A 55,817-nucleotide genomic window follows, 5' to 3' on the forward strand; every position below is an offset into this window, starting at 1 on the left:
CCCGATGATCGGCCCGAACATGATGCCGGCGCCGAAGATCGCCATCGCCTGCCCGAGCTGTTCGCGCGGGTTGATGTCCATCATCGTCGCCTGGGCCAGCGGCACCAGCATGGCGCCGCAGATCCCCTGGATGACGCGGAAGGCCACCATCTGCGCGAGGTTGGTGGCAATGCCGCAAAGCAGCGATGCCGCGGTGAAGCCGACCACCGCGGCGAGCAGCAGGTTGCGCCGGCCGAAGCGGTCGGAGAACCAGCCGGTGAGCGGCGTCGCGATGGCCGCGGCGACGATGTAGGAGGTCAGCACCCAGTTGATCTCGTCCTGCGACGCGCCGAGGCTGGCGCGCATATGGGGCAGGGCGACATTGGCGATCGTGGTGTCGAGCACCTGCATGATCACCGCCACCATGATGGCGGCGGTGAGGAGGCCCTTGTTCTTGACGACGACGGTGGGCGCCGAAACAGCGGCTGCGGCGGCCATTTTACAGCGCCTTCTGGCCTTCGGCAGCCTCGGCCCCTGCGGGCTTGGTGTCGACGTTGACGGTGGCGCTCATGCCGGCGCGGAGCAGGTCCGTGCCAGTACCGCAGGCAATGTTGACCGGGATGCGCTGCGTGACCTTAACCCAGTTGCCCGTGGCATTCTGCGCCGGGATCAGCGCGAACTCCGCACCGGTCGCCGCGCCGATCGAAGCCACCTGGCATTCGATCGCGAGGCCCGGATAGGCATCGACCTTCACCTCGGCCGGCATGCCGACGGCGAGCGTGGTCAGTTGCGTCTCCTTGAAGTTGGCTTCGACCCAGGTGTCGCCGGTCTCGACCAGCGTCGCGATGGTCGAGCCGGTATTGATGAACTGGCCGACATTGAGGCTCGCCACCTGGCTGACGATACCGGCGGCCGGAGCGACCACCGTGCTCTTGTCGAGGTTGCGCTGGGCGTTGTCGCGGGCCGCGAGGGCCGCGCGCACTGCCGGATGATCGTCGGTCTTGATGTTGGGGTCGCCGCCGAGCGCCGCCGTGGCATTGGCCACGTCCTGCTGCTCCAGCGCCACGTTGCTCTCAGCCTGCTGCAGCGCGAGGCGCGAGTCATCGAGTGCGGACTCGGCCGATATCCCCTGCTTCTGCAGGTTCGAGGCGCGGTCCCACTCCTTCTGCCGGATGGCGAGGGTGGCATTGGCGGCATCGAGCTTGGCCTTGGCGATGGAATAGCCGACCCGCAGCTGTTCGACATTCACCCGCGCCGTGGCGAGCGCCGCATCGGCTTGGCTGAGCGCGATGCGGTAGGGTTCCGGATCGATGGCGAACAGCGGGTCACCAGCTTTCACCTGTTGGTTGTCCTTGACTGCCACCGAAACGATGCGGCCGGCGACATCGGAGGAAATCGACACCTTGGGCTGCTGCACATAGGCATTGTCGGTTTCGACATACCGCCCGCCGGTCAGCCAGAAATAGCCGCCGCCCGCTGCCAGGATCACCGGCACCGCCAGCATGATGGCGAGCCGGCGGCCCGAGCGCTTCTTCTTGGCCGGGGCCTCAGGCGCTGCCGGAGCTGCGGCCTCGGGCTTGCTGGCCTCAACGGCTGACGTGGTGACCGGCTTGGCTTCACCGGGAGCAGGGGGCGTAACGCGGGCGTTCATAATCAGACTTCCTCGAGATCGGCCGTCTGGCCGGATAGGTTTTCGCGCATTCTGGAGAGGGCAGTGATCACCGTCTGCCGGTCCTCGGGGGTCACCCCCTCGAGTGCGGCCTCGTACATCGCCAGCCCGACCTTGCGGGCCGTGGTGAAAATCTCTTCGCCCTCGGCGGTCAACCGGGCGAGTTTGGCGCGGCTGTCGGTGGGGTCGGAGTAGCGGTCGATCAAGCCGCGCTTTTCCAGCCGGTCGAGCACGCCCGAGATCGTCATCGGGTCGGTGTCGGCCGCGGTTGCCAGCGCCACCTGGGTAATCCCGTCGTTGAGCGCAATCTGCGCCAGGACGCGCCACTGCGGCAGAGTGATGCCGTGCACCTTCGCTTCTTCCTCGAAGCGGCGCTTCATCAACCGGGCGACTTCGTGGATCAGGTAGCCCATCGGGGCTTGGTGCTTGTAGCTCAGGTTCGATTTCATAAGTGCACATATAATAAGTGCACATACGACGTCAACGCGCGGAACTATTAGAAACCAAGCTAAATCTGCATGGCTGGCATTTTCGAACCGCATCGCTGGCGCCGGCCGGGCGCGACGCCTCACCTCTGCAGCACGCTGCAGAACCGGGGCATCTCTCCACCGCCCTGAGCACAGCGTCCGGATCATCGGGCAGCCTGTCGGAGTGGACCTGCAGGGGGCTGGCCTCTTCCTGGATGGAGCGCTCTGTCTAGAACGTCGGATCGTAGTGCAAACGGCGGCGCTCTGGTCGTGTTCTGCACTTGCCCGACACGGTCTTGACTTGGCAAATTTGTTATGTAGCATAACTATTGTTGGGAGGAGGGACCAATGAACGCTGAGCAAGGGCTGCACCTTCGCCCGGTTCGAATGGGCACGATGCGTGCCGAAGCTGACACGCGCGCCGATGGGACGGTCTATGCGCGCTCGCTCGAGTTGCTTGGCGCCTACCCGCGTTCGATGACCGATCGGCTTGAGCATTGGGCGGTGGCGACCCCCGATGCGGTGTTCATCGCCGACCGCGGCGAGGACGGCGCCTGGCGCACGATCACTTATGCCGAGGCAAACAGGCTTATCCGGCCTCTCGCGCAGGCGCTGCTCGATGCCCAATTGTCGCCCGAGCACCCGCTGTTGATCCTGTCCGGCAACGAGATCGAGCACGCGCTACTGGCCTATGCCGCGATGCTGATTGGCGTCCCGCATGCGCCGCTGTCGCCGGCCTACTCGCTGGTGTCGCAGGATTTCGCCAAGCTCAGATACATTGCGGGCCTCCTCGAGCCCGGCATGGTCTATGCCAGCGACGGCGAGAAGTTTGGCCCCGCGATTGCCGCCGCACTCGATCCTGCTATCCCGCTGGTCGTGCGTGAGAACCCGCCGCCAGGGCGCGTGGCCCGGCTGTTCAGCTGTTTGCTCGGAACGACGCCGACCGCAGCAATCGATGCCGCCAACGCCGCAGTCACGCCCGACACGATTGCAAAGTTCCTGTTCACCTCCGGCTCGACCGGCATGCCCAAGGCGGTCATCACCACCCAGCGCATGCTGACCTGCAACCAGGAGATGATCCGGACTGCGCTGGCGTTCCTCGCCGACGAGCCGCCTGTGCTGGTGGATTGGATGCCGTGGAACCACGTGGCGGGCGGCAGCCACAATCTCGGCATTGCGCTCTACAATGGCGGCAGCTTTTATGTCGACGATGGCATGGCGACGCCCGAAGGCATTCGCCGGACGGTGCGCAACCTCACCGACATCGCCCCCACTCTCTACTTCAATGTGCCCAAGGGATACGAGCTGCTGGTCGAGCACCTCCTTGTCGACGAGCGCCTGCGCGACAATTTTTTCAGCCGGGTCAAGCTGTTGCAATATGCCGGAGCATCGCTGTCCCAGCACGTGTGGGATGGGCTCGACAGCGCCGCCCGCGCCGCGACGGGCGAACGCATCATGATCATTACCGGCTATGGCTCGACGGAGACAGCGCCGTTTGCCTTTACCACGACCTGGGTCGTGGACCGCGCCGGCCTCGTCGGTCTGCCGGCTGCCGGGCTCGAGATCAAGCTCGTCCCCGATGGCGAAAAGCTGGAGCTGCGTCTCAAAGGCCCCAACGTCACGCCCGGTTACTGGAAGGCGCCGGACAAGACCGCGGAGTGCTTCGACGAGGAAGGCTACTACAAGATCGGGGACGCACTGAAGTTCGCGGAGCCGGGCAACGTCGCCCGCGGCTTCCTGTTCGATGGACGGGTAAGCGAGGACTTCAAGCTTTCGACCGGCACCTGGGTCAACATGGCCAGCGTACGGGCTGGAGCAATTGCGGCGGCGACCGGGCTGCTGCGGGACATCGTGCTGACCGGGCTCGATCGCAACTACATCGGCGCCGTTATCTTTCCGGACCTCGCGGCCTGCCGGTTGCTTGCCGGGCTCGGGCCAGAGGCGATTGGCGACGTGGTCGTCGCACACCCGGCCGTACGGGCCGCATTCCAGCAGAGGTTCGACGCGCTGGCGGGGCGGGCGACGGGCAGCGCCAGCCATATTGCCCGGGCAGTCCTGCTCGGTACGCCCCCCTCGATCGACGCGGGCGAAATCACCGACAAGGGCTCGATCAACCAGCGGGCGGTGATGACGGCGCGAGCCGGGCTGGTCAGCGATCTCTACGCCGATCCGGCGCCTGCCAGTGTGATGATTTTCGATCGAAAGGCCCGCTGAGTGACCAAGCACAATGCCTTGAGCGCCACCTTCAACGACGCCTGGCTGGTCGACGGGGCGCGCACGCCTTTCGTCGACTATCGCGGGGCGCTGGCCGACATCTCGCCCATCGACCTCGGCATCAAGGCGGCCCGCGCGGCCATCAGCCGGGCCGGCGTCTCGGCGGCCGATATCGGCACCACCATCGCCGGCTCGATGGCCCAGGCCTCGTTCGATGCCTATGTCACGCCGCGCCATATCGGGCTTTATGCAGGGGTGCCGGTGGAGCGTCCGGCGCATCTGGTGCAGCGCATCTGCGGCACCGGCCTCGAAGTGCTGTCGCAGGCCGCAGATGCCGTCTCGCTGGGTCGCGTCGACCTGGTGCTGGGGGTCGGCGCCGAGTCGATGAGCCGCAACCCGATTGCCGCCTACTCGCACCGCAACGGCTTTGCCATGGGCAAGGTCGAGTTCAAGGATTTCCTGTGGGAGGCACTCTACGATCCGGCGGCATGCGTCAGCATGGGGGACACGGCCGAGAACCTCGCCCGCCAGTATGGGATCGGCCGCGAGGAGGTCGATCGGTTCGCGGCTCGCAGTTTCGAGCGGGCGATCGCGGCAGGCGAAGCCGGGTTCTTCGACGACGAGATCGTCCCCGTTACCAGCGAAGCCTTTGCCGTTGATGGCCTCGAGTCGCGCGGCATCAAGCTGGCAAGGGGCGTCGAGAGCGTGGACAGGGATAGCCACGTCCGCCCGTCGCCCTACGAGGTCCTGGCAAAGCTGCGACCGGCATTCGGTGGCGTGCAGACCGGGGGCAACTCGTCGGCCATCGTCGATGGGGCCGCGGCGGTCGTGGTGGGGTCATCGGCGGGGCTCGCCGGCCGCAAGCCGCTGGCGCGCATTCTCGCCAGTGCCTCCGTGGGCGTGCCGCCTCACATCATGGGGATCGGCCCGGCACCGGCAATACGGGCCGTGCTCGACGCCGTCGGCCTGTCACTCGACCGGATCGGCCGGATCGAGATCAACGAGGCGTTCGGCGCGCAGGTTCTTGCCTGCGTGCGCGAGCTCGGGCTCGACGAGGATAAGCTGAACGTCAATGGCGGCGCCATTGCCCTCGGGCATCCACTGGGGGCGACGGGGTTGCGGCTGGCCTTGACGCTGGCCCGCGAGCTCAAGCGCTCGCGGCTGCGTTACGGCATTGCTTCGGCCTGCATCGGCGGCGGGCAGGGCATCGCCGTGCTGATCGAGAACCCGGAGGCCTGAGATGCAGATCGACGGGACAGTCGCGCTGGTTACCGGGGGCGGGTCGGGCCTTGGGGCGGCAACGGCACAGGCCCTTGCGAGCCGCGGCGCTCGCGTCGCTGTCCTCGACCTCAACGCGGAGCGCGGCGAGGCAGTGGCGCGCGAGATCGGCGGCCACTTTGCCCGATGCGATGTTGCCGATCCTGTGAGCGCGACCGACGCGCTGGCCTCGAGCCGCGCTGCGCTTGGCACCCCGGGCATCCTGTTGAACTGCGCCGGCATCGGCACGGCCGCGCGGGTCGTCGGGCGCGATGGTCCGATGCCGCTCGACGCGTTCGAGCGCGTGGTGCGTGTCAACCTCGTCGGCACTTTCAACATGATCCGGCTGGTGGCTTCCGAAATGAGCGTCGCCCCGCCGGGGCCCAACGGGGGCAGGGGAGTCATCGTCTCCACCGCCTCGGTCGCGGCATTCGAGGGACAGATCGGCCAGGCGGCCTATGCCGCGTCGAAGGGTGGCATCGCGGCGCTGACGCTGCCGGTGGCCCGCGAACTCGCCCGCTTCGGCATCCGCGTGCTGACCATCGCGCCCGGGCTGTTCAGGACGCCCCTGCTTGCCGAATTGCCCGACGAGACGCAGGCAGCGCTCGCCTCCGCCATCCCGTATCCGGCGCGCCTCGGGGAGCCCGAGGAGTTTGCCCAGCTCGCAATTGCGATGATCGAGAACGAATACCTCAACGGCGAGATCGTCCGCCTCGACGGCGCGCTCCGCATGCAGCCCAAATAGGTACGCGTGATGCTCACCAATTCCCGTGATGTGGAAATCGAGTTCGGCGACTGCGATCCGGCCGGGATCGTCTACTACCCCAACTATTTCCGGATGTTCGATGGCTCGACCGCGCACCTGTTCGAGGTGGCATTGGGGATGAAGAAGATCGCCTGGATCAAGCGCTTCGGCATTCTCGGTATCCCGATGGTGGATACCGGCGCCAGGTTCATCAAGCCTTCCCGTTTCGGTGACGTGGTCACCATCACCTCGACGGTCACCGGTTTCAAGCGCTCGAGCTTTGAGGTGGTGCACAGGCTGTTCAATGACGGGGCGCTTGCCGTTGAAGGGCGAGAAACGCGGGTATGGGTCAGCGCCGATCCAGACGATGCGAAAAAGCTGAGGTCGCTGCCGGTGCCGGAGGAAGTGATCGCGGCCTTTTCGAGGGATCAGCCTTGAGCCGGCATCAGCCGATCCAGCAGCGCGACAAGCTGGTCGCGCGCCTTCTGTCCGCCCAGTTGCTCAACCATCTCGGCCTCGAACTGTGCTTGGACAGCGTTGACCTTGGCGACGAACGCCTCGCCGGCCTCGGTCAAAAACAGCGCATTGGCGCGGCGATCGCCCGCCGGTTGGCGCCGCTCGGTGAGGCCGCGCTCTTCGAGAGCGTTGATGAGCGTCACGAAATTGGCGCGCTTGATGCCGAGCGCCTCTCCGATTTGGGTTTGCTTGCTACCAGGGTTGGCGCCGATAAGCGCCAGCGCCGAGTACTCGGCGGGGGTCAGCCCGAATTGGGCGAACCGCGCCATGAACTGCTGGAACACGCTGACCTGCGCGCGTCGCAGGCGATAGCCGATAATGCCGCTGACCGCGCCGGTGTCGAAGCTCTGTGTGGGCTTGGTTTGGCTCATCGGGTATCCCGTTCGGTCTCGTCTGCTGGGCTCCAGCATTGTTATGCAATAGTGCAAAATCCACCGTTGGCGGAAGGGAGCAAATGAGCACCACCTACGATGAACTGGCGGTACGGCAAGAAGGGCCCGTCGCCTGTCTGGCGTTCAACCGGCCCGCCAAGCGCAACGCCGTCAACGACGCGCTGATCGAAGCTTTGAATGCCTATTTCTCTGACATCCCGGCCGGCGTCAAAGTGGTCGTGCTGTCGGGCAATGGCGGACATTTCTCCGCCGGACTCGATCTCAGCGAGCAGGTCCGGCGCGAGCCGCTCGAGGTTATGCGGCACTCGCGCAACTGGCACAGTGTCATGCAGCGCATCCAGTTCGGCGGCGTGCCGGTGGTCGCCGCGCTCAGTGGCGCGGTAATGGGCGGCGGGCTCGAGATCGCTGCGGCCTGCCATGTCCGCGTCGCCGAAGAAGGGACCATGTTCCGCATGCCCGAAGGCCAGCGCGGCATATTCGTAGGCGGTGGCGGCAGCGTGCGGATCGGCGCCATTATCGGAGCGGACCGACTGACCGAAATGATGCTGACCGGGCGCACCTACACGGCCGAGGAGGGACTAAGGCTCGGCCTTGCGCACCATCTTGCCCCGGCCGGCGAGGCGCTGGCCAAGGCGAGCGAACTGGCCCGGCAGGTCGCGCAGAACTCGGCCACCGTGAATTATCTGATCATCCAGTCGCTGGCCCGCATCGGCAAGATGTCGGCCGAAGACGGGCTCTACGCAGAGAGCCTCGCAGCGGCCCTGAGCCAGACTGGCGCCGATGCTGAGGAGGGGCTGCGTGCCTTCCTCGAAAAGCGGAAACCGAACTTCGCCTGAGCGGAGATCCCATAACTCCCGGGTTGTGGGCCGTTGAGGACAATTCATTTTACTACCGCAGAGCGCGCCAGCACGATCCTTCCAGGGAGAGGAGCCCGAGGTTTGGACAATTCACTTCTGGGACGTCTAGTCCACGGGCTGGCAAAGGCGGCCGCTATCGCTGGCGGCTGTGTTCTTCTCGTAGCCACCGCAATCACCGTCGCGAGCATTATTGGCCGCGCGCTCATCCCGCTGGGACTCAGACCGGTTCCTGGTGATTTCGAGTTGATGCAGTCCGGCGTTCTGTTCGCGGTCTTCACCTTTCTTCCTTGGTGTCATCTGGAGCGCGGCCACGCGGTCGTGGCGATCGTGACGGACCAGTTCCCCGCGCGGATCGGTGCGTTTGCCGAGTTCGTCTGGGATCTGGTCATGCTGGCTGCCGCTGCATTCCTGGCTTGGCGCCTCTCGGCCGGGCTGCTGGATAAGTACGGCAACGGCGAAGCCACGTTCATACTTCGCCTGCCGGTGTGGATATCGTATTCGGGCGGTCTTGCTGGCGCGCTGGTCTTTGTCGCCGCAGCCGCCTACTGCGCTGTCCGCTCGGGTCGCAACGCCCTGTCGGCCAATCCGGCGCGACCTGTTTCGGGAGCCGGAGAATGAGCAATGTTGAACTGGGCCTATGGTCCTTTCCCGTCCTGCTGGCGCTCATCTTCCTGCGTATGCCGATTGGCCTCGCGATGTTGGTTGTCGGTGTGCTGGGAAACTACCTCATCACGAAGTCGTGGAATCCGAGTCTGGCGCTCTTCAAGTCCCTGACTTACTCGACTTTTTCGAGCTATTCCCTTTCGGTCGTACCGCTTTTCCTTCTGATGGGGCAGTTCGCCTCGCTGGGGGGGATTTCCAAGCAGCTGTTTGATGCCGCGGCGTCATGGCTGGGCCACCGTCGAGGTGGCGTGGCGATGGCGGCTATCGGCGCCTGCGCCGGCTTTGGCGCTATCTGCGGATCATCGCTGGCGACCGCCGCAACCATGGGCCAGATCGCCCTGCCGGAGTTGCGCAAGCACGGCTATTCGGGCGCGCTGGCGACCGGCACCCTGGCTGCCGGCGGGACGCTGGGCATCCTCATTCCGCCCTCCGTCATCCTCATCATCTTCGCGATACTCACCGAACTCAACATCGCCAAGCTGTTCGTCGCGGCGATGGTCCCGGGTCTTCTCGCGGCTGTCGGCTACATAGTTGCGATTGCCGTCGCCGTGCGGCTGCGGCCCGGCCTGGCCGGCCAGCCCTATGCGCGCGTGCCTTATGCAGAACGCTTCCGACTCCTGGTGACAATCTGGCCGGTGCTGCTGATCTTCTTTCTGGTCATCGGCGGCATCTACCTTGGCTGGTTCACTCCCACCGAGGCAGCGGCGATCGGCGCAGCCGGGACGGCCCTCATCGCCCTGGCACGCCGCGGCCTCAACCGGGCCACCTTCATCGACTCGATGCTGCAGACAGCCAAGGCCACGGCGATGATCTTTTTCATCATCCTGGGCGCCGCGGCGCTCAACAATTTCCTGGCCCTCAGCCAGTTGCCGCAGGCGGCCGTGAGTTTCGTCGTCGAGCAGGGCTTCGATCCATGGGCCGTGCTGATCCTGATGCTGGTGTTCTATCTGGTCCTGGGCTGTTTCATGGATTCGCTGTCGATGATCCTGCTGACCGTGCCGATATTTTATCCCGTTGTCACCGCGCTCGACTTTGGCCTGCCGCCGGCGGAGTTCGGCCTGTGGTTCGGCATCCTGGTGCTCATCGTCGTCGAGGTGGGTCTCATAACACCGCCGGTAGGCATGAACCTCTTCGTCATCAACTCGATGAGCAAGGGAACCAGCATGGGCCAGACCTTTGCCGGCGTAACGCCGTTCCTGGTCTCCGATCTCGTGCGTACAGTCCTGCTCGTCGCCTTTCCGCCGATCTCGTTGTTCCTGGTGCGGTGGCTCTATTGAGCCTGTTCGCAGCGGTCCCGACATGCAGGTGCCCGCTACTCTCGTGCTTCCGTATAACCGTAGGGTTATGAAATCCACGGTATTTCTCATTTCCGCGCACCTGAAACGCGGCAGATAGTCAGGACCAATCAGGGTAGGAGGAACCCATGAAGAGACGTGCATTTCTGGCTGGTACCGCTGCCGGTACCTTTGCCCTCGCCGCGCCGGCTATCGTGCGTGGGCAGGACGTAACAACGCTCCGCGTGCACCAGATGCTGCCTGCTCAGGCGACAATTCCGAGCAAGGCAATTACGCCCTGGGTGCAGCGTATCGAGGAGGCATCGGGCGGGCGGCTGAAGTTCGAACTCTATCCGGCCATGCAGTTGGGCGGCGCACCGCCGGACCTCTATGACCAGGCCAAGGATGGCGTGGTCGACCTGATCTGGACCGTGCTGGGCTACACGCCGGGTCGCTTCCCCAAGTCTGAAGTGTTCGAACTGCCGTTCATGGTTACGAAGGCCGAAGCGACTTCGGTCGCGTTCCAGCAGTTTGTCGAAGCCAACTCGATCGACGAGTTCGCGGGCGTCAAGCTCCTCTGCGTCCACACACACGGCCCGGGCCTGTTCCATACCAAGGATCCGGTGACCAAGCTCGAAGACTTGAAGGGCATGAAGATCCGCGGCGGCTCGCGCATTATCAACGACCTGCTCGCCGGTTTGGGCGCCGAGCCCGTCGGCATGCCGGTGCCGCAGGTGCCCGAAGCGCTCTCCACGGGCGTCATCACCGGAACGACCATTCCCTGGGAAGTTACGCCGGCGCTCAAGGTGGCAGAGCTGGTGCACAACCACACCGGGTTCTCGGGCACGCACGGGCTCTACACCCAGACCTTTGCCTTCACCATGAACCTCGACCGCTACAACAGCCTTCCCGATGATCTCAAGGCGCTGATCGACCAGAACGCCGGCGTTGAGACGGCGCGCGCCTTCGGTGTGGCGATGGATGCAGGTGACGCGGTAGGCCTCAAGATTGCTCAGGATGCGGGCAACGACATCGTCACTCTCGACGAAGCCGAGACGCAGCGCTGGAAGGATGCCTCGCAGCCGACCATCGACAAATGGTACACCGATGCCACCGCCGCCGGCTTCGACGGCAAGGCCCTGCACGAGGCGGCCCAGGCGCTCGTTGCGGGCTGACAGCAACCTCGCTGGCAATGGACGTCGGGGGCGCCATGGCGCCCCCGTTCTCTTTGGAGCTACGGCCGGTAGCCGACGTCGATCACCGCACGACCGCCGGCAAAGCGGGAGACACAGGCACACATGCGATTGCCTTCCTGCTTTTGCACGGCGCTGAAGAACACGTCGCGGTGGTCGATCGGGCTGTCGGCGCCGAGTACCTCGACCGCGCAAAGTCCGCATTCGCCGCGGCGGCAATCCGAGATCATCTCGACCCCGGCCTCGGCCAGGGCCTCCAGCAGCGTCTGGTCGGGCCGGACGTCTACAAGGACATTGCGGCGCGCCACCTCGACCTGGAACGGCGCCTCCACGAACTCGCCGCTATCGCCGAACACTTCGTATCGCAGTCGCCCGACTGGACGCCGAGCCGCGCTCCAAGCGGACTTTGCCGCCTCCAGCATGCCGATTGGGCCGCATATGTAGAGCTCCGCTTCGTCAGGCAGGGCGGCGATTTCGGCAACGAGATCGATCCGCCGGCCTTCATCGGCGGCAAACAACTCGAGCCGGTTACCGAGGCACGCCTCGAGCTCATCGGCAAAGGCCATGGTCCGCCTGCGCCTGCCCCCATAGACAACGCGGAGCGGTACCCCTCGGGCGAGCAGCGCAAGTGTCATGCCGTAGATCGGTGTCACACCGATACCGCCGGCAACCAGCAGGTATGGCGCATTGCGCCACGAAAGCTCGAAGCGGTTCTCGGGCACGGTGATCTCGGCCGCGTCGCCAACTGCAAGGCCCCACATGAAGCGCGAACCGCCCCGGCTGTTCGCGTGGCGCTTCACGGCGATTCGTATCCGGTCCGGCGGGGCAGGGAGGCAAGTATAGGTGCGCGTTGCCACCCCGTCGCCGATCCGCGCCCGGACATATATGTGCGAGCCCGGCTCGAACCGCTGCCAGCGGCCCAAGGCCGTGAACTCGATCAGGCGCGTGTCTTCTGCGACGAGCCGGGCCTCCGACACCTCGGATCGCATCCACTCGTGTCTGCTGCGCATCTTGCCCCCTCAGCCCGAGACCAGTGCCAGCGCCGGCACTCGCCTCATCAGGCTGCGATCCTGCTCGATGACATATTCGAGGTTCTGCCGCGCGAGACGTCCATGCTCGCGTGCCAGCGCCTCGGCGCGCCCTCCCTCCCTGAGCTCGATAGCATTGACGATCGCCCGATGCTGCGACTGGCCGATCACCAACGAGCGGCGGAACGCCGGCACGTCGGCCTGCTTGTCGAGAAAAGCGCTGGGCGAAGCGAAGGGCAGTTGGGTCACACGCTCGATCTCGCGCCGGATCGTCTCGCTGCCGGCAAGGCCGGCAAGGGCCTCGTGGAACTGGGCGTTGAGTTCCACATAGCGATCGAAGTCCATATCTCCGGGACGATCAGTCATCGTGCCGTCGAGGCCACGTAACAAGTCATTGACGGCACGCAGTTTCGCAGGCTGCACGCCGCGTTCCGCCGCGAGCCGGGCAGCAGTACCTTCGAGCACACCGCGCAACTCGATCGCGTCGATCACCTCGTCGCGGGTGAAGCTGCGCACCGCATAGCCACCGGACGGGATCAACTCGAGCAGTCCCTCCTGTTCGAGCCGGGCCAGCGCCGCCCGGATCGGGGTGCGCGATATGCCGAGCTTTTCCGCGATGCCGATTTCGGAGAGCCGCTCACCCGGCCGGGCCTGGCCCCCGAACACCAGGTCGCGTATTCCCAGCAGCGCCTTCAGTGATTGCGGTTGCTGTCGCCGTTGCACCTCGGTCATGGCCTACTCCGCCGCCATCTGCTGGGCCTGCTCGTCACCGATCATCCGGTCGATGAGCTTGCGCGCCCACATCGAGCCGGCATCGATGTTCAGGTTGTAAATGACGTGGTCCGGATGGTTGTCGATCGCGATCTGCTGGGCTTCGAGGATGCGCTCGTCCTCGCGGAAGATGCCGGCCACACCCTCGCGGAGTTCGTGCGTGCGGCGCTGCTCGCTGAGCTTGTAGTTGCGCGCGAAGGCCCAGAAATAGTGACAGGTCTTCTCAGTCTCTGGCGTGATCGTATTGAGCACGAAGCCGTTGACTCCCTGGCTCCGGTCGCCTTCGGGCGCGCCAGTACCGGCTGGAGCGACGCCCACGTCGATCGTGATGGTTGCGGGGGACTCAAAGTTGATGATCTGCCAGCGGTCGACATTGCCGGGCTTGCCGAGTTGCCCCCGCCAGAACGGCGGGGCGTCGATGTCCTTCATCCAGCGCGTAATGGTCGCCGTGCGGTCCGAGTGCGTCGCCGTGAATGGGGCTTCGGCCACCGCGCGATTGCCGATCGAAGACCCGTGTACATAGGTCTCGTGCGTCAGGTCCATCAGGTTATCGATCACCAGTCGGTAGTCGCACCTGGCATGGATCAGCTTGCCGTCCGCCGCCCATTGCGGGTCGTCGTTCCAATGCAGATCCGGAACCTTGGCGGGATCGGCGAGGGCGGGATCGCCCATCCACAGCCAGATGAAGCGGTGCTTTTCGACCAGTGGGTAGGATTTCACGCAAGCGGACGGGTTAATCGTCTCCTGGGACGGCATGTATACACATCGGCCTGAATCGTCGAACTCGAGGCCGTGATAACCGCAGATGACACTGTCGCCATAGAGTTCTCCCATCGAGAGCGGCAGCAGCCGATGCCAACAGGCATCGGCCAGCGCAACTGCGGTTCCGTCCCGCTTTCGGTAGATAACGACTGGCTTTTCGCAGATCTTGCGCGGCAGCAGCTCGCGCTTGACCTCGGTGTCCCACGCTGCGGCATACCACGCGTTCAACGGAAAGGTCTGTTGGGGCATGACCGCTCACCTCCCAGAAAATCGATCATCGTCGATGACATAAAAGACTGGATGTATACAATTGGCAAGTACAGCCTTGCCTCCTGATCGGAAGGTGGGTCACATGCGCCAACCCTGGGAGGAGGACCCAATGACCGTTGCCACAACGCTCACGCCGCCGTACCGCGCCGATGTGGTCGGCAGCTTCCTGCGGCCCGCTACCGTCAAGGCTGCGCGCAAGGCTCACTTCGACGACAGGACGCTGTCGGCCGCGGAGCTGCAGCAGGTCGAGGACGAGGCGATCATCGACGTGATCAAGATGCAGGAGGCTGCAGGCCTCAGGGCCGTAACCGACGGCGAATTCCGTCGCGCCTGGTGGCACTTCGACTTCATGGGCATGCTGGACGGGCTCGAGATCGTCCGTCGCGATGGCGGCGCCATCCAGTTCCATGGTGTGAAGACCAAGTCGGATGTGCCGATCATCACCGGTCCGCTCGACTTCCCCGACGATCACCCGATGCTGGAGCACTTCAAGTTTGTGAAGGCTCATACGAGCGTCACCCCGAAGATTTCGATCCCGGGGCCGAGCGCTATCCACTTCCGCGTGGCCGAGGAAGACATCGACGTCAACGAGTACAAGCACGACGCCGAGGCCTATTTCGATGCCATCACCCGCACCTACAAGAAGGCGGTGAAGGCCTTCTACGCGGCCGGCTGCCGTTACCTCCAGATGGACGACATCTTCTTCGCCTACCTCTGCGATCCGAAGATCCGCGCCGAGCGCAAGGCGCGTGGCGAGGATCCGGATTGGCTGATCGGGCGATATGCCAGGATGATGCACGACGCGATCGAGGATCGGCCGGCCGATATGCTGATCGGCATGCATATGTGCCGAGGCAATTTCAGGTCCACCTGGGTCGCCGAGGGCGCCTACGATCCCGCCGCGGATGCCGTGTTCAACCAGACCGGCGTCGACATCTACTTCATGGAATACGACAGCGACCGGGCCGGCGGTTTCGAGCCCCTGCGCCTGTTGCCGAAGGGCAGGAAGCGCGTGCTGCCTGGTTTCATCACGACCAAGACAGCGGCGCTCGAGGACATCGACGAGCTGAAGCGCAAGTTCGACGCGGCCAGCAAGTATGCCGACATCGACCAGCTCGGCATCGCCCCACAATGCGGATTCGCATCGACCGAGGAAGGCAACGCCATCACCGAGGACGATCAGAAGCGCAAGCTTGAGCTCGTGGTGCGAACGGCGGAGGCGATCTGGGGTGGAGTGGACAACTAGCGCTTGAGTCCGAACTTGCCGAACGGCTTGTGACCAAGGCGAAGCGCGTTCGAAATAGCCTACGCGTGAGGCGGTCGCGCCGGTTTGCCCGAGGGGCCGTGGGCCGCCATCCGTGCCCGCACCGGCGCTGACCTGGCGCCCACGAGCAGCCGTCGCAGCATGGGGGCCGGGTAACTACGCCGCTGAATCGCCGCGGGTCGCATTGCACGGCGCTGGGCGGCGATGCCGCGCGTTGGGCCAGCGTAGCAGCGATGCGTACCACCGCGCTCGATTGGTCCGGGGATTGTTGCACAGCCCCGCGCCCCGCGGGGCCGGTTCAGGCCTCTCGTATAAACCCTAGGTTATGCGTTGCACCCCCATTGTCATTTCCAGCGCGGTTGCTTCGGTGATTGACTGGCATCCAACAGATCGAGTGCACTCAGGCCCATGTCCGAATTTCTTCCGCTCGCCGAGGCTGTCCGGCGAAACCTGCACGACGGCGACACCGTCGCATTCGAGGGATTCACCCACCTCATCCCGCATGCCGCCGGGCACGAGGCGATCCGCCAGGGCTTCAGGGACCTGACGCTCCTGCGCATGACGCCGGACATCATCTACGACCAGATGATCGGCATGGGCATGGCAAAGAAGGTCATCTTCTCCTATGCCGGCAACCCAGGGGTGGGCCTGCTGCGCCGTATGCGCGACGCAATCGAGAACCAGCATCCGCGCTCCATCGAGACGGTCGAACACTCCCATTCCGCCATGGCCCAGGCCTACGAGGCCGGTGCGTCCGGCCTGCCCTGCGCCATCTTCCGCGGCTACAAGGGCGCCGACCTGCCCAAGGTGAACCCGGATATCCGGTCGGTCACCTGTCCCTTCAGCGGCGAGGAGCTCGCCGCCATCCCGGCCCATCGGCCGGACGTCACCTTCATCCACGCCCAGAAGGCCAACCAGAAAGGCGATGTCCTCGTTGAGGGGATTATCGGCGTTCAGAAGGAAGCGGCCCTCGCCGCCCGGCGCGTCGTTGTAACGGTGGAGGAAGTCGTGCCCGACTTTGCCGGCCTCCACCCCAACCTCTGTATCCTGCCGCACTGGACCATCCACGCCATCGCCGTGGTCCCGGGCGGGGCGCATCCTTCCTATACCCATGGCTACTACGCTCGTGACAATGCCGCCTATCTCGAATGGGACAAGATCTCGGCCGATCGCGAGCTGTTCGACAGCTGGATCAGGGACAATGTGCTGAGCGTCGGCCCCGAGATCTTCGCGGCTCGCGTGGAGCCCCTCAGATGAGCGATTTCACCCCCAACGAGATGATGACCATCGCGGCCGCCCGCGCGCTTTCGAGCGACGATGTCTGCTTTGTCGGCATCGGCGCACCATCGGCCGCCTGCAACGTAGCGCGGCTCACTCACGCGCCGGACATCACTCTGATCTACGAGAGCGGCACCATCGGCACGGCACCCGAGGTCCTGCCGCTCTCCATCGGCGATGGCGAACTTTGCGAGACGGCCCTGAGCACTGTCTCCGTGCCCGAGATGTTCCGCTACTGGCTCATGGGCGGGCGCATCTCGATCGGCTTTCTCGGCGCCGCCCAGCTCGACCGCTTCGGGAATATCAACACCACCGTGATCGGGGATTATGCCAAGCCCAAGGTCCGCCTGCCCGGCGGCGGCGGCGCGCCGGAGATCGCGACCTCGTGTGGCGAGATCTTTATTACCCTCAAGCAGGCGCAGCGCTCGATGGTCGAAAGGATCGACTTCTTCACCTCGTTTGGCCACGGCGAAGGCGGCGACCACCGGCAGCGGCTTGGTATCGCCACCAAAGGGCCGACGCTGCTGATCACCGACCTCGCCATCTGGCGCCCGGACCCCGAGACCAAGGAGTTCACCGTCAACTCGCTGCATCGCGGCGTCACCCGCGAGATGGTGCAGGAGACCTGCGGCTGGAAAGTGCGCTTTGCCGACGATCTCGAGGTGACGCCGGTGCCGACGGCACTCGAACTGGGCACGCTGCGCGACCTGCAGGCCCGCACCGCTGCCGCACACGCGGGGACGCGCCATGGCTGAGGCCTTCATCTGCGCCTATAGACGCACGCCCATCGGCCGCTTTGGCGGAGTGCTCTCCGCCGTCCGGCCGGACGACCTCGGCACCGTGCCGCTCAAGGCGCTCGTCGCCGAGAACCCCGGTGTCGACTGGGAGGCGGTCGACGACGTGATCTTCGGCTGTGCCAACCAGGCCGGAGAGGACAACAGGAACGTGGCCCGCATGAGTCTCCTGCTGGCCGGCCTGCCGCATACCATCTCCGGCACCACGATCAATCGCCTGTGCGGCTCCGGCCTCGATGCGCTGATCACCGCCGCGCGCGCCATCCGCGCCGGCGAGGCCGAACTGATGATCGCCGGTGGCGTCGAGTCGATGAGCCGGGCGCCATTCGTGCTGCCCAAGGCGGACACGGCCTTTTCGCGCAACGCCGAACTCTACGACACCACCATCGGCTGGCGCTTCATCAACCCGTTGATGAAGCAGCAATATGGCGTCGACTCCATGCCCGAGACCGGCGAGAACGTCGCCGCCGATTACAAGGTCAGCCGTGAGGATCAGGACGCCTTCGCGCTGCGCAGCCACCGGCGCGCCGTCGCGGCGCAGCAGAACGGGAGGCTGGCGCGCGAGATCGTCCCGGTGACCATTCCCAAGCGGAAGGGCGATCCGGTCGTCGTCGACAAGGACGAGCATCCGCGCCCCGACACCACGCTCGAATCCCTCGCAAAGTTGCCGACCCCGTTTCGCCAAGGGGGCTCGGTGACAGCCGGTAACGCCTCCGGGGTCAACGACGGGGCTGCGGCTCTGATCATCGCCTCGGAGGCAGCCGCCAGACGCTACGGACTCACCCCGATCGCCCGCCTCCTCGGCGGGGCCGCGGCGGGCGTCCCGCCCAGGATCATGGGCATGGGCCCGGCGCCGGCGACGCAGAAGCTCTGTGCGCGCCTGGGCTTCGCACCGACCGATTTCGACGTGATCGAGCTCAACGAGGCCTTCGCCAGCCAGGCCATCGCCGTACTACGCGAGCTTGGACTGCCGGAAGATGGATCGCATATCAACCCGAACGGAGGGGCCATCGCGCTCGGGCACCCCCTGGGCATGTCCGGCGCACGCATCGCCGGTACTGCGGCGCTTGAACTGTCATCGACCGGTGGCAAGCGAGCCCTGGCGACCATGTGCATCGGCGTGGGGCAGGGCATCGCATTGGCGATGGAGCGAGCGTAGGAGGCTGCATGCGCACGCAGGTCGTCATTATCGGCGCCGGTCCTGCAGGGCTGATGCTCGGCAAGTTGCTCGAGTTGAGCGGCATCGACAACATCATACTCGAGCGTAGGAGCGCCGAATACGTCCTTGGCCGCATTCGGGCGGGTGTGCTCGAGCAGGGGGCGATAGATCTGCTCGATGCTGCCGGCGTCGGCGCGCGGATGCACCGCGAGGGGCTCATGCACACCGGCGTCGAGCTCAGCTTCGACGGTGAGTTGCATCGCATCGACTTCGGTGACCGCAAGGTCATGGTCTATGGCCAGACCGAGGTCACCCGCGATCTGATGGAGGCGCGCGGGGCTCAGACGATCTACGGGGCCGAGGATGTGGCGGTCTATGATTGCAACGATGACCGCGCGCGCGTCGCGTACCGCCATGAGGGCGCAGCGCACGAGATCGAGTGCGATTTCATCGCCGGTTGTGACGGATTCCACGGTGTCAGCCGCGCCACCGTCCAGCCGTCGGACATCACCACATATGAGCGGGTATATCCATTCGGATGGCTAGGCGTGCTGGTCGAGCAGCCGCCGGTGGCCGACGAGCTGGTTTATGCGCATCACGAGCGCGGTTTCGCCCTGTGCTCGATGCGCTCCAGGACACGCAGCCGCTACTACGTGCAGGTGCCGATCACCGAGAAGGTCGAGGACTGGAGCGACGATCGCTTCTGGGACGAACTGCGGGCCCGCCTTAACCCCGACACGGCCGCCGCGCTCAAGACCGGGCCGTCGATAGAAAAGTCCATCGCGCCGCTCCGCAGTTTCGTGGCCGAGCCGCTGCGGCACGGCCGGCTGTTCCTCGCAGGCGACGCAGCCCACATCGTGCCGCCCACCGGCGCCAAGGGGCTCAACCTCGCCATGCACGACGTAAAAACCCTCGCCGAGGCACTGACCGGCTTCTATCGGCAGGGCTCGGAAGCCGGCATCGATGGCTATTCCGAGCGAGCGCTGAAACGCATCTGGCTCGCCGAGCGCTTTTCGTGGTGGATGACTTCGCTGCTCCACACCTTCCCGGAAACGGGCACTTTCGGCCGTCGGATCCAGCGGGCCGAGTTCGACTACCTCACGCACTCCGAAGTGGCGCAGCGGAGCTTTGCCGAGAACTATTGCGGCTTGTCCGACTGAAAGCTGATCTGGCCGATCAGCGCCGCCGCGATCCTGAGGCTTGCCCCCGTGGCCACCACCATCTGCGGCAGCACCAGCCACTCCAGCGTCCACGCCGATCCCGAGCGCTCGTATTCGTGCACCAGCGCCTGATGCAGCAGGCCGAGCTGGCCGGCATTGAAGCGTGCCAGCGTTACGAGCAGCTCCGCATTCACGGGATTCGACTTGTGCGCCATGGCGGACGAGCCGCCACCGCCTTCGATCGCGATGGTGGCGACCTCGTTCTGCGAAAGCAGCGCTACGTCGGCGCCGAGCTTGCCCAGCGCACCGGTGATCAGTGACAGGACGGCGCCGAACTCCCCGATCGGGTCGCGCTCCGTGTGCCAGGGCGTTGCCAACCCCAGGTCGAGACGCTCCGCGAGCCGCCTGGCTACGAGGTCGGCTCTTTCGCCAAGTTCTGCGCGCGAACCAACCGGCCCTCCGAGCTGGATCACCAGCAGCCGCGGGCGCAGCAGGCCCAGCGTGCGGCGGGCGCGAGCCAGCGGCTCGGTCCAGGCCGATAGCTTCCCCGAGACGGGGATTGGCAGGGCCCGCTGCATGCGCGTATGCGCCATCATTGTCAGCGCCCCGAAGCGCTCACCAAGCTGCCCGAGCGCATCCTCGAGCGAAGTGAGCCGCTGCTCGATCAGCGAGATCGCCCTGGCGAGCCGCAACATCAGCCCGGTATCGATCGCGTCCTGGCTGGTAGCCCCGACATGGAGCCAAGCCCCATGCTCGCCCAGTGCCGCTCGCAATTGTCGGACCAGCGCCGGCACCACGACGCCATCCCTGGCAACACCATCGGAGAGATCGGCCCTGTCAGGGTGAAACGAGCTGATCACGGTGCCGATTGCGCCGGCTGCCGCTTCCGGAACAAGGCCGGCCTCCACCTCGGCAGCGGCCAGCGCGGCCTCGAACTCGAGGATCGCGGCGATCTCGGCCTCATCGGTGAACAGGGCCTCGAACTCGGCGTCTCCCACCAGATGCTGCAGCAGCGATCGCGTCATCGGTTCAAACTCCTGATCCGCAATCGCTAACCCGTGCCGTCACCCCGCGCCACCCCGCCAGTACGGTCACATGTCGAAGAACACCGTTTCGTCCTCGCCCTGAAGGCGTATATCGAGCGTGTAGACTGGCTTCCCATCGGCCTCGGACCTTGCCGCCACCAGGGTCTTCCGCCGGCGCGGATCCATGACCCGGTTGAGGACGAAATCGGTTGCATTCGCATCGGCCTCGTCGCCGAAATAGAGCCGGGTGTGGAGCCCGATATTGATGCCGCGCGCCACGATCCACAGCGTCACGTGCGGCGCCATGGGCTTGCCATCCGGCCCGGTAACGCGCCCCGGTTTCACCGTATCGAAGCTGTAGCCGCCGGTTGCATCGGTCGCCACGCGTCCCCAGGCGGAGTTGTGGGTGCCCTCGGCATCGGCCTGCCACAGCTCGACCACTGCGTCCCCTACTGGTGCGCCGGATCCATCGAAGATGTGGCCGGTCAGGATGATACGCGGACCGCTGCCGGCTGAGACCGGACCTGCACCCAGGTCCTTCACGTTGGGACCGGTGATGCCCTCGAGGCTCGGCGTCATGCCGATATGCACATAGGGCCCGGCCGTCTGCGATGGCGATTCTTTCAGCGGCGGCAACTGGCTGAGCATCAGTTCCCCTCCTGCCGGTTCTCGAACAGGGTCGAGCGGCGCCCTCGCAGCACGATGTCGAAACGATACGCCAATGCATCCATCGGCGTCGTATTCAGCCGGTCGAGCCTGGCGATCAACTGTTCCACAGCGGTCCGGTCAGGGATCGCGAGCGCGATGGGATCCTGCCAGATCATCGGATCGCCCTCGAAATACATCTGCGTAATGAGCCGCTGGGCGAAGGCGTGGCCGAACACCGAGAAGTGGATATGGGCCGGCCGCCAATCATTTCCGCCATTGGGCCAGGGATAGGCGCCCGGCTTGATCGTACGGAAATGATAGTAGCCGTTCTCGTCGGTGATGGCGCGGCCGCAGCCGCCGAAGTTCGGGTCAAGCGGCGCCGTGTAGCCTTCGCGCTTGTGCCGGTAGCGCCCGGACGCGTTAGCCTGCCAGAACTCAACCAAGGTGCCGCGCACCGGCCGGGCATTCTCGTCCAGCACTTGGCCATAGACCACCATCCGCTGGCCGATCGCCTCAGTGCCGTCGTGGCTGTAGTTGCGGATGAGGTCGTTGTCGAGCGGCTGGATGACACCATGGCCGAAGGTCGGGCCGGTCAGTTCCGATCTGGTGGGGGCAAGCGAAAGCAGGGCATGCCGGGGCGCCCGCAGCGTCGTGCTCTTGTAGCCAGGGGTGAAGGCCGGCGGGTGCCAGGCCCGGTCGCGCTGAAAAAGGCTGCCATTCTCAGGGTCTGGGCCGATCGCCATGGTCAGTCTCCGCGCTTTTCGAGTTCGCGCTTGGCAATCCGGAAGGCGCGGTTGGCTGCCGGTACTCCGGCATAGACAGCCACGTGCAGCAGCGCTTCTTTGATATCTTCGGCCGATGCGCCGGTGTTCATCGTTGCCTTTACGTGCATCGCTACTTCCTCGTCGTGACCGGCGGCGGCGAGGAGCGCAATGGTGATCAGAGAGCGTTCGCGCCGCGACAGGCCCGGGCGCGCCCATACCGAGCCCCAGGCGCCCTCGGTGATGAAGGCCTGGAAGTCGTTGTCGAAGTCGGTCTTCGCCGTCTCGGCTCCGTCCACGTGGCTGTCGCCCAGGACGGCACGGCGAGTAGCCATGCCGCGCTGGAAGAGGTCGTTCTGTTCAGGCATGGACAACCTCGCGCAGATGTTCGCAGATCAGTTCGCACAGCCACTCTGGCTGCTCGATGGAGGGCACGTGCCCGGCCCTGCGGACCAACCGGTACTCCGCCCCGGCAACGGCATCCGCCAGCTGCCGTACTGTCTCCGGGGGGGTGGCAAGGTCGTTCTCGCCGGCAATCACGCGGGTCGGGACCGAAATGTGCCCGATATCGGCGGTCAGGTCGGCGTCGCGCACGCTGGCGCAACTTGCGACATATCCTTCTGCCGGACAGCGCTCGAGCATGTTGCGCCATCCCGCAAAGTCAGCGGCCCTGAGCTCGCGGTAACCCGGGGAAACCCAGCGTTCGAGCACCTGATCAGCAACGGCCGCCATGCCGCCTTGGCGAACCTGCGCGATGCGGTCGTTCCACATCTGCGGCGTTCCGATGCGCGCCGCCGTATCGCAAAGGACGAGCCGCCGGACTCTGCCTGGATGCTGCGCCGCAATCCGCATGGCGATCATGCCGCCGATCGAGATGCCGCAGAGGGAAAACTGCCTGAAGCCGCACTGCTCGACGAGCCCGAGAAGATCTGCGACGTGGTCATCGAGGCGGTAAGGTCCGGGCGGCGCGTCCGAAAGCCCGTGCCCGCGCTTGTCGTAGCAGAGCACGCGATAGCGCAGGCCCAAGAGCGGGACGAGGTCGTCCCAGATGTGCAGATTCGTACCCAGTGAATTGACGAGGATCACGGGCAGCCCGTCCAGCGCGCCCGTCAGCTGGTAATGCAGCGTCGTGCCGTTGATGGACGCAAAACTCATGACTTTCCTCTCGCCTCAACAGTTAGGCCCGCGCCCCGCCAGCTTGTAAAATGATTAGTTTGCCCGCATCCATAACCGGCGGCGTATATGCCGAGGAGTTCCTGCCCATGGCGCCCCGCCTGATCGACGCACGGATCAAACTGAGGCACATCGTCTGCTTCCTCGAAGTGGCGCGCTTGAAGAGCGTGGTCAGAGCCGCCGACGAGCTCAACATGAGCCAGCCCGCCGCTACCAAGACCGTGCAGGAGCTCGAAGAAATCCTCGGTGTGCAACTGTTCGACCGCTCTCGCCGCAGCTTGTTCCTGACACTCGCTGGCGAGCAGTTCCAGCGCTACACCGCGTCTTCGCTCAGCGCCTTGAAGCAAGGCATTGACTCGGTTCGTATAACCGAGCGCGAGACCATCGTGCGGGTAGGGGCGCTGCCCACCGTTTCGGCACGCATCCTGCCGCATGCGGTCCGGCGCTTCGCCGGAAGCGGGCAGGCGCGAACGCGCATCATCACCGGCCCGAACGACTACCTGCTCTCGCTCCTCAGGGCCGGCGAGGTGGATTTCGTCATTGGCCGCATGGCGGAGCCGGGGGAGATCGCGGGGCTCTCGTTCGAGCACCTCTATGCCGAGCGTGTCGTGTTCGCGGTGCGGGCCGGACATCCCCTGCTCAAGCTCAAGCGCTTCACCCTCACCGCGATCGAGTCCTACCAGATACTCACCCCGCCGCCAGGCGCGGTTATTCTGCCCAGCGTGGAGCGCCTGCTGACCGCACATGGCGTTACCGATCTCAAGGACGACATCGAAACCGTGTCCAATGCCTTCGGCCGGCGCTACACGCTCAACACCGATGCGGTGTGGATCATCTCGGAGGGCGTTGTCGCCGACGACGTCGCCGAGGGACACATGGCGACCCTGCCGGTAGACACCAGCGAGACGACCGGACCCGTAGGTCTCACGACCCGCTCGGGTGAAACCATGGGCTTTGGCGCACAGCAGCTGGTCGCCGCCATCCGCGAAGTCGCCGCGGAAATGGCGGGCTGAGGCCGCCGTCTGCCGGTGCGAAACCCGCTGCAACTGTTGAGCTTGCCGAGACTGGCTCGCAGCAGGTCCAAGCTGAATCCCTTGAAACGGCCGATCTCCTTGCCAACTCCGGCCATATACCCGATATGCAGGTCGATCAGTCGGAGACCGTCTTGATCCCGTGCTCATGCTTGGGAGCAGGTTTCTGGCCCAAGTCGAGTTCTCGCCCTATTCGGCGCGTCCACATTTCGGCGCCCTTTACGGAGCGATACGCAATTGCTGACGGATACTCTGGCGTACAAGCGGCGAACGTCCGCACGTTCCAGGGTCCTGAGAGGACGAAAAAAGCGTGATAAATCAAGCGCGTAGGTTTTCGGTGGCACCTATGATGGATTGGACGGATCGTCACTGTCGCGTCCTGCATCGGCTGCTGACTTCGCACGCGCTGCTGTTCACCGAGATGGTGACCAGCGCCGCAGTGGTGCATGGGCCGCGCGAGCGGCTGCTGGAGTTCGACCAGGTCGAGCAGCCCGTGGCGCTGCAGCTTGGTGGTTCCGATCCGAAGGAACTGGCCGAGGCGACCCGCATCGCCACCGAGTTCGGCTATCGCGAGATCAACCTCAATGTCGGCTGCCCGTCCGATCGGGTGCAGTCCGGCCGCTTCGGCGCCTGCCTGATGGCCGAGCCCGATCTTGTCGCCGAATGCGTTCGCGCCATGCGTGATGCCACCGACGTACCGGTGACTGTGAAGTGCCGCATCGGTATCGACGATCAGGATACCGAGGAGAGCCTCGATCGCTTCGCCGACGCCATGGTCGCAGCCGGCGTCGACGCGCTCTATGTGCACGCCCGCAAGGCCTGGCTCAAGGGCCTCAGCCCCAAGGAAAACCGCGAGATCCCGCCGCTCGACTATCCGCGCGTCCATCGCCTCGCCCAGCGCCTGAAGCCGCTGCCGGTCATGATCAATGGCGGCATCAAGACCATCAAGGACGCCGAGGCGCACATGGCGCACATGTCGGGCGTCATGCTCGGCCGCGTCGCATACCATGAGCCGATGCTGCTGACCCTGGTCGACGAGCGCTTCTTCGGCGCGCCGAAGAAATCGATCGAGTTGCGCGATGTGATGCTCGCGATGGCTGATTACGCCGAGCGCGAGATCGGCAAGGGCGCCCGGCTCAACAATATCACCCGCCACATGCTGGGCCTCGCCAACGCCCGCGCTGGCGCCCGCACCTTCCGCCAGATCCTCAGCGTCGATGCGGCGCGCAAGGGGGCAGGGCCGGAGGTGATCATGCGGGCCTTCGAGGCGCTCGAGCCGGCGCTGCAACTGGCGGTTTAGCGGCGGTTGTCCCCGAGGGGCCTCCCCTCATCCGGGCTTCGCCCACCTTCTCCCACAAGGGGAGAAGGGTCCTCCACCAGCATCTAAGTCGGGCCTTCTCCCTTGATGGGAGAAGGTGGGCGAAGCCCGGATGAGGGTGGGGCCGCGCCCACCAGCCTCACCCCTTGTCCTTCCAGAAATCCGCCTGCAGCTGCTCGGCTTCCTCGGCCAGCAGCGGACCGACGATCTCGGTCGGCCGCTGCCCGGCTTCGAACACGATGTGACAGGGCAGGTCCAGCGTCGGGTTTTCCTCGTGCGCACCCGTCTGCGCCTTGAGGTCGCGCTCGGTCTGGCCGAACACCACCCGGCCGATGCCGGCCCAGTAGATGGCGCCCGAGCACATGGCGCAGGGTTCGGCCGAGGTATAGAGCGTGCAGTCTTTCAGCTCGTCGAGGCTGAGGTTCTTGGCTGCCCATGAGGCAAGCAGCTTTTCCGCGTGCGCCGTACGGTCGCCACCTTCCGAGCTGTAGCCGTTCCCCTGCTCGCGCAGCACCTTGCCGGATCTGTCGGCCAGGAGCGAACCGAACGGATGGTCGCCGCCATCTCGTGAGCGTTTGGCGACGGCAAAGGATTGGCGCAACAGGGTTTCGTCGTAGGGACGTTGTGGCATCGAGGTCTCCGTGATCTCGGGAGACTATGCCTCAGTCCCGCTCAGTCGACCAGTTCGAGCGCGTTGCCGCTCACCGCATAGCGGCTGAGCGTACTGAGGAAGGTCATGCCGAGCAGGCTCTGCTCCAGCGCGCCCTGTTCGGCGATGAAGGCGCGCACATTGTTGCGGACGATCCCGCCGACCTCGACCTGGTCGAGCGTTACCGCCGCCGCCTTGCCGGTACCATTGGCGGTGGAAACGGAGATGTCGTAGCGCAGCGTCTCGGTCGCGTAGCCGGCCTCTTGCGCATCATCATGGGTCAGCACCACGGCGCTGGCGCCGGTATCGAAGATGGTGCGGATGTCGGCGCCGTTGATCGTGGCATTGATCTGGAAGTGCCCGTCGCGCCCGCCGCGGAAGGTAGCGCTGCCGCGCTCGCCGTCGACGACCGCGATTCCTGGCATCAACTCGCCGAACACCCGGGAGGCCACCAGCGTCAGGTCGTCGCGATAGGTGTAGCCGACCAGCACCACGCCAAAGATGCCGGCCCACAGCACCAGATTGCCGAACAGCTCGGAGAACTTGTAGCGTCGCGAGAACAACCCGCCGGCGATAAAGATGAGGATGGCGACCAGCGGCAGCAACTGCCCGAGTTGATCCTGCGTGAGGCCGACCATCGACCCGGCATCGGCACTGACCAGGAGGGCCAGCCCGATGGCGATGACGAGGGCGAAACCGATGAACAGCATAAAGATCCCTTAGCTGGCGCTCTCCCCGATAATGGGGAGCCGCAAGCGCAATTCAAGCACCGCGGAGGCCGGAGAATAGTGAACTCTCTGCGACCAGCCCGTCACCGACGATCTCGAAGAAGGCCCTGACTCGCGCCGTCTTCCTGAGGTCAGCATGGGTGACGATCCAGAGCTCGCGTGTCAACTCGATGACCGGCCCGGCGCCGGCGCGCCTGAGGCCTGGTTCGATGTCGCCGAGGTAGCACGGCAGCACTGCATAGCCGATTCCGGCCTTGGCGGCGGTGAACTGGTTGATCAGGCTATTGGCCCGATAGACGATATGACGCGGCTCGATCTTTTCGCCCAGCCAATCGGCTGCAGCGATCCCCGTGACTTCGGCGCCCCAGCCGATGAAATCGTGCCCTGCCACCTCATCCAGCGGCCCCAGCGCCGGCGCGGCGTAGATCGCCCAGGCGATGTCGGCAAGCTTGCGGCCAAACAGATCGGGCTCTTTTGGCCGTGTTACGCGCAGCGCAATGTCGGCTTCGCGCCGGCTGAGGCTCAGTACCCGGTTGTCGACCACGAGCTCGACCACGATCCCCGGATGCACCTGACGGAACCGCGCCAGTTGCGCAGTCAGCACGCTATAGGCCAGCGTTTCCGACGACGTGACGCGCAACGCGCCAACCAGCCGCTGGTCTCGCCCGCCCACCTCCCGGCTCAATGCATCGGCTTCAGTTTCCACGCGCTCGGCCGTGGTGGCGACCCGCTCACCCTCGGTGGTGCTTTGGTAGATGCCGCCCGGCAGGCGCTCGAACAGCCGCACTCCAAGCTTTTCTTCGAGCGCATTGAGCCGCCGGAAGGCGGTGGAGTGATTGACGCCGAGCGCCGTGGCGCCGCCGCCGAGGGTGCCCGCACGGGCGATGGCGAGCACCAGCTTCAGGTCGTTCCAGTTTTCCATACGGTTGATGTAGCACGTCAGCTGTTTGCATTCATGCAAATCCAGATGGCAGAATCGCCGTTCGCCTTTCCCAGTTGCAGCAACTAGGTCTCTGGCATCATCAACCGGAGACACTGAAATGCAGCTCTACTATCACCCCTACGGATGCTCGCTTGCTCCCGCCATCGTTGCCGCCGAGGCCGGCATTCCGCTGGACTTCGTCCATGTCGACATCATCGGTGAGCCGCACACGCTGGCCGACGGCATGCTCTACTCAGAGATCAATGCCCGCAACTACGTGCCGCTGCTTGGGCTCGATGACGGCACCGAGGTCAGCGAAGCGGGCATCATTCTGCAATACCTTGCCGACCTGAACCCGGCCGCCGGGCTGGTGCCAGCGCAGGGGACGACCGAACGGCGAGAACTCAATCAGTGGGTGACCTTTCTCGGTACGGAACTCCACAAGACTTACTCGCCCTGGCTGTTCCACCCCGAGGTCGGCGAACAGGCTCAGGATTACGCCCGCAAGCGTGCCGCCGCCCGCTACGCCATCGTCGAAAAGCAGCTCGAGGGCAGGGCGTGGCTCCTCGATGACTACAGCGTCGCCGACGCCTATCTGTTCGTGATGGTCAACTGGGCCGCAGCGGCGAAGACGCCGTTGGCGGACTTCCCCAACATCCGCGCCTGGTTCGAGCGGATGAAGGCTCGGCCGCAGGTCCGCGCCGCCATCAAGCAACACTCCGCCAGCCCGGCGGCGCAGGCCGCCTAAGCTCCCCTCCCCTCAAGGGGGAGGGAGGTCCACCACCGGTGGCTGATCTCCTAAACGAACACCAGCAGCACGGTCAGCACGGCGACCTCGATCAGCGCCTGCAGCGCCCCGATCAGGTCGCCGGTCTGTCCGCCGATCAGCTTGCGGCAGGTCCAAACCCACGCGGCAGCAACACCGGTGGCGGCTGCCAGCGACAGGATCACCGCCACCACACTGGTGAATGGCGCGGCCAGCACGAAGGCGAGCAGCACGGCAAACGCCATACCCCCAAGGAACGCCTTTCGCGATACCCGCCCCACCGAAGCCGACGCGCCACCCTCGCGCGCATTGGGCAGCGCGACGCTCACCCACAGCGACGCCGAGCGGCCGATCACCGTCGAGGCCAGCCAGATCGCCCCGGCCGCCAGGGGATTGAATGCTGCAACGGCGCCCACCGCCGTCACCCGCAGCAGCAGGTAGAGCCCGATCGCGGCGACGCCGTAGGTGCCATGCCGGCTGTCCTTCATGATCTCGAGCCGACGCTCGATCGTCGTACCGCCAATCAGGCCGTCGGCGCTGTCGGCCAGTGCATCGTCCGCCATGGCGCCGGTGGCGACCAGCATCGCCGCCACCCCGAGTGTTGCCGCAAAATAGCTCGGCACCCCGAGCCAGGCGATGAGCATCATCAGCAGGGCCGGCAGGAAGCCGATGGCGACGCTGGTGAAGCTGAGGCCCACGGCGATGCGGTTGAGGTTCGGCTTCTCGAACGGACTGTCGCCGGTGGGCAGCCGCGAGAAGAACCTGAGCCCCATGATCAGGTCGTCCGCCAGGCGCCAGCCATAGGCCTCGGGCTGTGGCGGCTGCGGCTCCGCGCCCGGGCGATAATTGTCCTGTCGCGGGGGCGTGCGGGGCGCGTCGTCGCTCACTTGCGGTTCCCTTGCCATGGGTCGATGCTCGCTTGTCCTTCAGCCGAGGGGGCAATGCAAGATGAGTGTCACCCAGTTCGAACTGGTGTCGCATTGGCGGATTGCCGCGCCGTTGCAGCGGGTCTGGCCGGAAATCGTCGATGTCGATGACTGGCCATCCTGGTGGCGCGCCGTCCGCAAGGTGGAGCGGCTTCAGGACGGTGACGCCGGTGGGATCGGGGCGCTGCGCCGCATCACCTGGGCCACGGCGCTGCCCTACACCATCACCTTCGATGTGGTTTCGACCCGCATCGAGCCGATGCACCTCATCCAGTGGAGAACTCAGCGGTGTCGGACTTTGGACCCTCAACTCCGACGGAGACGGGACCACCGTGCGCTACGATTGGCGCGTCGACCTGGGCAAACCCTGGATGCGAACCCTGGCGCCGCTGCTGCGTCCCGCCTTTGCCTGGAACCATAATGTGCTGATGCGCTGGGGCGAGCAAGATCTGAGCCGCCGTTTCGGCATCAACTGATCCCGATCTTGCTGGACTCGGCGGGGCGGACTCGCCAATGAGTGGCGTCCCCGACCCGGAGCCGCCAGTGCCGTCCCCCTTTGCCGATATCATCGACCTGCTGCACATCACCCCTTCGGGCGACGAAAGCGCCGTTGCCGCCATCCGCCAACGCGATCGCCAGCTGACCAAGCCGCCGGGCTCGCTGGGCGAACTGGAGCAACTGGTCGAGTTCCTCGGCCGCTGGCAGGGCAAGGCCAAGCCCACTCTCGATAACCCGATGGTCGCGATCTTTGCCGCCAACCATGGCGTCACCGATCAAGGCGTGTCGGCCTTCCCGCGCGAGGTGACGGCACAGATGGTCGCCAACTTCACCGCCGGCGGCGCCGCGATCAGCCAGATCTGTGCGCTGCACGAGCTGAACTTGCGCGTCTTCGAACTGGCGCTGGAACTGCCCACCGGCGACATCACCCGCACTGCCGCCATGGACGATCGGATGTGCGCGGCGACCGTCGCCTACGGCATGGAGGCGGTGGCCGGCAAGCCCGACCTGCTCGCCATCGGCGAGATGGGCATCGGCAATACCACTGTCGCGGCCGCCATCTATGCCGCCCTGTTCGGCGGCAGCGGCGCCGACTGGGTCGGCCGCGGTACCGGGGTCGACGATGCCGGGCTGAAGCGCAAGGCCGATGCCGTCGATCGGGCTCTCGCCTTGCACAAGGACGCGTTGACCGACCCGCTCGCCATCCTCGCCCGCCTCGGTGGCCGCGAAATCGCCGCCATGCTGGGCGCCATCATCTCCACCCGGCAGCAGAAGATCCCCGTTATCATCGATGGCTTTGTCGCCACGTCGGCCGCAGCGATCGCCCAGGCGGTGAACCCCGACGCCATCGAGCACTGCATTTTCGGCCATCTCTCGGGCGAACACGCTCATGCCCGGGCACTCGAGGCGATGGGCAAACGCCCCCTGCTCGACCTCGGCATGCGGTTGGGGGAGGGGAGTGGCGCCGCACTGGCCGCCGTGCTTGCCAAGACAGCGCTCCACCTCCACAACAACATGGCGACCTTCGGCAGCGCCGGGGTCAGCGATAAGAGCTGACCCGGGGGTCAGCGACAAGGGAGGCCTGGGCGATGATCGCGGCCGGTGCAGCGTCGACCATCGACCTCGCTACTGGCCGTTTCGTCAGCCTGCTGCAGCGCAACACCGGCGACCTGGTTGCCGGCCTCCACCTCATCGGCTCCATGGCCGATGGTGACTTCCGTCCCGGGATGAGCGACCTCGATTTCGTCGCGGTGCTGTCGCGGCCGCCCACAGACGACGATGTCGAAGCGCTGGTGCTCGTCCATCGCAGCTACCGCACCGACCCGACCTTGCCCAGGCTCGACGGCATCTGGCTCACCGAGGCCGAGCTCCACGCCGGCCCCGAAGCGATCGCCGACGGCCCGACTTCGCAGCAGGGCGATTTCGTTATCGCGGCGCGTGGCAATCGCAACCCGGTCACCTGGCACGCCCTGGCCGATGCGGTAACAGTAATCGGCGAGCTTGACCGCGAAGCGCTCTGGCATGACCGCGACCGCCTGGTCAGCTGGGTCCGCGACAATGCCGCCACCTATTGGCGCCGCTGGCTGGCGCGGGCTTCCGGCTTCTCGCCTGCCATGCTCGGCCGCGCCGCCCCGATGTGGGGCGTGCTCGGCATCAGCCGGCTGGCCTACACCACGGCCACCGGCGCGATCGCCTCGAAGTCGGCCGTGGGCGAGTGGGCGCTCACCACGTTCGACCCGAAATGGCGGACGATCATCGAGGAAGCCTTGGCCTATCGTCTCGGCCAGCCGTCGCAATACACCAATCCGCTTGCGCGACGCCGGGATGCGCTGGCGTTTGTGGAGATGGCGATCGGGCAGGTCGTTGGCTGAGAGGGACCTACCCACTGGCCGGAGGGCGGTGGGAGGCGAGCTGGCACGGCCGCTCTCAGCGCCTCAGCTCGCCTCGGAGTAGATCTGCAGCCGGGGTTTCTTTTCCACCACCGGCGCCAGTGCGTCCATGACACGGGCCCGCGGGAAGGTGGCAATCACTTCGGTGCCGAAGCGGAGTTTCGAGAACAGGTCGAACCTGCCCTGATGCAGTTCCATGATCTTCTGCACGATCGGCAGGCCAAGACCGGCGCCCTGTTCCGCTGATTTCTGTGCCAGCGAGCCCTGGCCGAACGAGCTGAGCACAGTCTCGATCTCGCTCTCGGGAATGCCGGGACCATTGTCGCGCACACTCAGCAACTGGCCGCCATCGCCCGAACGCGTCACCATCAGGTGCACCTTGCCTGATTGCGGCGTGAACTTGATGGCGTTGGAGAGCAGGTTCAATACCACCTGGCGGATCGCCCGCTCGTCGCCCCAGAGTTTTGGCAGATTATGCGCATAGCTGACCGAGAGCTCGATGCCCTTGGATTTGGCGCGGATCTCCACCATGCGCCGGCAATCCTCGGCAATATCGATCAGCGATACCGCTTCCTCGTTGAGGTCGTATTTGCCCGCCTCGATCCGGCTGAGATCGAGCAGTTCGTTGATCAGGTTGAGCAGATGCTGGCCGGATGAGTGGATGTCCCCGGCATATTCCTTGTACTGCGGCACGTTGTGGGGGCCGAGCAGCTCCGACTGCAGCACTTCGGAAAAACCGATGATGGCGTTGAGCGGCGTCCGCAACTCATGGCTCATCGTGGCGAGGAATTGCGACTTGGCGATGTTGGCCTGCTCGGCATGGCGCCGGGCCTCGTCGCTCATTTCGCGCGCCTCCTCGAGTTCGTTGATCAGCACGTCCTTCTCAGCCTGGTGCTCGATGGTTTCGAGTTCGGACGCGTAGAGCTGCTTGGCGAGATAGACGAAGAACATCTCGCCGCCCACCACCACCGCGGCCAGGGCCCAGTTGAGCGTGCCGCCGGCCAGCAGCAGCGTTATGGTGACGGTGGCCGCTGCGGGCAGGGTGCTCATCAGCGTCGCCCCGGGAAGCGTTCGCGTCGATACCGCGTTGGCGGCAATGCCCACCAGGGTGATGGCGAACATCGCCACCAGCAGCGGCACGCCATCCTCGGCCACCAGGGGGAACAGCGCCAGCAGCGCCCAGGCAATGCCGTTGACCAGCTCGGCCGCAATGAAGCTCGCGGTCCAGCGACCGGCGTTGAACCTGGCGGGGTCCTCGGTCTTGAAGCGGCGGCAGAGCCAGACAACTGCCAGGTTGGCGACGATTACCAGCGCTGCCCAGCCGGCGGCCGCCAGAGGCGTAACCCAAAGGCTCGAGAACAGCGCCAGGATCAACACCAGCGCCGGTACCGCCAGCAGGCCGCCAAGCCGTGAGCTGGCATACTCGTCGAGCAGTTCGAAATCGAAGGAAGCCCGGGTGCCGGAACTGGAGGTGAGGCGCTGTCGCGCGTCGAACACCGCCCGTTGCGAGTTGCGACGAAGCTCGCGGCCCATCTGGGCGCGCACGTCATGATCGTGCATCGCGGGCTTTACCGGCATTTACGCAGTACTCGACTAAACACTACGAACAGGAAACGCGTTCGTTACGCTTGTGCAAAAACCCTTAGCCTCGCATGGTTAAGTTAGGGTGAAGGGCGAGGGCTGCAAATGAGAAAAGCCCGTGGCGAGAAGCAGTTGCGGCCAGTCCTGCATCAGGCCATGCCCGCTTGGGCGAACGGCCGCCGCAACCCTTTACCGCGCCAGCGGAAGGGCCGCTGGCGGACCTGGCTGGTGCTCCTTGTCGGCCTTGCCATCATCGTCTACCTGCGGCTCCCGGACGCGCCGTTCTCGCTCGACGGTCCGCCGCTCACCGGCGCAGTCGAACGCGTCAGCGACGGCGACACCATCGACATCGCCGGCCAGCGCATCCGCTTGCCGGGGATCGATGCGCCTGAATGGAACCAGACCTGCCGGACGGCCAGAGGCGACGATTGGCAGTGTGGTGCCGCTGCCGCAAAGCGGATGCGGGAGCTGACCCGCAATCGCACGCTGTCCTGCCGGCCTGAGGGGCACGATCGCCATGGCCGGCTACTGGCGGTGTGCCGGGACGGCAAGGTAGACGTCGCCGAGGCTCTGGTGGCCGACGGATATGCTACTGCGACAGACCGCTATCTCGCCGCCGAAGGCGAGGCTCGGCGGGCCAAACGTGGCATCTGGCAGGGGCGGTTCGACACTCCCGCCGAGTGGCGTCGACGCGAGGCCGAGGGGGACGCCGCGGAGGCCGGTAATCCCAGCCGCTTCGAGCGATTCCTCAGCTGGCTCTGGAGCCTTCTGCCTAGTTGACAGGCGCAAGATATTTGCGTTGTATGGCCGCCCTGTCCGACCATTTTTGCGCCATAGCGCTGTTTTTCTCACAGTCACGCAATCTGATTTCTGGGGGGCTGCCATAGCTTTGGACAAGATCGACCGCAAAATTCTGGCGCTCCTGCAGAAGGACGCGACGACTCCGGTTGCCGAAATCGGCCGCAAGGTGGGGTTGTCGACGACGCCGTGCTGGCGGCGCATCCAGAAGATGGAAGAGGACGGGATCATCAAGGGCCGCGTCGCTGTCCTTGACCCCACCAAGATCAATGCCGGCGTCACGGTGTTCGTCTCGATCCGCACCAACGAGCACAACGATGCGTGGATGCGCAAATTCGCCGCCGTGGTGGAGGACTTCACCGAGGTGGTCGAATTTTACCGGATGAGCGGCGAGGTGGACTATCTGCTGCGTGTGGTCGTACCAGACATCGCGGCCTATGACTCGTTTTACAAGAAGCTGATTTCGAAGATCAACTTGACCGACGTCAGCTCGTCGTTCGCCATGGGTCAGATCAAGTACACCACCGCCTTGCCGCTCGAGTTCGCCATCGTCTCCGACGACGACAAGTAACATGTCCATTACCCGTGAGAGGCTGCGCCAGCTCGTTGGGTTGGTGGAACCGGCCGTGTCGCTCGGCGCTGCCCGTATCGAGCAACACGACGGCTACGAGATCGAGCACCTGACCCTCAAGCTCGGCGACACCGAGGTGCGTGGCATCCTTACCCGGCCACTCAGGGTCGAGGGTCGGTTGCCGGCCATCCTTTACGGTCACTCGCATGGCGGCCGCTACGAAATCGGCGCCGACGAATTGCTCGACGGCCGGGAGTACCTGCTCGATCCGCTCGGTCCGGCCTTCGCCCGTGCCGGCTACGTGACGCTGTGCATCGACATGCCGGTGTTCGGCGCACGCGCCACCATGACCGAGGGCGCGGCCGCCAAAGCGCTGCTCTGGTACGGCAAGGGTTTGTTTGGCCAGATGCTGTGCGATCACTCGGCCGCGCTGACCTACCTCGCCTCACGCCCCGACGTCGACCCGGCCCGAATCGGCGCCTTCGGCATCTCCATGGGGTGTACCCTGAGCTACTGGCTCGCCGCCATGGACGAACGCATCAAGGCGGTGGCACATCTTTGCTGCTTCGCCGACCTGCGCAAGATGATCGAACTCGGTAATCACGACGGCCACGGCGTTTACCTGATCGTCCCGGGCCTCTTGAACGAAGCCGATGCCGGCGCCATCGGCGCGCTGGTCGCACCTCGCCCGCAACTGATCTGCATCGGCGAGGCAGACTCGTTGACCCCGCCGGCGGCGGTGGCGCTGGCGTGGGAAGAGACCAGCGCTGCCTATGCGAACGCACCGGGGCGCCTGCAACTGGTGTCAGAGCCCGGTGTCAAACATCAGGAGACGCCGCGCATGCGCGAGGCGGCGCTCAGCTTCTTTGCCAAAAACCTCTAGCTGCGCCCGGCGATCCCGAGGCTGCCGTCGGCGTAGCTGACAAAGCGCACACCGTGTCGCGAAAATGCCTCGCGGATCGCCGCGACGTTCTCGTCGCGCACCGCCCGGTGTCCGGGCATCTCGACCCGGCGCACGGTTGAAAATGACACCCCGGACTCCTCGGCCAGTTCGAGCGCCGTCCAGCCCAGATAAGCCCGTGCGGCGCGGATCTGGGCGTGTGATGGCGTATCTATCAGGGTTTCAGCCGGCTCCGCTTGCAGACGCGAGTGCTGGTTCATGGGCAGGGTACCTCCTGCCACAGATTCGTCCGGTCCTTCGCTGTGCAGTCGGTATTCCCGGCAATGCCTGGTTGCATGTCTAGTATTGTCATTTCCCCCACGTCAGAACGTTGGTTTGTTGCCCCCCAACGCCTGAAGTCACGCTAATGCCCTCATCGCGCATCCTATGCGGCAAAATTTGATCCGGACAGTGCGGGCCGCAATCACATTTTGCCGATGAGCAAAAATCGCTCAGTCGATGCAGTATCAATATCCAAAAAGAACAAAAAATGCTCTGAATTTATAGTTGCAGTAACTGGACGCAATCGACGATCCAGTTCGCGGCGACAGAAAATGTAACTTGAGCCCGACTGTCAATGATCAATCGATCACATACCGCCACGCCGGGCGGTTTCCGTGTATCAGCACGGGAGAACCCACGGTTGGCAACTTAAGTTCAGCTGATGATCGTTCACCTTTTCCGGCGCGCCGTCTATTGTGCACGTGCGACAGGGCGAAAGCGCTCGTCCGGCGCCGTTCGGCGAGAGGTCCTGGAGGGGGCGGAGATGCGGGAGGAATTCGATCACATCGTGATCGGAGGGGGAGCTGCGGGCTGCGTTACGGCGGCCCGGCTGGTGACCGATGGGGGCCGCCGGGTGCTGCTGCTCGAAGCCGGCTACTCGCACCATCATCCGTTGCTCGATATGCCGCCCGGCATCTTCAAGCTGATCAACGGCTCCAAGTACATGACCTATCACCACACGGTGCCGCAGCAGCACTTGCATGGCCGTGTGCATGACATCCCGCAGGGCAACGTGCTGGGCGGCGGCACTTCGGTGAACGCGCAGGTCTATATGCGCGGCCGGCCGTCCGACTATGATGAGTGGGACCAGATCTTGCGTGGCAGCAATGATGGTGCCGCCTGGGATTGGGCGACCGTGCTGCAGCACTTCCGCCGCATCGAGGGCAACAACCGGCTGTCGAACGACTTCCATGGCAACGACGGGCCGCTGCTGGTCTCCGACCCCGGCCACGTCGACGATGTCTCGCGCTGGTTCGTGCAGAGCGTGCAACAGAAGGGCGAGCCCTTCAGTAACGATTTCAACGGGGTAACGCAGCGCGGCGTCGGCTTCTACCAGTTCATGAACCGCAAGGGGAAGCGCTCCAGCGCTGCCTACGCCTATATCGAACCACTGAAGGACGATCCGCGCCTGACCGTGCGCCTGCGCGCCGCCGTGCAGAAGATCAACATCGAGCAGGGCCGAGCGGTGAGCGTCACTTATCGCGACGGCAGCGGCATCGAGCACACCGTCCATTCGTCCGGCGACATCGTGTTGAGTTCCGGAGCGCTGGTAACGCCCAAGCTACTGATGCTCTCCGGGCTTGGTCCGGCCGAACAGCTCGACAGTCACGGCATCAGGACACTGGTCGATCTGCCGGGCGTCGGCCGTAACCTCATCGATCATCCGGAAGTGCCGGTGATCTCGGTAGCCAACGGTCCCTACGGCTACTTCAAGCAGGGCGTCGGCTGGCGCATGCTGAAGAACGGCCTCAACTTCAAGCTGTTCGGCAATGGCCCGATCCTCTCGGCCGGCTTTGAGGCCGGTGCCTTCATCAACCCGGTCGATCGCGAGGCGCCGCCATCCATCCAGGCCTTCTGCGTACCGATCGTCTATCTCGATCGCGATCTGCTCAAGGTGTTCGACGATACCTACGGCGTTACCATCACCACTGTTTTGGTGAAGCCCAAGTCGCGCGGCTATGTCGAACTGCGCTCCGCCAACCCCGCCGATATGCCGCAGGTCTCGCCGCACCTGCTGCAGCATCCCGACGACATGCAGATGATGATCGAAGGCCAGCGCTTCTTCCGTGATGTGCTGCTCTCGGGCCCGCTCGGCAAGCGCATCGAGAAGGTCATCGCGCCGCCCGGGCCCGACCTCAGTGACGACGCGATGGCCGAGCATTGTCGCCGCTTCGTCAAGACCAACTACCATCCCGCCAGCACCGCCAGGATGGGCGCCGACGGCGACCCGATGGCCGTGCTCGACGCGCGCCTGCGCGTCCGTGGCGTCGACAATCTGCGCGTCTCGGATATGTCGGCCGTGCCCAATATCAATGCCGGCAACACCACCGCGCCGGCCATGATGCTGGGTGACCGCTGCGCCGATTTCATCCTCGGTCTGGACCGGCCAGCCGCCGCCACAATGCACTAGAACCAGGAAAGCCCGTGGCTTTCCAAACCGCGCTTTGGAGGGAATACAATGATCTTCGATCTGTTTCGCCTGGACGGCAAAGTCGCGCTGGTTACCGGCGCCACTCGCGGCATCGGCCTCGGTATCGTCGAAGCGCTGAGCGACGCCGGTGCCCACGTCATTCTCTCATCCCGGGTGCCCAAACCTGAAGTGGTGCAGCACTTCAAGGATCTGGGGCGCAAGGTCGACTACCTGCAGGGCGACGTGCAGGACCCGGCAGTGCCGGCGCGATTGGTCGCCGAAGCCGTGGCGCTTGGCAGCAGCAAGCTCGATATCCTCGTCAACAATGCGGGCGTCGCTCAGCACGGCGAAACCCACAGCTTCCCCGAGGAGCAGTACAGGCGGCTGATGGATATCAACGTCGACAGCGTGTTCCGCGCCTGCCAGGCGGCGCTCGGGCCGATGCGGGCGCAGCAGAGCGGGGTGATGCTGAATATCGGCTCGATCTCCGGCCTCATCTCCAACATCCCGCAACCGCAGGCAGCCTATAATGCCTCGAAGGCCGCAGTGCACATGCTGACCAAGAGCCTCGCATCGGACTACGCCGAAGACGGCATCCGGGTGAACGCCATCGCCCCCGGCTACATCACCACCGACATGACCAATGGCGGTCTCGCCGACCCGGTCTGGGGGCCGGTCTGGCGCGACATGACCCCGATGAAGCGCCCCGGCTCGGCCACCGATATCGGCGCGGCGGCGCTGTATTTGTGCTCGCCGGCATCCGGCTATGTGACGGGGGAGGTGCTGGTAGTAGATGGTGGGTACACGGTCCGGTAGGGCAGAGCCGGTTGGAGCAGACGGCCCCCTCCCATCCTCCCCCATGAAGGGGGAGGTGCCGCATCGAGTATTTGGCGCAATGGTGGACAGAGCCTCGACTCTTCACCTCCCCCTTCAGGGGGGAGGCCGGGTGGGGGCCGTCTCTGTCAGTCGCGCACCACTTTCCACGCGTGCGGTGCTAGCCCCCCGTAACACTCATATGCCGGCTCAACGCCGGGGCGGTGTGGTCGCGATCGAGCACGAAGTCGTGCCCCTTGGGCTTGAGCAGCATCGCCCGGTCCAGCGCCGCATCCAGTGCATCCGGCCCGCCATCGCGGATGGCACCACGCAGGTCAACCATGTCATCCTGCCCCAGGCACATGTAGAGCTGGCCGGTTGCCGTCAACCGCACGCGGTTGCAGCTCTCGCAGAAATTGTGGCTCATCGGCGTGATGAAGCCGACCAGCCCGTTGGTCTCGGCGACATAGTCGTAGCGCGCCGGCCCGCCGGTGCGGTGCCCGCTCGGCTCTAAGGTATACTTCGCCTTCAGCCGATCGCGCATTTCCTTGAGCGGCAGGTAAGTGTCGACGCGGTCGATGCCGACCTCGCCAAGCGGCATGCCCTCGATCAGCGTCAGGCCGAAACCGCGGCCATGCGCCCAATGCAGCATCGGCTCGATCTCGTCTTCGTTGACGCCGCGCATTGCCACCATGTTGATCTTGATCTTGAGCCCGGCCTCATCGGCCGCGTCGATCCCATCGAGCACATCGGCAATGCGCCCGCGCCGGGTGATCTCTGCGAAGCGCTGCTCGTCGAGCGTATCGAGTGAAACGTTGAGCCGCTTCACCCCGGCGCGCGCCAGGCCCCCGGCAAAACGGCGCAGCTGGCTGCCGTTGGTGGTAAGCGTCAGTTCCTCGAGCCCGTGTCCGATATGGCCGCCGATCTTGTCCACCAGTTCCATGATGTCGCGCCGCACCAGCGGTTCACCGCCGGTCAGTCGCACCTTCTTCACCCCACGGGCGACGAAGGCGTTCACGATGGTGTCGATTTCCTCAAAGCTCAGGACGTCCTTCTTGGGGAGGAACGTCATGTGCTCCGACATGCAGTAGACGCAGCGGAAGTCGCAGCGATCGGTCACCGACACACGCAGGTAGGTGATCCGCCGGCCATAGCGGTCGACGAGCGGGCGCTCCGCACCGGTGGAGACGAGGTTCGGCTGTTGGAGAAGCGTCAGGGACATTCCCCTTTTTACCGCAGCTTTGGCCGGACATCAAAACAAAGAAAGGCCGGCTCCCTCGAGCCGGCCCTTCGACATTCGCAATGCTCTGCCGTTACTGGTGGACGACCACCAGGGCGCCGACCCGCACACGTTCGTAGAGGTCGGTGACATCTTCGTTGGTGAGCCGGATACAACCCGAGGACACGGCCTGGCCGATCGTCCACGGCTCGGATGTACCGTGGATGCGGTAGAGCGTCGAACCGATATAGAGCGCTCGGGCGCCGAGCGGGTTGTCCGGACCGCCGGGCATGTAAGCCGGCAGGTCGGGAACGCGCTTGCGCATCGCTGCCGGCGGCGTCCAACCCGGCCACTCGGCAACGCGGGTGATGCGGTGCTGGCCGGACCAGCGGAAACCGTCGCGGCCAACGCCGATGCCGTACTTCATCGCCTTGCCGTCATCGAGCACCAGGTACAGACGGCGCTCAGACGTTTCGACGACGATCGTGCCCGGCTTGAACTTGGTATCGTAGTCGACGATCTGCTTGGCGATCGCGCTGCCGCGTCGCGAGCCGGGCTTGACTGCGCCCGCTTCCGACCAGGTGTCGGTGGCGGGATCGTAGACACGCTTGGCTGCCGTGGCCGGAGCGGCCAGTGACAGCGACAGGATCGCCGACAGAAGAGCGGCGACCACTACCTTGGTCTTGGAGATTTTCTTCAAACTGCGCCTCTTGACGTAATCGACCCGGATTCTGAGCCAGTTTCGGATGGTTGATAAACTGTTCCTAGCAAGCAGTGAACCGGCCATGCCACGATTCGGACAAACTCAGAACACCGCAGCCACAATGTGTTGCCTCGATGCGACATTTCCATTCACCTCTGCGTGAAAAGGCCAGGTTGACAGGGCTCCGCACCTCTCCTAGGTCCGGCCCACAGGGGAGGATGCGCCATGAGCGACGACCAGAAATACCGTGCTGCCGAAGCAGCGATGGCCGAAGTGACGAGCGGCATGCGGCTGGGCCTGGGGACCGGCTCCACTGCGAAGCACTTCGTCGACATTGTCGGCCGCGCCGTGCAGAACGGCCTCGACGTGATCTGCATCCCCACCTCCGAAGTCACCGCTGCGCAGGCCCGCAATCTCGGCATCCCGCTCACCGACCTCGAAACGACCCCCGAACTCGACCTCACCGTTGACGGCGCCGACGAACTCGGCCCCGGCCTCGCGCTGATCAAGGGCGGCGGCGGCGCTTTGCTTCGCGAAAAGATCGTCGCCGCTGCGTCGAAACGGATGATCGTCATTGCCGATGCGAGCAAGCGGGTCGAGGTGCTCGGTCGCTATCCACTGCCGATCGAGGTCAACCATTTCGGCCTTGGCGCCACCACCGCCGCCATCGCCGCCGTGATGGCCGATTTCAATGCCGAAGGCGAACTACGTCGCCGCCTCAAAGCCGATGGTTCCCCCTTCGTCACCGATGGCGGGCACGCCATCCTCGACGCTTTTTTTGGCCGTATTCCTCAGCCAGAAGCGCTGGCCAAGGCCTTGGTCGACATCCCGGGCGTGGTCGAGCACGGCCTCTTCATCGGGCTTTGCCAGCGCGCCTATGTAGCTGGCCCTGCGGGTGTCGACGTTCTGGACGGCTAGGAGCCGCTCGGATACAGGCTAATAGGGGAAACACACAACCAGATGGGCACCAAGCTGATGACGTCCACCTTCAAACGCGCGCCAATGCTTGTCGCTGCATTGCTGTCGCTAGTCCTGTCGAGCTTCGTGGCGCTGCCCGCGATGAGCCAGGAAGCTTCGGAGATAGCGCCCGAGCACCTGGCGCTGGCGCGCAAGTACATCGATCTGACCGATACCGGCGGCCTCTACGAGGCCACGATTGTGCAGGCGGGCATCAACACCTACAAGCAACTGCTACCGCAAAATCCCGAGATCGCAGAGCCGCTGAACGCCGCGATCGAGACGGTGATCGCCGCATACAAAGGCCGCAAGGGGGAGCTGTTCGACCAGTTCGCGCGCGTCTACGCGCTGTCCTTCACCCAGGATGAGCTGCAGCAGATCGTCGATTTCTATTCGACCCCGACCGGCATCAAGCTGGCCAAGTCGAACGCCGCGATGAGCGGCACCATCAACCGCATCATGGACGTTTTCGCCGGCAACCTGAACACCGAGTTCTTCACCGCCGTGCGCGCCGAACTGAAGGCCAAGGGTATCGACAGCTGAGCTTCGGCACCCTATCTGATTGAAGGCCCCGCCAGAGCGCGGGGCCTTTTCACGTCTGGGGTAGGCGATGGAGGCCCAGCCACCGCGCGACCCCTTGGTTTCGAGGTAGGCAATGAGCGACAGTTACGATCTCGTGGTGATCGGCGCCGGTTCGGGCGGCGTGCGGGCGGCGCGGATCGCCGCGACCTATGGCGCCAGGGTCGCCATCATCGAGGAGTACCGCGTCGGCGGCACCTGCGTGATCCGCGGTTGCGTCCCCAAAAAGCTGTTCGTCTACGCCTCGCGATACAAGGACCTGTTCGAGATCGCCCCCAGCTTTGGCTGGAATGTTGGTGCCCCGAGCTTCGACTGGGCGACGCTTGTTGCCAACAAGGACAAGGAGATCGCCCGGCTCGAGGCAGCCTATGTCGCCGGGCTCGAAAAGCCCGGCGCCGAGATCATCCGCGACCGCGCTACCGTCACCGGCCCCAACAGCGTCAGGCTGCAGAAGTCGGGCCGTGAGCTGACGGCGGGGACCATTCTGATCGCCACCGGGGCGCATCCATTCATCCCGGATATCCCGGGCAAGGAACTGGGCATCACCTCGAACGAGGCTTTCCATCTCGAACAACTGCCGCACTCCATCCTCATCGAGGGTGGCGGCTTCATTTCGGCGGAGTTCGCAACGATCTTTTCGGGGCTCGGCGTCCATACCACCATCGTCTACCGTGGCGACCGGCTGCTGCGCGGTTTCGATGAAGATCTGAGGGTCGGGCTCGAGGCGGGGCTGGAGGCCCGGGGCGTCAGGATCATCCATCAGACCAACGTGCTCGCCCTGCGCCAGACCGGCGAGGACATCACGGTGAGTTTCTCCGACGGTGTCGATGCGCCGTTTGGTGCGGTAATGTTCGCCACCGGTCGCGCGCCCAACACTGCCGGGCTCGGGCTCGAGGCCGCGGGGGTCGAACTGGCCTCGGACGGCGCGGTGATGGTCGATGCCTACTCGCGTTCCAACGTGCCATCGATCTATGCCGTCGGTGACGTCACCAACCGCGCCCAGCTGACCCCGGTCGCCATCCGCGAGGGGCATGCCTTTGCCGATACCGTGTTCGGCGACAAGCCAACTGCAGTCGATCACTCGCTGATCGGCGAAGCGGTGTTCGCCGAGCCCGAGGTCGGCACCGTCGGGCTTGCCGAGCATGACGCTGCCACCCATGGCGACATCGACGTCTACGTCACCCGCTTCCGGCCGATGATCAACACGCTGTCGCTGAAGTCCGACCGCATGATGATGAAGCTCATTACCAAGGCGGACGGCGGTGAGGTGCTTGGCGTCCACATTCTCGGCCCCGGCGCTGCCGAGATCATTCAGATCGCTGCCATCCCCATGGGCATGAAGGCGACCAAGGCCGATTTCGACCGCGCCATGGCCATGCACCCCACCGCCGCCGAAGAGCTCGTGACCTTCAAGAAGCCGAGCTACGTCTACCGCGACGGCCAAAAGCAGTAGCGGGCGGCGGCTTCACACCGCCGCATTCCCCTGCTATTCCGCCCGCCGACTGGGAGACACGCGTGATGCCGACGACTTGGACGCCGCAGAGCTGGAGACAGAAGCCGATTTCGCAGGTGCCGGTTTATCCGGATCCGGCGAAGCTGGAGGCAGCCGAGGCGCAACTGCGCAAGTTCCCGCCGCTGGTATTCGCCGGCGAGGCGCGTGAGCTGAAGCATCAGCTGGCCGAAGTCGCCCAGGGCAGGGCGTTCCTGCTGCAAGGCGGCGACTGCGCCGAGAGCTTCGCCGAGCATGGTGCCGACCATATCCGCGATTTCTTCCGCGTTTTCCTGCAGATGGCAGTGGTGCTGACCCATGGCGCGTCCAAGCCCGTGGTAAAGGTCGGCCGCATCGCTGGCCAGTTCGCCAAGCCGCGTTCGTCCGACACCGAGACCATCGATGGCGTGACGCTGCCGAGCTATCGCGGCGACATCATCAACGACATCGGCTTCACCGAGGCCGCCCGCGTACCCGATCCGGAGCGTCTGCTGCTCGCTTACCGTCAATCGGCTGCTACGCTCAACCTGCTGCGTGCCTTCGCCTCGGGCGGCTATGCCGATCTGACCCGCGTCCACGAGTGGACGATGGGCTTCATGAAGGACTCGACCGCCTATCCGCGCTTCGAGGAACTGGCCCAGAAGATCGACGACGCCATCGACTTCATGCGCGCCCTCGGCCTAACTCCGGACAACACTCCGTCGCTTCGCGAGACCAAGTTCTACACCTCGCACGAGGCGTTGCTGCTCGGCTTCGAGGAGGCGCTGACCCGCCGGGACTCGATCACTGGCGACTACTACGCCACCTCTGGTCACATGCTGTGGATCGGCGATCGCACCCGTCAGGTCGATGCGGCGCATGTCGAGTACTTCTCCGGTATCCGCAACCCGGTTGGCGTCAAGTGTGGCCCGAGCCTCGTCGCCGATGACCTGCTGCGCATCATCGACAAGCTGAATCCCACCAACGAGGCCGGCCGCATCACCCTAATCGGCCGCTTCGGCTCGGACAAGATTGCCGACCACCTGCCGCGTCTCATCGAAGCCGTAAAGGCCGAGGGCAAGGTCGTGGTCTGGTGCTCAGACCCGATGCACGGCAACACCGTCAAAGCCTCGAACGGCTACAAGACGCGGCCGTTCGAGCGGGTGCTGGGCGAAGTGAAGAGCTTCTTCGACATCCACCGCACCATGGGCACCTATGCCGGCGGCATCCACATCGAGATGACCGGCGACGATGTGACCGAATGCACCGGTGGCGGCGTCGCCGCGATCACCGAAGCCGGCCTGCAGGATCGCTATCACACCTATTGCGACCCCCGGCTCAATGCCAGCCAGGCGCTGGAACTGGCCTTCCTCGTCGCCGAGGAGTTGCGGCTGCAGCGTCCGGCTCGTTCGGAAAGAATTGCGGCGGCCGAGTGAACTAACTGCCAGTCGGCTGCGTTACTGGGCCTACAGCTCCGCGTGCGCGGGACGGATTCCCACGCGCCAAGGGCGCCAGCCTCGGTGATCGATGCCACGTTCGTTTTTTCCGCGGGCCGATGCCGCGACCAAGGCCAGGTTGGACCGTGACCCGGTCATGTTGCTGGCCAACAATTTCGACTGGGCCGCGACTGAACTCGGCGCGATCGTCGGCTGGCCGATAGCGCTCCGCTCCGCCGCGCGGCTGATCATGACGGCCGCCGCGCCGATGGCACTGCTGATCGGCCCACGCGGCATCATGCTCTACAACGCCGCCTATGCGCCGATCGCCGGCGGTCGGCATCCTGGGGCCTTCGGCAGCTCCGTGTTCGACAGCTGGCCCGAAGTTGCCGATTTCAACCGCGACATCATGCGGCGCGTGCTGGGCGGCGAATCCCTGACGTTCAACAGTCAGCCGTTCGTTTTCAGCCGCAACGGCGTGCCCGAGAACGTCTGGTTGGATCTCGACTACTCCCCGGTACTCGATGACGACGGCAGTGGCCTCGCCGTGCTGGCGATCGTCCAGGAAACCACGATCAGCGTCCTCGCCGAGCGGGCACTGGAGGAAAGCCGCGAGAAGCTGGATCTGGCGCTCAGCGCCTCCGGCATGGTCGGCACCTGGGACTGGAACATCCTCGAGAACGTCGTTACCGCCGACGATCGCTTTGCGGCCCTCTATTCTGTCACCCCAGGGGCAGCCGCCGTCGGTTTGCCGATCGAGACTTTCCTCGCCGGCATTCATCCCGATGACCGGCAACGGGTCATCTCCGAGATCGGTGACAGCCTGAAGCAACCCGGCCCGGTGCGCTTCGAGTATCGCCTGTCGGCACGCGACGGTAGGCCCGAGCGCTGGGTGGTTGCCTCCGGGCGGGTCACCACCGACACCAACGGCAGGGCAGTCCGCCTGCCGGGTATCGTGGTCGACGTTACCGACGAGCGCCGCATCGCCGAGCAACTGGCCGAGAGCGAGATGCGCTTCCGCACCCTCGCCGACACCATGCCTCAGATGGTGTGGTCGACCTTGCCGGATGGCTATCACGATTACTACAACGCCCGCTGGTACGAGTTCACCGGCGTGCCGTCCGGCTCGACCGATGGCGAGGGCTGGAACGGCATGTTCCACCCCGATGATCAGCATCGCGCCTGGACCGTCTGGCGCCACTCGCTCGCCACCGGCGACCCCTACCGCATCGAATACCGGCTGAAGCACCATAGCGGCGCCTATCGCTGGGTGCTGGGTCAGGCCTTGCCGATCCGTGACAGCGGCGGCCGTATCACCCGGTGGTTCGGCACCTGCACCGATATCCACGAGCAGCGCCTGGCGCAGGAGGAGCGCGAGGTCATCGCGCAGGAACTGAGCCATCGCATCAAGAACATCTTTGCCGTCATTGGCGGCATTGTCAGCCTGAACGCTCGCACCCATCCCGAGGCCAAGGACTTTGCCGACGGGCTGCGCGGGCGCATCCTGGCGCTCGGGCGCGCCCATGATTTCGTCCGGCCGCACTCGCGTGAATCGTCGCCGCGCTCGAACCCGTCATCGCTGCAGGCCCTGATCAGCGACCTGCTGCAGCCATACCGCGACGGCGACATCGAGCGCGTGCACTTCAATGGCGTCGACGCCGGCATTGACGATGGGGCCGCAACCCCGCTGGCCCTGCTTTTCCATGAGCTGGCCACCAACGCCGCGAAGTATGGAGCGCTGTCGCACGGCGATGGCAGGGTGGAACTCAGCAGCGAGATCGTCGGCGATGACTATCGGCTGCACTGGCGCGAACGCGGCGGTCCCGCACCGCGGCCTGGCGCGGTCGGGTTCGGGTCGCGGCTGATTTCTCTGAGTGTCGAAGGGCAGTTGCGCGGCAAGCTGGAGCGGCGCTACGGCGAACAGGGTCTCGAGGTCGATATCAGCATTCCACTGGCGTCGCTCCGCCGCAGCGCCGAGCTCAAGCCAGCGCCGGCTGCGACCCGAATGAGCCAAACAGTCTGAGCCGCTGTGGCGGCTGAGCTTTGGGCTGCGCCTGTTTGCGCACCGAAATGGCAAACTCGACGGCCTGGCGCAGTTCCGTGTTGTCGACCGGCTTGGGGATCACCCCGATCGTCCCCGGCACGCCATCGCCCAGCTGCGCCGGGTTCGCCGTCATATAGACGACGGTGACGCCGCGAGCGGCGAGGTTGCGTCCAACGTCTATGCCGGTCGGACCATCCACCAGGTTGAGATCGACAAAGGCCAACTCGGCTTCGTCCGCCAGCGCCATGGCCTGGCGACTGTCCGATGCGATACCCACCGGCTCGTGGCCCAGGTCGTACAGCAGGTTTTCAAACTCGGCGGCGACGAAGATCTCGTCTTCCACCACAAGGATCTTGCAACTCATACTCGTATTCCAGATCAGTTCCGTGTCTTGCTGGTCCCAACTCGATTGCCGCGGTGAAGGTTGCAGGCGAGTTCTGCATGGCTCCCCTGTAGCGGTGGAAAACGCGACAATGCTTATCAAATTGTAGATTCGCGCCGGCCTGTCGCCAGGTGCGTTGCAGTTTGCCAGTCCATTTAGCGGAACATTAACCCTAACCGGGCATGAATAGCTCACGTACGCGTTTGTTGCGGAGCATCCCATGTCCATCCGTCTGGCCACCAGTCTCGCCGTTCTCGCCGCCGCTGTCGGCAGCCCGGCCTTGGCCGCCGATTGGGGTGACGATTGGTCGCCTGAAGAAGTCTATCGCGGCGCCTACTCGACCGAGCCCAAGGACTGGACCGAGATGGGCGACGAGAGCGACGGCATCCACATCGAGACCGGCCTGCGCTACTGGTATTCGTGGGGCAGCCAGAATTTCGAACTGGGTGGCGAGACGTTTTCGGAGTCGGACAACGCGCATTCGGTCGAAGCCCATATCCGGGTCGAGGAAGATTCCACCAGTACCTACGCCAAGGGCTGGGTCGGTTATTCCGCGGCCATCAACGGCGAGTTCACCGATCCCTATTCCAGCGCACCGGTGACCGACGGCCAGATCGGCTATGGCGGTGCGGATTTCGGCTGGAACGCCTTCAGCGATGGTCAGGGGACCGGTGCCGGCGTCTTCGTTGGCTATAATTACTGGAACAACTCTCCTCGTACGTCGCGTGCCAATTACACCACGGCGACCAGCGATGGCGACATCGCCTACAACGAGGACACCGGCATCTGGTCGCTCCCCGGCGACAGCGTCGATGACAAGCTCGAGTTGCACATGTTGCGCCTGGGTCTGAGCGGCAAGGCGGAAGTCAGCGACTTCTTCGACATCAGCGCCGAAGTCGCTGCTGTGCCGTTTGCCACCATCAACGGCGTCCTGGGCGGCCACGCCGGAAGCAGTGACGGCACGCTTGGACCGTACCTCGGATGTCCGGTTCCCGCGCCGGACGCCTGCGCTCCACTGTTCTTCAAGGCCTCGGCAACCGAAATCACCGGCTGGGGCTACGGCGGCATGGCAGAGCTGATGGCTGGCTTCCATCCGACCGAGAACATCACGCTGCGGCTTGGCGGCCGTGCCTGGTACGTGCAGGGCACCTACGACGCAACCTATACGGGCGCTCTGGTGACGGCACCGCAGATCCAGCCCGAAGTCGACGACCCCGATTCCGACGATCCAGCGGACACGATCCCGGCTGATCCGCTTTACTCGGCGCCCACCCTGGAGCTCGACGACTACATCCAGACCGAAAACCCCTTCCAGCTGTTCCGCTATGGCCTGCTCGCCGAGCTGACCTACCGGTTCTGATCTCAGATCCTGCATGACCGGCTGTCCGCTTGCCCCGACCGGGGTGAGCGGATAAGTCTTGCCGCGTTTTCCAACGGCTCGGATTTCCCACGTGACCGATCGTCTCCGTATCGCCCTCGCGCAGCTCAATCCGACGGTCGGCGCCATCGCGCAAAATCTGGCGCTGGCCAAAGCGACGCTCGCCGACGCGGCCGGGCAGGGCGCCGATGTGCTGCTGTTCTCCGAACTGTTCCTCACCGGCTACTTCCCCGACGACCTCCTGTTCAAGCCGCGCTTCATCGCCGACGCGATGGCCGCCGCCGAGGATTTCGCTCGCGCCACCGCCGGCACCTCGGTCACCGCCATCATGCCGACCCTCTGGCGCGAGGGGGGCAGGCTGTTCAACGCGGTGGTGGTTTGCGAAGCCGGCGCCATCACCGCCCGGCGCTACAAGCGCGAGCTGCCCAACGACGACATCTTTTACGAGAAGCGCTACTTCGAACGCGCCGACCTGCAGGAGCCGGTGACCATCAAGGGCGTCTCGGTCGGCATTCCGATCTGCGAGGACATCTGGCACCCGGAAGTCTGTGCCCATCTCGTCGATCACGGGGCGCGCATCCTGCTCTGCCCCAACGGCTCGCCTTATTGGCGCAACAAGCAGGCCACCCGCTACAAGCTGGTCACCGACCGCGTCGCCGAAGACAACGTGCCGCTGCTCTATCTCAACCAGGTCGGCGGCCAGGACGAACTGGTTTATGACGGGGCCAGCTTCGGCATCGAGCCCGGTGGGCGCCTCGTGGTGCAGGCCAAAAGCTTCGAGCCCGAGATCCTGATATCGAACTGGTCCCGCACGCCCGACGGCTGGCGCTGTACCGACCCGCACGTCACCCCACTGTCGAGCGTCGATGAGGCGCCGTGGCGCGCCTGCGTGCTGGGCTTGCGCGATTACGTCAGAAAGAACGGCTTCAAGTCGGTGGTGCTCGGTCTTTCCGGCGGCATCGACAGCGCCATCGTCGCTGCCATGGCGGTCGATGCCATCGGCGCCGAGAACGTCCACTGCCTGATGCTGCCCTATCGCTACACCTCCGACGAAAGCCTCGCCGATGCCCGCGACTGCGCCGAGCGGCTTGGCGTCCGCTACGACGTCGTCTCGATCGGCGATCCGGTCGAAGCCGCGCTCAGCGAGCTGCAGCCGGTCTTCGGCAACCGCCCGCAGGATCTGACCGAGGAAAACATCCAGTCGCGCATGCGCGGCGTCTACCTGATGGCCGTCTCCAACAAGCTTGGTTCGCTCCTCCTCACCACCGGCAACAAGTCGGAGATGGCAGTCGGCTACGCCACCATCTATGGCGACATGAACGGCGGCTTCAATCCGATCAAGGACATGCTGAAGATGCGCGTCTATGAGCTGGCCGACTGGCGCAACAAGCATCGCCCGGCTGATTGCCTCGGTCCCGATGGGCTGGTGATTACGCAGAACATCATCGACAAAGCGCCTTCGGCGGAACTTCGTCCCAACCAGACCGACCAGGACTCGCTGCCGCCATACCCGATCCTCGACGAAATTCTCGTCGGCCTGGTCGAGCTCGAACTCAGCATCGCCGAGGTCGTGCAGCGCGGCGAAGGGCGTTTCGATCGGGCGCTGGTCAAACGCATCGAGAAGCTGCTCAACATCGCCGAGTACAAGCGCCGTCAGTCCGCTCCTGGCGTGAAGATCTCCCGCAAGGCCTTTGGGCTGGGCCGCCGCTACCCGATCACCAACGGTTATCGCGACGAGAACCTGATCGCCGAACCGATCGGGCGGCTGGATTCGAAGGGGTTGGAATGAGCCGTCGAGCATACGCTCCGGCAGTCGGCAATCGGCAGTCGGCCGTCGAGCTTGCTGCTGTTGCGATTGACGATTGCCGACTGCCGATTGCCGAAAGCGCTGCCCTATGACCACCGTCCGCTACGCCCCATCGCCCACCGGCAAGCTGCACCTTGGCAATGCCCGTCCGGCGCTGATGAACTGGCTGTTCGCCAAATCCACTGGTGGCCGCTACATCCTGCGCCTCGACGATACCGATACCGCCCGCTCCACCGAAGCCTACGCCGAAGGCATTCACACCGACCTCAACTGGCTCGGCATCACGCCCGATCTCAAGGTTCGCCAATCCGACCGCACCGCGATCTATGACGCAGCCCGCGACAAGCTGATCGCCGCTGGCCGCCTTTATCCGGCTTTTGAAACCGAGGAAGAGCTGGAGGCCAAACGCGCCCGTGCCCGCTTGCTCGGCCGCCCACCGGTTTACGATCGCGCCGCGCTGCACCTTTCACCGGAGCAGCGGGGCAAGTACGAAGCCGAGGGCCGCAAGCCCCATTGGCGCTTCAAACTCGATGGCCGGCCAGTCGAGTTCAACGACCTGATCAAGGGCCCGCAGACGGTCAATACCGCTTCGATGTCCGATCCGGTGCTGGTGCGCGCCGACGGCTCCTATCTCTACACGCTGCCCTCGGTGGTCGACGATATCGAACTCGGCATCACCCATGTGATCCGCGGCGAGGATCACGTCAGCAATACCGGCACGCAGATCGAAATCTTCGAGGCGCTCGGCGGCAGGGTGCCCGCCTTCGCCCACCATAATTTGCTGACCGGCGCTGCCGGCGAGGGTCTGTCAAAGCGCCTCGGATCACTCTCGCTCGAGGAGCTTCGCGGGGCCGGGTTCGAGCCGATGGCGGTCGCCATGGCGGCGGTGCTCACCGGCACCAGCCTGCCGCTCGAGCCCTATGCCGACCTCGCAGTGCTCGGCCAGGTCTTCAGTCTCGATGCCGTCTCGCATGGTTCCGCCCGCTTCGATCCGGCCGAGCTTGCAAGCCTGAACGCCCGCATCCTGCATCAGATGCCTTACGAAGCGGCGAAACCTCGTCTCGAGACGCTCGGCCTCGCCTCCGAGCCCCTCTGGCTGGCGCTGCGCGGCAATCTCGCGGTGTTTTACGATATCGTCGACCTCGCGACGCTCGTCTCCGGCCCGGTCACGCCGGTGGTCGCCGACGAGGACCGCGAGTTTCTGCGCAAAGCCCGCGAACTGCTGCCCGCCGAACCCTGGGACGAGACCACCTGGTCGAAATGGACCGAAGCCCTGAAAGCTGCCACCGGCCGCAAGGGCAGGGCGCTGTTTCACCCGTTGCGCCTGGCCGTCACCGGCCGGGAGCAGGGGCCCGAACTCAAGTCCCTTCTGCCACTCTTGGGGCGTAAGGCGTGTCTGGCCCGACTACCCTGACCCGCTTGTCGCCGAACTGAACGATCCGTTCGGGCTGGTTGGCTGTGGCAGGCGCCACCACGGCCACAACCGGTTTCGGTGCCTCACCCGGCGCCGCCGGCCGAGGGCGCGGCAATGGCACGTCGACGAACTGCGTGACGTCGGCAACCTGTGTCACCGCGACGGTGGGCGAAATCCGGCGTCCGTCGCGTAACGGCAACGGGAAGGTGGCACCACGGAATGTCACCATGGCGCGCGTGCCGCCCGTCGGAAGCTCCGCCAGCGTGATCGCGCCCTGGTCCTGCGTCGAGGTACACTTGCTGGTGGTATCGAACTCGGTGCGAAACTTGAAGGCGTTGGGCAGCGACGAGTAGGGCTCCCCCCACTCGTTGATCATCTGTTCCGGCTCCTGCCCCGGATTGTCGTAATAGTAGAGGTCGACATCCAGCCCGGGACACATGGCGCGGCATTGTTGTGCGTCGTTGGCGACATAGTCGACCAGCGTCGAGTAGCTGATCGGCCACCAGAACCCGTCGGTCTTGCGCACACAGAGCGTACGAACCGTGTGGTAGTCGCCATACGGGTTGAACTCCTCGCCGCGAATGCCGCCGGCGCCGTCGTCGCCATCGGTGAACACGCCGAACAGCCGCTCGAACAGGTTGCCGCGATCGCCACGCTGCACCTGCACCCGCGAACGGCCGTCGCAATCGAAGCGCGCCATTTCCTGCAGGATCGCCTCGCGTTGCTGCGCCACCGCCTCGCCGGTGCTGACGCTCTGCGACAGTTGCTGCACTTCCTCGCGGCCGCGCAGCACTTCGCGCGCCAGCGACCGGCACTCGGGCGTGAGCCTGCGCCCGGCCTTGGCGTCGTCGTTGCAGCCCTGGCGCACATAGGCGCTTTCGGAACGCTGCACTTCGCGCTGCAGGCGCTTCAGTGCACCACCGCGGGAGTTCTGGAAGTCGGAGTTCCGGTCGAGCGCGCGGAGCGTCGCCTGCAGGCGCGCACAGCTGTCGGCCTGCGCATAGGCCGTCGACACATCGATGACGAGGCCTGCCCACGCCACGAAGAACAGCAGGGCAAAGCGAGTGAGGAGGGCGAAAGCGCGTAGGTGGGCGCAGGTCATCAGTTCGAACCGGATCGTGTGGCCCTCCGTTAGTCGGCCAATACGCCTAAAGCGAGACAGCGCGCGAGATTCGCTTTCAAGCAATAGCACAGCACCGGTGCCGGTTAACGCCTCATAAGCGTTGCTGCAATGGGACGCACGTTGTCGCACCCACGACGGTTGCAGCCCCGCCTGTTCCGGGGCCCTCCACGTCATGAATGCGTCTCGGCGAATAGGGCGACAGCAGGGCCGTTCGCGGCGCTTTTCTGCATTTGTGCAGTAGCGAGGCACAGGTTCTGTGCTTAGGTGCGCTGCATCGCGCCTTGTCTCTGGAGTACCAACTTGCAAGCTCGCATCGCTTTCGCCGCCCTGGTCGGCCTGATCGCTGTTCCTCTCGCTTCTACCGCCCAGGCCCAGAGCCCGGCCGATCTCACCAAGTTCAGCGAGACCTGCCTCGCCGCCCAGACTTTTCTGCTCGGCGAAGTGCCTGAGGGCGTCGATGCCTCGCTGATCCTCACCCCGCTGTGTGGCTGCCTCGCCGGCGCCTTCAAGGATATGCCGCAGAAGGATGTAGACATCCTCGCCGCCGACCTCCGTGGTGAAGGGACCGACGAACTCCACGCCGCCCATGGCAGCTATGACAAGGTCACCGATCTGGCCCGCGAAGGCCTCACCACCTGTTTTGCCAGCCCCGAGGTCACCGCCGCCATGCAGGCGGTCGCGCCACCGGCTGCTGCTCCCGCCGATCCCGCGGCCCCGGCTGATCCTGCGGCTCCCGCAACACCACAGTAACCCATCGATAGAGGGGCGCTTCGGCGCCCCTTGCTTTTTGTCGGCGCTGCAGTCAGATTGCGCGCCATGAAAACCGGCACCGTGATCTGCATTACCGGCTGCATTATTATCCGCTGAGCATTGCTGGCGGCGCGGTTTTCTTCATCCTCTGATCTCTAGTCCCGAAGAACCCGTCCGCGAGCGCGTGGAGCGTTGTCAGGAAAAGCCTGTCCCCGCCAAGGCGGAGATTGCCGACTTTCCACCTCGACAGCGCGACCATCAAAGACCGATCGTGCGCGAGGAACTCTGACTTTGGGCAACATCACTCTCAAGCTCCACAACACGCTGACCCGGGCGAAGGAGGACTTCGTCCCCATCGATCCCAACAACGTCCGCATGTATGTGTGCGGGCCGACGGTCTACGACTACGCCCATATCGGCAACGCCCGTCCGGTGATCGTCTTCGATCTGCTTTACCGGCTGCTGCGCTACGCCTACGGCGCCGACCACGTCACCTATGTCAGGAACATCACGGACGTCGACGACAAGATCAACGCCCGTGCCGTCCGCGACTACCCCGGTCTGCCGCTCAACGAGGCGATCCGCAAGGTCACCGAGAAGACCGCCAATCAGTACTTCAAGGATGTCGCGGCGCTGGGCACGCTGGAGCCGGACTACCAGCCGCGCGCCACCGACTTCATCCCCGAGATGCAGTCGCTGATCACTTCGCTGATCGGGAGCCGACACGCTTACGAGGCAGCTGGCGAAGTGCTGTTCGACGTCGGTTCCATGCCCGACTACGGCAAGCTCTCGGGCCGCAATCTCGACGACAATCTCGCCGGAGCCCGCATCGCCGTCGAAGCGCACAAGAAGAATCCGGCCGACTTCGTGCTCTGGAAGCAGTCGAGCCCCGAGGAGCCCGGCTGGGACAGTCCGTGGGGCCGGGGCCGGCCCGGCTGGCACATCGAGTGCTCGGCGATGAGCGAACGCTACCTCGGCCAGGTGTTCGATATCCATGCCGGCGGGCTCGACCTGATCTTCCCGCACCACGAGAACGAGATCGCCCAGTCGCGTTGCGCACACGGCACGTCGGTCATGGCCAATTACTGGCTGCACAACGGCTTCCTCCAGGTCGAAGGCCAGAAGATGTCGAAGAGCCTCGGCAACTTCATCACCATCTCGGAGCTGCTGGAGACCGACAGGTTCGGTGGTCGCAAATGGCCGGGCGAAGTGCTGCGCCTCGCCATGCTGATGACCCATTATCGCGAGCCGATCGATTTCTCGGTGAAGCGGTTGGAGGAGGCCGAGCAGAAGCTCCGCGACTGGCAGCGCGCCAGTAAGCCGAAGCAGGGCACGCCACCTGAGCCGTCCGTCATTGCCGAGCTCACCGACGACCTCAACTTCCACCGTGCCGCG

56 protein-coding genes (1 of these 56 running past the window's edge) are annotated in these 55,817 nt (G+C 64.9%); 34 read left to right on the forward strand and 22 right to left on the reverse strand.

The window, feature by feature from the left end:
- From VGV07_RS02335 to VGV07_RS02345, 3 genes are all read right to left on the reverse strand, one after another.
- On the reverse strand, positions 1-477 hold a 477-nt coding region (locus VGV07_RS02335; protein WP_326867078.1), incomplete at its 3' end, for an MFS transporter.
- Between the two features lies 1 nt (position 478).
- Entirely contained in the window at positions 479-1,630 is a 1,152-nt protein-coding gene (locus VGV07_RS02340; RefSeq protein WP_326867079.1) for an HlyD family secretion protein, read from the reverse strand.
- Positions 1,631-1,632: 2 nt separating this feature from the next.
- Positions 1,633-2,097: a MarR family transcriptional regulator gene (locus VGV07_RS02345; protein ID WP_326867080.1), complete on the reverse strand. Its 465-nt coding sequence runs from the start codon at positions 2,095-2,097 to the stop codon at positions 1,633-1,635.
- Between the two features lie 366 nt (positions 2,098-2,463).
- On the opposite strand from VGV07_RS02345, the gene VGV07_RS02350 reads away from it, so the two are divergent.
- From VGV07_RS02350 to VGV07_RS02365, 4 genes are read left to right on the forward strand one after another with little or no spacing between them, the layout of a single operon-like run.
- A complete protein-coding gene (locus VGV07_RS02350; RefSeq protein WP_326867081.1) occupies positions 2,464-4,329 on the forward strand; it encodes a feruloyl-CoA synthase in 1,866 nt (621 codons plus the stop codon).
- Positions 4,330-5,568: a thiolase family protein gene (locus tag VGV07_RS02355; RefSeq protein WP_326867082.1), complete on the forward strand. Its 1,239-nt coding sequence runs from the start codon at positions 4,330-4,332 to the stop codon at positions 5,566-5,568.
- Between the two features lies 1 nt (position 5,569).
- Positions 5,570-6,331, forward strand: coding sequence for an SDR family NAD(P)-dependent oxidoreductase (locus tag VGV07_RS02360; RefSeq protein WP_326867083.1), 762 nt, complete (start codon positions 5,570-5,572; stop codon positions 6,329-6,331).
- A 9-nt stretch (positions 6,332-6,340) separates the two neighbouring features.
- A complete protein-coding gene (locus VGV07_RS02365) occupies positions 6,341-6,769 on the forward strand; it encodes an acyl-CoA thioesterase (RefSeq protein WP_326867084.1) in 429 nt (142 codons plus the stop codon).
- Here the strand turns inward: VGV07_RS02365 and VGV07_RS02370 are convergent.
- Complete coding sequence (locus tag VGV07_RS02370; protein WP_326867085.1) at positions 6,760-7,218, reverse strand: MarR family winged helix-turn-helix transcriptional regulator; 459 nt, start codon at positions 7,216-7,218, stop codon at positions 6,760-6,762. The two genes, VGV07_RS02365 and VGV07_RS02370, sit on opposite strands and share 10 nt — an antisense overlap.
- 83 nt (positions 7,219-7,301) lie before the next feature.
- Between VGV07_RS02370 and VGV07_RS02375 the strand changes: the two genes are divergently transcribed.
- The 4 genes from VGV07_RS02375 to VGV07_RS02390 all read left to right on the forward strand — a co-directional run bounded on the left by VGV07_RS02375 (position 7,302) and on the right by VGV07_RS02390 (position 11,208).
- Positions 7,302-8,075 (forward strand): crotonase/enoyl-CoA hydratase family protein, encoded by a 774-nt coding sequence (locus VGV07_RS02375; protein ID WP_326867086.1) that lies wholly within the window; start codon positions 7,302-7,304, stop codon positions 8,073-8,075.
- A 102-nt stretch (positions 8,076-8,177) separates the two neighbouring features.
- Positions 8,178-8,714, forward strand: coding sequence for a TRAP transporter small permease (locus VGV07_RS02380; RefSeq protein WP_326867087.1), 537 nt, complete (start codon positions 8,178-8,180; stop codon positions 8,712-8,714).
- A complete protein-coding gene (locus VGV07_RS02385) occupies positions 8,711-10,036 on the forward strand; it encodes a TRAP transporter large permease (protein ID WP_326867088.1) in 1,326 nt (441 codons plus the stop codon). Before VGV07_RS02380 ends, VGV07_RS02385 begins: the two co-directional genes overlap by 4 nt.
- A gap of 146 nt (positions 10,037-10,182) precedes the next feature.
- Entirely contained in the window at positions 10,183-11,208 is a 1,026-nt protein-coding gene (locus VGV07_RS02390; protein WP_326867089.1) for a TRAP transporter substrate-binding protein, read from the forward strand.
- Positions 11,209-11,267: 59 nt separating this feature from the next.
- Here the strand turns inward: VGV07_RS02390 and VGV07_RS02395 are convergent, their stop codons facing one another.
- From VGV07_RS02395 to VGV07_RS02405, 3 genes are read right to left on the reverse strand one after another with little or no spacing between them, the layout of a single operon-like run.
- Complete coding sequence (locus VGV07_RS02395; RefSeq protein ID WP_326867090.1) at positions 11,268-12,236, reverse strand: PDR/VanB family oxidoreductase; 969 nt, start codon at positions 12,234-12,236, stop codon at positions 11,268-11,270.
- Between the two features lie 9 nt (positions 12,237-12,245).
- Positions 12,246-12,986, reverse strand: a complete 741-nt coding sequence (locus VGV07_RS02400; protein WP_326867091.1) for a GntR family transcriptional regulator — start codon at positions 12,984-12,986, stop codon at positions 12,246-12,248.
- A gap of 3 nt (positions 12,987-12,989) precedes the next feature.
- Positions 12,990-14,036: an aromatic ring-hydroxylating dioxygenase subunit alpha gene (locus tag VGV07_RS02405; RefSeq protein WP_326867092.1), complete on the reverse strand. Its 1,047-nt coding sequence runs from the start codon at positions 14,034-14,036 to the stop codon at positions 12,990-12,992.
- Between the two features lie 130 nt (positions 14,037-14,166).
- On the opposite strand from VGV07_RS02405, the gene VGV07_RS02410 reads away from it, so the two are divergent.
- The 5 genes from VGV07_RS02410 (at position 14,167) to pobA (ending at position 19,712) form a co-directional block, all read left to right on the forward strand.
- A complete protein-coding gene (locus tag VGV07_RS02410; protein ID WP_326867093.1) occupies positions 14,167-15,303 on the forward strand; it encodes a 5-methyltetrahydropteroyltriglutamate--homocysteine S-methyltransferase in 1,137 nt (378 codons plus the stop codon).
- Positions 15,304-15,729: 426 nt separating this feature from the next.
- The gene (locus VGV07_RS02415; protein WP_326867094.1) at positions 15,730-16,578 is read left to right on the forward strand and encodes a CoA transferase subunit A; all 849 of its coding nucleotides are present in this window, start codon (positions 15,730-15,732) and stop codon (positions 16,576-16,578) included.
- On the forward strand, positions 16,575-17,354 hold the full coding sequence (locus tag VGV07_RS02420; RefSeq protein WP_326867095.1) for a CoA-transferase subunit beta: 780 nt from the start codon (positions 16,575-16,577) through the stop codon (positions 17,352-17,354). The genes VGV07_RS02415 and VGV07_RS02420 overlap by 4 nt, the downstream gene beginning before the upstream one ends.
- Positions 17,347-18,552 carry a 3-oxoadipyl-CoA thiolase gene (pcaF, locus tag VGV07_RS02425; RefSeq protein ID WP_326867096.1) on the forward strand — a complete coding sequence of 402 codons (1,206 nt, stop codon included), beginning with the start codon at positions 17,347-17,349 and terminating at the stop codon, positions 18,550-18,552. Before VGV07_RS02420 ends, pcaF begins: the two co-directional genes overlap by 8 nt.
- Positions 18,553-18,560: 8 nt before the next feature.
- The gene (gene pobA / locus VGV07_RS02430; RefSeq protein WP_326867097.1) at positions 18,561-19,712 is read left to right on the forward strand and encodes a 4-hydroxybenzoate 3-monooxygenase; all 1,152 of its coding nucleotides are present in this window, start codon (positions 18,561-18,563) and stop codon (positions 19,710-19,712) included.
- On the opposite strand, the gene VGV07_RS02435 is transcribed toward pobA, so the two are convergent.
- From VGV07_RS02435 to pcaD, 5 genes are all read right to left on the reverse strand, one after another.
- Positions 19,691-20,737 (reverse strand): 3-carboxy-cis,cis-muconate cycloisomerase, encoded by a 1,047-nt coding sequence (locus VGV07_RS02435; protein WP_326867098.1) that lies wholly within the window; start codon positions 20,735-20,737, stop codon positions 19,691-19,693. The two genes, pobA and VGV07_RS02435, sit on opposite strands and share 22 nt — an antisense overlap.
- Before the next feature lie 66 nt (positions 20,738-20,803).
- Positions 20,804-21,385: a protocatechuate 3,4-dioxygenase subunit alpha gene (gene pcaG / locus VGV07_RS02440; RefSeq protein ID WP_326867099.1), complete on the reverse strand. Its 582-nt coding sequence runs from the start codon at positions 21,383-21,385 to the stop codon at positions 20,804-20,806.
- Positions 21,385-22,128 carry a protocatechuate 3,4-dioxygenase subunit beta gene (gene pcaH, locus VGV07_RS02445; protein WP_326867100.1) on the reverse strand — a complete coding sequence of 248 codons (744 nt, stop codon included), beginning with the start codon at positions 22,126-22,128 and terminating at the stop codon, positions 21,385-21,387. Before pcaH ends, pcaG begins: the two co-directional genes overlap by 1 nt.
- 2 nt (positions 22,129-22,130) lie before the next feature.
- The gene (gene pcaC / locus VGV07_RS02450; protein WP_326867101.1) at positions 22,131-22,514 is read right to left on the reverse strand and encodes a 4-carboxymuconolactone decarboxylase; all 384 of its coding nucleotides are present in this window, start codon (positions 22,512-22,514) and stop codon (positions 22,131-22,133) included.
- Positions 22,507-23,301 (reverse strand): 3-oxoadipate enol-lactonase, encoded by a 795-nt coding sequence (gene pcaD / locus VGV07_RS02455; RefSeq protein ID WP_326867102.1) that lies wholly within the window; start codon positions 23,299-23,301, stop codon positions 22,507-22,509. Before pcaD ends, pcaC begins: the two co-directional genes overlap by 8 nt.
- Positions 23,302-23,408: 107 nt before the next feature.
- Here pcaD and pcaQ point away from each other — a divergent pair, with 107 nt between their 5' ends.
- Both pcaQ and dusA read left to right on the forward strand, forming a co-directional pair.
- Positions 23,409-24,332: a pca operon transcription factor PcaQ gene (gene pcaQ / locus VGV07_RS02460; RefSeq protein ID WP_326867103.1), complete on the forward strand. Its 924-nt coding sequence runs from the start codon at positions 23,409-23,411 to the stop codon at positions 24,330-24,332.
- Between the two features lie 328 nt (positions 24,333-24,660).
- Entirely contained in the window at positions 24,661-25,650 is a 990-nt protein-coding gene (gene dusA, locus VGV07_RS02465; RefSeq protein ID WP_326867104.1) for a tRNA dihydrouridine(20/20a) synthase DusA, read from the forward strand.
- A gap of 157 nt (positions 25,651-25,807) precedes the next feature.
- Here dusA and VGV07_RS02470 read toward each other — a convergent pair whose 3' ends face one another.
- The 3 genes from VGV07_RS02470 to VGV07_RS02480 are packed head-to-tail and all read right to left on the reverse strand — an operon-like array spanning position 25,808 to position 27,967.
- Positions 25,808-26,299 carry a nucleoside deaminase gene (locus VGV07_RS02470; RefSeq protein WP_326867105.1) on the reverse strand — a complete coding sequence of 164 codons (492 nt, stop codon included), beginning with the start codon at positions 26,297-26,299 and terminating at the stop codon, positions 25,808-25,810.
- 41 nt (positions 26,300-26,340) lie between these two features.
- The gene (locus VGV07_RS02475) at positions 26,341-27,027 is read right to left on the reverse strand and encodes a retropepsin-like aspartic protease family protein (protein WP_326867106.1); all 687 of its coding nucleotides are present in this window, start codon (positions 27,025-27,027) and stop codon (positions 26,341-26,343) included.
- A 52-nt stretch (positions 27,028-27,079) separates the two neighbouring features.
- Positions 27,080-27,967 carry a LysR family transcriptional regulator gene (locus VGV07_RS02480; protein WP_326867107.1) on the reverse strand — a complete coding sequence of 296 codons (888 nt, stop codon included), beginning with the start codon at positions 27,965-27,967 and terminating at the stop codon, positions 27,080-27,082.
- A gap of 118 nt (positions 27,968-28,085) precedes the next feature.
- On the opposite strand from VGV07_RS02480, the gene VGV07_RS02485 reads away from it, so the two are divergent.
- A complete protein-coding gene (locus VGV07_RS02485) occupies positions 28,086-28,715 on the forward strand; it encodes a glutathione binding-like protein (RefSeq protein WP_326867108.1) in 630 nt (209 codons plus the stop codon).
- Positions 28,716-28,765: 50 nt separating this feature from the next.
- Here the strand turns inward: VGV07_RS02485 and VGV07_RS02490 are convergent, their stop codons facing one another.
- Positions 28,766-29,620: an adenosylcobinamide-GDP ribazoletransferase gene (locus VGV07_RS02490; protein WP_326867109.1), complete on the reverse strand. Its 855-nt coding sequence runs from the start codon at positions 29,618-29,620 to the stop codon at positions 28,766-28,768.
- Between the two features lie 61 nt (positions 29,621-29,681).
- On the opposite strand from VGV07_RS02490, the gene VGV07_RS02495 reads away from it, so the two are divergent.
- From VGV07_RS02495 to VGV07_RS02505, 3 genes are all read left to right on the forward strand, one after another.
- On the forward strand, positions 29,682-30,080 hold the full coding sequence (locus tag VGV07_RS02495; RefSeq protein ID WP_326867110.1) for an SRPBCC family protein: 399 nt from the start codon (positions 29,682-29,684) through the stop codon (positions 30,078-30,080).
- A 92-nt stretch (positions 30,081-30,172) separates the two neighbouring features.
- On the forward strand, positions 30,173-31,213 hold the full coding sequence (gene cobT, locus VGV07_RS02500) for a nicotinate-nucleotide--dimethylbenzimidazole phosphoribosyltransferase (protein ID WP_326867111.1): 1,041 nt from the start codon (positions 30,173-30,175) through the stop codon (positions 31,211-31,213).
- Positions 31,214-31,245: 32 nt separating this feature from the next.
- Positions 31,246-32,028, forward strand: coding sequence for a nucleotidyltransferase domain-containing protein (locus VGV07_RS02505; protein WP_326867112.1), 783 nt, complete (start codon positions 31,246-31,248; stop codon positions 32,026-32,028).
- Positions 32,029-32,091: 63 nt separating this feature from the next.
- Here the strand turns inward: VGV07_RS02505 and VGV07_RS02510 are convergent, their stop codons facing one another.
- A complete protein-coding gene (locus VGV07_RS02510; protein ID WP_326867113.1) occupies positions 32,092-33,624 on the reverse strand; it encodes a HAMP domain-containing sensor histidine kinase in 1,533 nt (510 codons plus the stop codon).
- Between the two features lie 108 nt (positions 33,625-33,732).
- Here VGV07_RS02510 and VGV07_RS02515 point away from each other — a divergent pair, with 108 nt between their 5' ends.
- The 3 genes from VGV07_RS02515 (at position 33,733) to VGV07_RS02525 (ending at position 35,879) form a co-directional block, all read left to right on the forward strand.
- Positions 33,733-34,407 carry a thermonuclease family protein gene (locus VGV07_RS02515; RefSeq protein WP_326867114.1) on the forward strand — a complete coding sequence of 225 codons (675 nt, stop codon included), beginning with the start codon at positions 33,733-33,735 and terminating at the stop codon, positions 34,405-34,407.
- 109 nt (positions 34,408-34,516) lie between these two features.
- Positions 34,517-34,996, forward strand: a complete 480-nt coding sequence (locus VGV07_RS02520) for an Lrp/AsnC family transcriptional regulator (protein WP_055879605.1) — start codon at positions 34,517-34,519, stop codon at positions 34,994-34,996.
- Position 34,997: 1 nt separating this feature from the next.
- Positions 34,998-35,879, forward strand: a complete 882-nt coding sequence (locus VGV07_RS02525; protein WP_326867115.1) for an alpha/beta hydrolase — start codon at positions 34,998-35,000, stop codon at positions 35,877-35,879.
- On the opposite strand, the gene VGV07_RS02530 is transcribed toward VGV07_RS02525, so the two are convergent.
- Complete coding sequence (locus tag VGV07_RS02530; protein WP_326867116.1) at positions 35,876-36,157, reverse strand: helix-turn-helix domain-containing protein; 282 nt, start codon at positions 36,155-36,157, stop codon at positions 35,876-35,878. The two genes, VGV07_RS02525 and VGV07_RS02530, sit on opposite strands and share 4 nt — an antisense overlap.
- 545 nt (positions 36,158-36,702) lie before the next feature.
- Between VGV07_RS02530 and VGV07_RS02535 the strand changes: the two genes are divergently transcribed.
- Both VGV07_RS02535 and VGV07_RS02540 read left to right on the forward strand, forming a co-directional pair.
- Positions 36,703-38,349 carry a GMC family oxidoreductase gene (locus tag VGV07_RS02535; RefSeq protein WP_326867117.1) on the forward strand — a complete coding sequence of 549 codons (1,647 nt, stop codon included), beginning with the start codon at positions 36,703-36,705 and terminating at the stop codon, positions 38,347-38,349.
- A gap of 48 nt (positions 38,350-38,397) precedes the next feature.
- Positions 38,398-39,165: an SDR family NAD(P)-dependent oxidoreductase gene (locus VGV07_RS02540; protein ID WP_326867118.1), complete on the forward strand. Its 768-nt coding sequence runs from the start codon at positions 38,398-38,400 to the stop codon at positions 39,163-39,165.
- 178 nt (positions 39,166-39,343) lie between these two features.
- On the opposite strand, the gene moaA is transcribed toward VGV07_RS02540, so the two are convergent.
- Positions 39,344-40,384, reverse strand: coding sequence for a GTP 3',8-cyclase MoaA (gene moaA, locus VGV07_RS02545; protein WP_326867119.1), 1,041 nt, complete (start codon positions 40,382-40,384; stop codon positions 39,344-39,346).
- Positions 40,385-40,475: 91 nt separating this feature from the next.
- Positions 40,476-41,072: a L,D-transpeptidase gene (locus VGV07_RS02550; RefSeq protein WP_326867144.1), complete on the reverse strand. Its 597-nt coding sequence runs from the start codon at positions 41,070-41,072 to the stop codon at positions 40,476-40,478.
- Positions 41,073-41,309: 237 nt separating this feature from the next.
- Between VGV07_RS02550 and rpiA the strand changes: the two genes are divergently transcribed.
- From rpiA to VGV07_RS02575, 5 genes are all read left to right on the forward strand, one after another.
- Positions 41,310-42,002, forward strand: a complete 693-nt coding sequence (gene rpiA / locus VGV07_RS02555) for a ribose-5-phosphate isomerase RpiA (RefSeq protein WP_326867120.1) — start codon at positions 41,310-41,312, stop codon at positions 42,000-42,002.
- A gap of 42 nt (positions 42,003-42,044) precedes the next feature.
- Complete coding sequence (locus VGV07_RS02560; RefSeq protein WP_326867121.1) at positions 42,045-42,584, forward strand: DUF2059 domain-containing protein; 540 nt, start codon at positions 42,045-42,047, stop codon at positions 42,582-42,584.
- A 112-nt stretch (positions 42,585-42,696) separates the two neighbouring features.
- The gene (gene gorA, locus VGV07_RS02565; protein WP_326867122.1) at positions 42,697-44,073 is read left to right on the forward strand and encodes a glutathione-disulfide reductase; all 1,377 of its coding nucleotides are present in this window, start codon (positions 42,697-42,699) and stop codon (positions 44,071-44,073) included.
- Between the two features lie 65 nt (positions 44,074-44,138).
- Positions 44,139-45,524, forward strand: coding sequence for a class II 3-deoxy-7-phosphoheptulonate synthase (locus VGV07_RS02570; RefSeq protein ID WP_326867123.1), 1,386 nt, complete (start codon positions 44,139-44,141; stop codon positions 45,522-45,524).
- Between the two features lie 91 nt (positions 45,525-45,615).
- Positions 45,616-47,547 (forward strand): PAS domain-containing sensor histidine kinase, encoded by a 1,932-nt coding sequence (locus VGV07_RS02575; protein WP_326867124.1) that lies wholly within the window; start codon positions 45,616-45,618, stop codon positions 47,545-47,547.
- Here the strand turns inward: VGV07_RS02575 and VGV07_RS02580 are convergent.
- Complete coding sequence (locus tag VGV07_RS02580; RefSeq protein WP_326867125.1) at positions 47,504-47,932, reverse strand: response regulator; 429 nt, start codon at positions 47,930-47,932, stop codon at positions 47,504-47,506. The two genes, VGV07_RS02575 and VGV07_RS02580, sit on opposite strands and share 44 nt — an antisense overlap.
- A 238-nt stretch (positions 47,933-48,170) precedes the next feature.
- Between VGV07_RS02580 and VGV07_RS02585 the strand changes: the two genes are divergently transcribed.
- From VGV07_RS02585 to gltX, 3 genes are all read left to right on the forward strand, one after another.
- Entirely contained in the window at positions 48,171-49,310 is a 1,140-nt protein-coding gene (locus VGV07_RS02585; protein WP_326867126.1) for a hypothetical protein, read from the forward strand.
- A gap of 82 nt (positions 49,311-49,392) precedes the next feature.
- A complete protein-coding gene (locus tag VGV07_RS02590) occupies positions 49,393-51,117 on the forward strand; it encodes an NAD+ synthase (RefSeq protein ID WP_326867145.1) in 1,725 nt (574 codons plus the stop codon).
- Between the two features lie 106 nt (positions 51,118-51,223).
- A complete protein-coding gene (gltX, locus tag VGV07_RS02595) occupies positions 51,224-52,549 on the forward strand; it encodes a glutamate--tRNA ligase (protein ID WP_326867127.1) in 1,326 nt (441 codons plus the stop codon).
- Here the strand turns inward: gltX and VGV07_RS02600 are convergent.
- Entirely contained in the window at positions 52,494-53,651 is a 1,158-nt protein-coding gene (locus tag VGV07_RS02600) for a DUF2865 domain-containing protein (protein WP_326867128.1), read from the reverse strand. The genes gltX and VGV07_RS02600 overlap by 56 nt on opposite strands.
- 321 nt (positions 53,652-53,972) lie before the next feature.
- Here VGV07_RS02600 and VGV07_RS02605 point away from each other — a divergent pair, with 321 nt between their 5' ends.
- Together VGV07_RS02605 and cysS are read left to right on the forward strand one after the other, a co-directional pair.
- Positions 53,973-54,422: a hypothetical protein gene (locus VGV07_RS02605; RefSeq protein WP_326867129.1), complete on the forward strand. Its 450-nt coding sequence runs from the start codon at positions 53,973-53,975 to the stop codon at positions 54,420-54,422.
- A 291-nt stretch (positions 54,423-54,713) separates the two neighbouring features.
- A protein-coding gene (cysS, locus tag VGV07_RS02610; RefSeq protein ID WP_326867130.1) for a cysteine--tRNA ligase crosses the window boundary here: on the forward strand, positions 54,714-55,817 show its 5' portion. It continues 297 nt past the right edge of the window; 1,104 of the gene's 1,401 nt are visible here — the first part of the coding sequence; its start codon is at positions 54,714-54,716; its stop codon lies off the right edge, out of view.

Origin of the sequence: Devosia sp. (genome assembly GCF_035944845.1) — a bacterium.
Taxonomy (GTDB): domain Bacteria; phylum Pseudomonadota; class Alphaproteobacteria; order Rhizobiales; family Devosiaceae; genus Devosia_A.

Bases quoted from the DNA above. Each gene is read 5' to 3' on its own strand.
- VGV07_RS02515 (WP_326867114.1), top strand. From the start codon at position 33,733: ATGAGAAAAGCCCGTGGCGAGAAGCAGTTGCGGCCAGTCCTGCATCAG.
- gorA (WP_326867122.1), top strand. From the start codon at position 42,697: ATGAGCGACAGTTACGATCTCGTGGTGATCGGCGCCGGTTCGGGCGGC.
- rpiA (WP_326867120.1), top strand. From the start codon at position 41,310: ATGAGCGACGACCAGAAATACCGTGCTGCCGAAGCAGCGATGGCCGAA.
- moaA (WP_326867119.1), bottom strand. From the start codon at position 40,384: ATGTCCCTGACGCTTCTCCAACAGCCGAACCTCGTCTCCACCGGTGCG.
- VGV07_RS02600 (WP_326867128.1), bottom strand. From the start codon at position 53,651: ATGACCTGCGCCCACCTACGCGCTTTCGCCCTCCTCACTCGCTTTGCC.
- VGV07_RS02395 (WP_326867090.1), bottom strand. From the start codon at position 12,236: ATGCGCAGCAGACACGAGTGGATGCGATCCGAGGTGTCGGAGGCCCGG.
- VGV07_RS02495 (WP_326867110.1), top strand. From the start codon at position 29,682: ATGAGTGTCACCCAGTTCGAACTGGTGTCGCATTGGCGGATTGCCGCG.
- VGV07_RS02485 (WP_326867108.1), top strand. From the start codon at position 28,086: ATGCAGCTCTACTATCACCCCTACGGATGCTCGCTTGCTCCCGCCATC.
- VGV07_RS02535 (WP_326867117.1), top strand. From the start codon at position 36,703: ATGCGGGAGGAATTCGATCACATCGTGATCGGAGGGGGAGCTGCGGGC.
- VGV07_RS02340 (WP_326867079.1), bottom strand. From the start codon at position 1,630: ATGAACGCCCGCGTTACGCCCCCTGCTCCCGGTGAAGCCAAGCCGGTC.
- VGV07_RS02525 (WP_326867115.1), top strand. From the start codon at position 34,998: ATGTCCATTACCCGTGAGAGGCTGCGCCAGCTCGTTGGGTTGGTGGAA.
- VGV07_RS02570 (WP_326867123.1), top strand. From the start codon at position 44,139: ATGCCGACGACTTGGACGCCGCAGAGCTGGAGACAGAAGCCGATTTCG.
- VGV07_RS02360 (WP_326867083.1), top strand. From the start codon at position 5,570: ATGCAGATCGACGGGACAGTCGCGCTGGTTACCGGGGGCGGGTCGGGC.
- pcaF (WP_326867096.1), top strand. From the start codon at position 17,347: ATGGCTGAGGCCTTCATCTGCGCCTATAGACGCACGCCCATCGGCCGC.
- VGV07_RS02345 (WP_326867080.1), bottom strand. From the start codon at position 2,097: ATGAAATCGAACCTGAGCTACAAGCACCAAGCCCCGATGGGCTACCTG.
- cobT (WP_326867111.1), top strand. From the start codon at position 30,173: ATGAGTGGCGTCCCCGACCCGGAGCCGCCAGTGCCGTCCCCCTTTGCC.
- VGV07_RS02435 (WP_326867098.1), bottom strand. From the start codon at position 20,737: ATGACGCGATCGCTGCTGCAGCATCTGGTGGGAGACGCCGAGTTCGAG.
- VGV07_RS02400 (WP_326867091.1), bottom strand. From the start codon at position 12,986: ATGACCGAGGTGCAACGGCGACAGCAACCGCAATCACTGAAGGCGCTG.
- VGV07_RS02370 (WP_326867085.1), bottom strand. From the start codon at position 7,218: ATGAGCCAAACCAAGCCCACACAGAGCTTCGACACCGGCGCGGTCAGC.
- VGV07_RS02480 (WP_326867107.1), bottom strand. From the start codon at position 27,967: ATGGAAAACTGGAACGACCTGAAGCTGGTGCTCGCCATCGCCCGTGCG.
- VGV07_RS02470 (WP_326867105.1), bottom strand. From the start codon at position 26,299: ATGCCACAACGTCCCTACGACGAAACCCTGTTGCGCCAATCCTTTGCC.
- pobA (WP_326867097.1), top strand. From the start codon at position 18,561: ATGCGCACGCAGGTCGTCATTATCGGCGCCGGTCCTGCAGGGCTGATG.
- VGV07_RS02350 (WP_326867081.1), top strand. From the start codon at position 2,464: ATGAACGCTGAGCAAGGGCTGCACCTTCGCCCGGTTCGAATGGGCACG.
- VGV07_RS02575 (WP_326867124.1), top strand. From the start codon at position 45,616: ATGCCACGTTCGTTTTTTCCGCGGGCCGATGCCGCGACCAAGGCCAGG.
- pcaG (WP_326867099.1), bottom strand. From the start codon at position 21,385: ATGCTCAGCCAGTTGCCGCCGCTGAAAGAATCGCCATCGCAGACGGCC.
- pcaQ (WP_326867103.1), top strand. From the start codon at position 23,409: ATGGCGCCCCGCCTGATCGACGCACGGATCAAACTGAGGCACATCGTC.
- VGV07_RS02365 (WP_326867084.1), top strand. From the start codon at position 6,341: ATGCTCACCAATTCCCGTGATGTGGAAATCGAGTTCGGCGACTGCGAT.
- VGV07_RS02385 (WP_326867088.1), top strand. From the start codon at position 8,711: ATGAGCAATGTTGAACTGGGCCTATGGTCCTTTCCCGTCCTGCTGGCG.
- VGV07_RS02375 (WP_326867086.1), top strand. From the start codon at position 7,302: ATGAGCACCACCTACGATGAACTGGCGGTACGGCAAGAAGGGCCCGTC.
- VGV07_RS02505 (WP_326867112.1), top strand. From the start codon at position 31,246: ATGATCGCGGCCGGTGCAGCGTCGACCATCGACCTCGCTACTGGCCGT.
- VGV07_RS02390 (WP_326867089.1), top strand. From the start codon at position 10,183: ATGAAGAGACGTGCATTTCTGGCTGGTACCGCTGCCGGTACCTTTGCC.
- VGV07_RS02560 (WP_326867121.1), top strand. From the start codon at position 42,045: ATGGGCACCAAGCTGATGACGTCCACCTTCAAACGCGCGCCAATGCTT.
- VGV07_RS02410 (WP_326867093.1), top strand. From the start codon at position 14,167: ATGACCGTTGCCACAACGCTCACGCCGCCGTACCGCGCCGATGTGGTC.
- VGV07_RS02530 (WP_326867116.1), bottom strand. From the start codon at position 36,157: ATGAACCAGCACTCGCGTCTGCAAGCGGAGCCGGCTGAAACCCTGATA.
- VGV07_RS02510 (WP_326867113.1), bottom strand. From the start codon at position 33,624: ATGCCGGTAAAGCCCGCGATGCACGATCATGACGTGCGCGCCCAGATG.
- VGV07_RS02580 (WP_326867125.1), bottom strand. From the start codon at position 47,932: ATGAGTTGCAAGATCCTTGTGGTGGAAGACGAGATCTTCGTCGCCGCC.
- VGV07_RS02415 (WP_326867094.1), top strand. From the start codon at position 15,730: ATGTCCGAATTTCTTCCGCTCGCCGAGGCTGTCCGGCGAAACCTGCAC.
- pcaD (WP_326867102.1), bottom strand. From the start codon at position 23,301: ATGAGTTTTGCGTCCATCAACGGCACGACGCTGCATTACCAGCTGACG.
- gltX (WP_326867127.1), top strand. From the start codon at position 51,224: ATGACCACCGTCCGCTACGCCCCATCGCCCACCGGCAAGCTGCACCTT.
- VGV07_RS02475 (WP_326867106.1), bottom strand. From the start codon at position 27,027: ATGCTGTTCATCGGTTTCGCCCTCGTCATCGCCATCGGGCTGGCCCTC.
- VGV07_RS02405 (WP_326867092.1), bottom strand. From the start codon at position 14,036: ATGCCCCAACAGACCTTTCCGTTGAACGCGTGGTATGCCGCAGCGTGG.
- VGV07_RS02420 (WP_326867095.1), top strand. From the start codon at position 16,575: ATGAGCGATTTCACCCCCAACGAGATGATGACCATCGCGGCCGCCCGC.
- pcaC (WP_326867101.1), bottom strand. From the start codon at position 22,514: ATGCCTGAACAGAACGACCTCTTCCAGCGCGGCATGGCTACTCGCCGT.
- VGV07_RS02585 (WP_326867126.1), top strand. From the start codon at position 48,171: ATGTCCATCCGTCTGGCCACCAGTCTCGCCGTTCTCGCCGCCGCTGTC.
- VGV07_RS02540 (WP_326867118.1), top strand. From the start codon at position 38,398: ATGATCTTCGATCTGTTTCGCCTGGACGGCAAAGTCGCGCTGGTTACC.
- pcaH (WP_326867100.1), bottom strand. From the start codon at position 22,128: ATGGCGATCGGCCCAGACCCTGAGAATGGCAGCCTTTTTCAGCGCGAC.